The sequence below is a fragment of the Desulfocucumis palustris genome (assembly GCF_002933875.1).
Taxonomy (GTDB): domain Bacteria; phylum Bacillota; class Desulfotomaculia; order Desulfotomaculales; family Desulfocucumaceae; genus Desulfocucumis; species Desulfocucumis palustris.
In genome coordinates this window covers 1-57,671 of record NZ_BFAV01000073.1, presented here as the reverse complement: position 1 = coordinate 57,671, position 57,671 = coordinate 1, and the positions used below count along the sequence as shown (strand labels likewise).

Sequence of the window (57,671 nt, the reverse complement as noted above, 5' to 3'; positions counted from 1 at the left end):
GCCGCCTTCGATATGTTCATCCATTATTGCCTCCACATCCCCGGCGGTTACCGACCCATACCATACGTTATCCGGATAAACCACAACGATGGGCCCCTTTTCGCAAAGGCCGAAACAACCGGTATTGGAAACAAAAACCTCGCCGCCCAGGCCTCTCTCCTCAATCTCCTCCATAAAGCCGCTCACCAGTTCCACCGCGGCCTTGGTATGGCAAAAACCCTTCTGCTGACCGTTGGGCCTTGAGCTGGTGCATACAAATATATGGTATTTGGGTTTATTCATTAATTGCTCACATCCTTTAAACAGCTTCTTTTACAGCCTCTGCCGGGGAGATATCATTATCCTCGGCCGGCAGTCTGAACTCAAAGGACCTGTCATCTCCCAGGAGTCCGATGGCGTCGGCCCTGCACTGCCTGCAGTGATACATTTGCCTCAAATCGGCCTGGCAGATATTTCTCATGTGGTTTAATTCCTGCGTATCGGTCCCGGGAAAATCGGCAAAGGCGCTGCCCGGGGCGGGTATCAACGGCATAATGTTGGTTATGAAGGCCCCCAGTTCCTTGACCTTTTTGACAATATCAGGGATATGGGTGTCGTTGATATTTTTAATCATTACAATATTGACTTTTACCAGCATACCGCTGCGGACCAATAGTTCAATGCCGGCCAGCTGGTTTGCCATGAGCCTGGCGGCGGCTTCCTTTCCCTGGTACCTTTTCCCTTTATAATTTACATATTTATATATATTCCGCCCTATTTCCGGGTCGAGACTGTTTACGGTGACGGTTACGTGCTTTACCCCCAGCTCTGCGATTTCACCGGCGTATTCCGGGAGCAGCAGGCCGTTGGTTGATAAACAGAATATAATATCGGGAGCTGACTGTTTGACCAATTCAATAGTCCTTCTGGTTTCTGCCCAGTTGGCCAGCGCGTCGCCCGGTCCGGCTATTCCCACCACACTCAAAGCGGACAGTTTTTCCCTGACCAGATTAAATTTTTGCAGCGCCCTTTCCGGTGTCAGAATTTCGCTGGTTACCCCGGGCCTGCTTTCATTAACGCAGTCAAATTTACGGTTGCAGTAGTTGCAGCTGATATTGCATTTGGGCGCCACGGGCACATGCATTCTGGCATATTTGTGGTGGGCGTCAAAGGAGTAACAGGGATGCCTGTCCGTTTGCCGCAACAAATCAGCGGATACGGCGTCGTTATTCAAATCGTGGCCTTGTTTGCGGGCGCACTGGCAATCCATTATATTTCACCCCAACCTTCCATTCGAGTGGTTTTCAGCTTTCTCGATTCCCAAAGGCGCTTCTTTATCAGGCGGTGCCGGTATAATATTTTTCATACATGGCAGCCCGGTAATTGCTGTGCTTTCTCTCCAGCAGGGTATTGGTGACCCGGTCCAAAAACATGCCGGTGCCGGTATAGCCCACCGACAGCAGTCTCTGGCCCCCCACCCGGTCATGAATGGGGAAACCTATCCTGACCAGGGGTATTCCCTCCCTTTCGGTAAGAAATTTACCGTCCGAATGCCCTATGGCAATGTTGGCCCCCCGCTGCCTGCTTTTTTCCCTTATTCCGGTAAAATCGGCCTCATTTAATATATCCGTTTCATCAGGGCAGCCGGCCAGTATCTTTTTGATGGCTTCGGAAAATTTCGCCCCTTTGCTGCCGGTGGCCGCCACCACGGGATAAATGCCGTTTTCCATACAGGTGGAAGCCACGGCGTACACAATTTCCGGGTCTCCGAATATAACGCTCCTGCCCTGAAAATTGTATTTATGGGAGTCGATCATGCAATCCAGCAGCCTGCCCCTCTCCGCTTCCAGAATATCAGGCCTTTCCCTGCCGGTAAGATGTCTCAGGGTATCCAAAAAGGCATCGGTTGCCCTGACACCCATGGGTATGGGCACGTTGACCAGGGGCACCCCGAATTCCTCTTCCAGGTATTTCCCCGGAGACATGCCCTCATCCACCGTAACACCCATTTGTATGGTGACCGGAGCCCCGGGCATGGCCGCTATATCTTCAATCCTGGTGCCGCCTTCGGGAATTTTCACATAGGGTTTAACGAAGGGGCGGTCCAGGGTGTCCGAAAAATCCGGGCACAGGGTGTAATCCACCTTCATTAGCTGCAGTATTCTTTTTATTTCCCTTATATCCGCGGGGCTGATATTGGGAACTATCACGTTAACCCTGGAATGAAGCCGGGTCTTTTCAGCTACGGAGGCAATAATTCTTTTCACCGCCAGCCAGTAACCCTCGCTGTGGGCGCCGCCATAACCGGGAGTGGGCACGGTAATCAGGGGTAGACGGTCAAGTCCTCTTTCAGCCTTATATTCCGCGGCTATCCTGTCTATATCCTCACCTATGGTCTCCGCCAGGCAGGTGGTTAAAATACCTATCATTCCGGGATTATAAAGTTTAATAAGATTATCCAGGCCCTGCTTTAAATTTTTTTCTCCTCCGTAAATAGTGCCCTTTTCATTCAGAGAAGACGAGGCCACATCAATGGGCTCGTTAAAGTGCTCGGCAATATGCCTGCGCATGTAAGTGCTGCACCCCTGGGAACCGTGAATGATAACCATTGACCTTTCAATGCCCTTGAAGGGCAATATGCCGCCCATGGGCATGCACATGTTGCAGGGATTCTCGTTCACATTGCGGTATGACTGGTTTTTCATAATAACCCTCCCGTGCTAAAGGGGCCGCCCCCATCTGGGAAGTGAGAAGTGAGAGGTTGGAAGTGGGTTTCTTTGAAGAAAATTGGCAAAAGTCAATTCCTTTTTGTATTATCACTTCTCACTTCTGACTTTTCACATCTCAATCTACCGATAAGAGTGCCGTGCAGGTAACGGGCAGACATTGAATCAGATATAATTCCAGACCGGAGAACAGAGCGTTGAATAAACCTCCCCGGCGAAATTCACCGCTCCCACAAATCCGCTTAAAGGATGCTTGCGGTCGTGATTGTGGTCAATAAAGGCCATCCCCAGTTTGTAGGCCAGGGGTCTTTCCTTAACCCCTCCCACCAGCAGGTGGGCGCCCTTTTCCGTCATGAACTTTTCCAGTTCGGAAGGGTTGGCGTCATCCAGAATAACCGTGCCGTCGTCCACCAGGTCGGTAATGGTATCGTACTCTTCCTGCCTGCCGGTCTGGGTTCCTATCATCACCACGTCGATGCCTATTTCCCTGAACTGCTTGATTAGGGAAATGGCCTTAAACCCCCCGCCGACATATATGGCCGCCTTTTTACCTTCCATTTTGCGGCGGTACCACTGGATGGCATCCTTTACCCGGGCTGTTTCCCGGGCAATCAATTCCTCGGTTTTACTCATGATAGCCGCATCCCCAAAGGCCGCAGCTATTTTTCTAAGGGAGGCGGAGGTGTCCTCCAGGCCCAGAAAGGATATGTTCATATGGGGAATCCCGTATAGCTCCTCCATTTTTTCCGCCAGATAATACATTGACCCGGCGCACTGGACTATATTCAGCGAAGCCCTGGCGGCTTTTTTCAAAGACGTGTAATTGGAATCCCCGGTGAAGGCCACATTGACCTCCACGCCCATTTCTTTCAAATAGTTTTTTATTATCCAGACCTCTCCGGCCAGGTTGAAATCCCCCAGATAGTTAATGCTCCTGGTTTTGGCCAGGCCTTTTCCCTCCGGCGGCCTGAGCAGCCTTAACAGGGCGTCGCAGGCGGCCCTGTAACCGGCTGATTTATTGCCGATAAAGCCGCTGGACTGCACGGGGATGACTTCAATACCGTGCCTTTGGGCGGCAGCCTTGCACACCGCCTCCAAATCGTCCCCGATAACCCCTACAATGCAGGTGGAATAGACGAATACCAATTTTGAAGGATACTTTTGAACCAGCTCATCTATTGCCCTGGCCAATTTTTTCTCCCCGCCGAAAATAACGTCATGCTCCTTAAGGTCGGTGGAGAAGCTGAACCTGTACAAATCCGCGCTGCTGCTCAGGCTTCCCCTTATGTCCCAGGTGTAGCTGGAGCAGCCTATGGGACCGTGCACCAGGTGGATTGCGTCTGTGACCGGATTTAAAACAACCCTGGCGCCGCAGTACACACAGGCCCTCTGGCTAACGCACCCCGCTATGCTGTCGGCGTCGCATTTCAACTGCTGCTTCTGCCTGCCCTTGGTGCGTATAAAGTCACTTCTTTCCTCCACGATAATGCCTGCCGGTTCAGCCGCCTTCATAATTAATCACGTCTTTCAAATTTTTTTATTACATTACCAGTTCAAAGTCCTCGTCCGCGGCGTCCCTGTCCACCCTGTCCAGCAGGGCGTTGCTGATCATTTCCAAAAGCCTCATGGCTCCCCTGTAGCCTGTTATGGGAAGATATGTCTGGACGCTTCTGTCCAGTATGGGGAAACCGACCCTGACAAAGGGGATATCCTCCGCCCTGGCGATATACTTTCCGTAGGTGTTGCCCATCAGCAGGTCCACCGGTTCGTTTTTAATCCACTGGTGCAGCTGGAATAAGTCCCCCGAGGCCTTTGCCTTGCCCTGGACTCCGGCCTGCTCCAGAATGCTCTTTATTTCCTTTTCAAAAATATCCTGGGGTCCGCCGATTGTTCCCCCCGGGGTTCCGGTCAGTACGTATACCGGCTTCATGCCCAGGCCCGTCACAAACTCGGTAAGGGCTATGATGATATCCGGGTCCCCGAATATGGCCACCCTTTTACCATAAAAGTGGTAATGGGTATCCACCATAATGTCCACCAGTTGCCCCCTCTCCTCCTCCAGCTCGCCGGGGATCTCCCGGGCAAAGGCCTGCCGGAGAGTCATCAGGAACTCATCCGTGGCCTTTACGCCAATGGGGGTTTTTAATGTCAGGGACGGCACCCTGCACTTTCTTTCCAGCTGAATGGCCGCATCGGCGGAGGCGTAGGTGCCCAGGGCCAGGGTGAGTTTTGAGTTGCCGGCATCCCTGATGGCCTCCACCCTGGCGCCGCCCCTGGGATACATGTTGAACTGGCCGGTCATGGGCGAGTCCAGAACCCCGGAGGTATCGGGGAACATTATGAATTTTGCCCCCATCATTTGCGCCATTTTTTTAATTTCCCGCATATCTCCGGGGTTGACAAACCCGGGGATTATGTTGACCTGCTCCTTTTTCACATCGGTGGTGGCCTCGGAAAGGTAACTGACCATACCCTTGGTCATATTGGAAAAGCCGGTGATGTGCGACCCCTGGTAGCTGGGGGTGTTGGCATGAATTACCAGTTTACCCTCCGGTATCTCGGCGGATTTAATCAGACTGGGAATATCATCCCCGATGGTTTCGGAAAGACAGGTGGTATGCACCGCCATAATGTCGGGATTGTATATGGCAAAAACGTTTTTAATGGAAGTTTTTAAATTGGCGCCACCCCCGAAAACCGAAGCGCCCTCGGTAAAGGAACTGGTTGTGGCCATAACCGGGTCCCGGAAGTGCCGGGTGAGGTGCATCCTGTGATAGGAGCAGCAGCCCTGGGAGCCGTGGCTGTGGGGCATGCAGTTATGAATGCCCAGGGCGGCGTACATGGCCCCGATGGGCTGGCAGGTCTTGGCCGGGTTGATCATACCGCCGCTGCGTTCTTTTATTTCCTTCGGCGTGCAGTCTAACATGGTTGCTTACTCCTTCCCATGGGTGGTTTTGCATATATGGGCATCGAAATACTTCTATATTGCCGTGTTTTACTTTTTATCATCATCCACCGGGCAAACTCCTTCAGAACACTGCTCAATGCTTCCCTCCAGCAGCGGTTTGTCCTTCCAGGGGGGCACTATGAAATTCCAGGCCGGGGTGATAAAGCTCATACTTACATCCCTGGCGAAATTCACCGCGCCCCTGAAGCCGGCATAGGGACCGCTGTAATCATAATTGTGCAGCTGTTTAGAGGGAATTCCCATTTTATGTGGAATATATTTATCTTTAATACCCGATGAAAAAATATCGGGCTTTAATATCCTGATAAACTCCTCGGTTTCATAGTGGTTCAGGTCATCCACTATGATGCTGCCGTCCTGCATGGTGGTGTTCATGCCGGCGTAGTAACTGAGGGGTATTTTTTTCTTTAATTCTTCCATTCTTTCCGCCGGGATTTTCAGGCGGTAGCGGTTTTCATCCGGGAGAACATGCAGGTCGGGAATATTTTTGCTGTCCGCGTCCGGTTTAATATTGGGTATTACCTCCCGGCCCTCATAGTCGTCCCTGTGGGCGAATTCATACCCGGCCAGAACCGTTTTTATGCCCAGTTCCCCGTAAAGCCCCTGGTAATGATGGCCCCGGGAACCGCCCACGAAGCAGAAGGTGGTTTTGCCCTGGCAGATTTTTTTATACGGCTCCAGCTGTGGCTCTATTTCCATCAGTTCCTTTTCTATGACTTCCTCCGTTTTTTTGATCAGCGCCTCGTCTCCGAAATACTGGGCCATATTGCGCAGGGATTCTATGGTGGCCCTGATGCCTATAAAATTCACCTTCAGCCACGGGGTGCCGTATTTGGTTTCCAGCATGGAAGCTATATAATTGATGGAACGGTGGCACTGCACCAGATTCAACTGGGCTATGTGAGCGTTTTTAAGATCCTCGTAGGAGCCGTTGCCGGTCATCACAGCCTGGACGTGATAGCCTATTTCCTTTAATACCCTTTCCACTTCCCAGCTGTCTCCGCCTATGTTGTACTCTCCCAGTATGTTGATGGTGTATTTTGCGGGCGGTTCCTCCAGTTCACCCTGGCCGATGATATTTTCCATGAGGCCGTTGTTGGCAATGTGGTGCCCGGCGGACTGGCTGACACCTTTATAGCCCTCACAGGTGTACGCCGTGATGTTTATGCCGTGCTTCTCCCGGGCCAGCCTGGCCACCGTATTGATGTCGTCCCCGATTAAACCCACCGGGCAGGTGGCGGAAATGGTAATGGCATTGGGATTAAAAATCTCCACCACGTCGTCGATCATTCTGGCCAGCTTCTTCTCGCCGCCGAATACAATATCACTTTCCTGCATATCCGTGGAAACGCAATAGCTCAGAAAATTCTTTTTGGGGTCCTCGGACTTTGCCTTGTTGCGCCTGGTCATCCAGCTGTAATAGGCGCACCCTATGGGGCCGTGCACAATATGAACCATGTCCTTCAGGGGACCCAGCACCACCCCTTTGCAGCCGGCAAAGGCACAGCCCCGGTTGGTCATTATACCCGGTATTGTCCTGGTGTTGGCTTCTATTTCCTGGGGCCCGGCGTCGGAATTCTTTATTAAAATGTGTTTTTTGCGGCTCCTCTTAACCTTTGCGGGAAATTCATTCAATATAGCTTCCAAGGTTTTATCATCAATGGCCATAAAGTCCACCTCCCTTAAACACTAATTTATATTGCCTCCCTGCCCCGCTCGCCGGTCCTCACCCTGGCCGCGTCCAGCACCGGGGCTACAAATATTTTCCCGTCGCCCTTATTGCCTTCCCGGTTGACATTAATGATGGTATCCACAACTTTTTTTACATCCTCGTCGTCCTGTACCAGTATGGTCAGCATTCTTTTGGGTATCAGCCTGGATCCCGCGGCCAGCCCGTCCGCCAGCATCCCCCCTATTTCCTCGGTAACGCCCATTTGGTCCAGAACGGAAAAATCCACCTTCATTTTTCCGCGGCCCATCACCTTCATGGCGTGCAGCCCGCAGACTCCCACATCCGCCAGGGCTTTTTTGGTTGCGTTGACCTTGTTCATACGGATAATGGCTATAATCTCCTTCATAGCTACGCCCCCTTATAAACCCTTGGTGCCGCTGCTTATGGTGTAGGCCTCTTCCACCGGGCTGACGAATATCTTGCCGTCGCCAAAGGCGCCTTTTTCGCCTGTCTTGGCGTATTTTCCGATAATACTTATCACATCTTCCTTGTCCTCGTCCCTGACCACCATCAGCAGCATTTCCTTGGGAATTTCATCATAAATCACTTCTCCAACTTTTACGCCTCTCTGTTTGCCCCGGCCCACCACGTCCATCTTGGTCACCGCCGGAAAACCCGCGCTGTTTAGTTCGGCCAGAATGGTATTGGTTTTTTCCGGTCTAACGATGGCCCTAATCATAATCATCGCCGGAATTCCTCCTTATATGTTAATAAATTTAATAATGCCCCTTTTACCGGTTAACTTTTGTACCTCACGGGCACTCCTCTCAGTCAAGAATTCCATGCTCCATTAAAATTTCTTCCAGCCGGTCCTGCACCATGGGTTTGGGAATTACAAACATGTCGTTGCCGTCAATGTTTTTTGCCAGGGTTCTGTATTCGTCGGCCTGGTCGGCGGCCGGGTCGAAGTCGATAACCGTCTTCTTGTTGATTTCGGCCCTCTGCACAAGATTATCCCTGGGCACGAAGTGAATTAGCTGGGAGCCCAACTCCTCGGCGAAGGCCTTTAACAAATCGTATTCATTATCCACTTTGCGGCTGTTACAGATAATGCCGCCCAGTCTGACCTCACCGTTGGTGGCGAACTTTTGAATACCCTTGCAGATGTTGTTGGCCGCATACAAGGCCATCATCTCACCCGAGGCCACGATGTATATTTCCTTGGCCTTGCCTTCCCTGATGGGCATGGCGAAACCGCCGCAAACAACATCCCCCAGCACGTCGTAGAATACGTAGTCCAGGTCATCCGTATAGGCGCCCAGTGACTCCAGCAGGTTGATGGAGGTGATAATTCCCCTGCCGGCGCAGCCCACCCCCGGCTCCGGCCCCCCGGACTCCACGCATTTGGTGGTGCCGTAGCCAAACCTCAGGATGTCCTCCAGATCGATATCCTCGCCCTCATCCCTCAGGGTATCCAGCACGGTTTTCTGGTTTAGCCCGTGGAGCAGGAGCCTGGTGGAATCGGCCTTGGGGTCGCAGCCCACCACCATTACCTTTTTCCCGGATTCGGCCAGGGCGGCCACCGTGTTCTGGGTGGTGGTCGACTTGCCTATGCCGCCTTTGCCGTAAATAGCAACCTGTCTCATAATAAAACCTCCTAGCATTTGAATATCGGCCGGGAACATTTCTCCCCCCGGCCCCGTTGACTGAATTTTGCAATAAAAAGGACACCCTGGACTCTCGACCCAAGGCGTCCTCGCCTGCTAACAATTAGCCGCATCGCCAACATATTTAAAAAATGACGCCCCAGATTTCGGGGAGGAGGTTATCCTCCCGAAACCGGGGCGCCAATGCCCACATCATAACAACACTGTTATATATATAAAATTATTGACCGCTAAATGGCGCTTTCATCCATCTCCCCGGTGCGGATTCTGACAACATTTTCAACCGGGCTGATAAATATTTTACCGTCTCCAATTTGACCTGTATTGGCCGTCTTGGTAATGATTTTTACTATCTCATCGGCATCCTTGTCTGCAACAACAATTTCTATCTTAATTTTGGGGAGCAGGTTAATGGTCAGCTCCGTTCCGCGGTACACCTCTTTCCTGCCGCCCTGCAAGCCGCAACCCATAACCTGGTAAACAGTCATGCCCTTGACTCCAAATTGGCTAAGCGCGTCCTTGACTTCTTCGAGTTTTCCGGGGCGCAGTATGCATTCAACCTTCTTCATCAGGTTAACCTCCTTTAAGAAAGGGGACAAACCTCTCCGGCCGGCTGTTTATTAACTTGATTCACCGGGGAATGTCCCCTATTTATGAACTCCCGCGTCAAATCAATGGATATTCTGTTGATTACTCACTTTGGTAATTGAACTGCCCTGATACTTTTAATTCTATCAGCTCTGCCCAATAGTTTTAATTGGTTTTCAGGGTGGTGCTGTACATGGCCAGGTCCGGAGTGGTGCTGTACTTGCCTCCCAGTATACTGCCGCCCACTATGTCCGGATAGGCGTCCTCTCCGTGAATGGTAAGGTCCAGGCCCACTTCTTCCTCTTCCTCGGTGGCTCTCAGTTTGCACACCGCGCCCACAACCTTAAGAATCACAAAGGTAAGTGTCGCGGCAAAGGCAACGGTGGCGCCCACGCCTATAAGCTGGTTTACCACCTGGCCCGGGTTGCCGTATAACAGGCCGTCGGCACCCGCGCTATTGACGGTTTTGGTGCAGAATATGCCGGTGGCGATGGCGCCCCACATTCCGCCGATACCATGCACGCCGAAAGCGTCCAGGGAATCGTCGTAACCGAATCTTTTCTTAATGACACTGACTGCCAGATAGCAGACTATACCGGCCACCAGGCCTATTACTATTGCCGACAGTGGAGTTACAAAGCCCGCGGCGGGGGTAATGCCCACCAGGCCGGCGATGCACCCGCTGGCGGCTCCCAGCATGGTTGGTTTGCCATGGTGCAGCCACTCGGCGAATACCCAGGAAAGAGCGGCAGCGGCAGCGGCGGTGTTGGTCACCACGAACGCGCTGGCGGCAAGGCCGTTGGCAGCCACCGCGCTGCCCGCGTTAAAGCCGAACCAGCCGAACCAGAGCAAAGCCGCGCCTATAACCGTAAAGGGAAGCTGGTGGGGAGCCATGGGCTCGGTTCCGTAGCCCTTGCGCCTGCCCAGAACCAGAGCCGCCACCAGGCCCGAGACACCGGAACTGATATGCACCACGGTGCCGCCCGCGAAGTCAAGTGCTCCAAGTTTGCCCAGCCAGCCGGTGGCACCGTTGGCGTCCCATCCCCAGACCCAGTGTGCCAGGGGATCGTATACAAAAGTGGTCCACAGCACTATGAATAGTATAAAAGCGGGAAAACGCATTCTCTCGGCTATGGAACCGGAAATAATGGCTGCGGTAATAATTGCGAACATCAGCTGGAAGGCCATAAATACGTAGTGCGGAATCGTGGTGGCATAAGCGTCGCTGGGCCCCTGGCCCACTCCGCTCAAACCGAGCCAGCTCAGATTACCCACCAGGCTGTTGATGTCCGGGCCAAAGGCCAGGGAGTAACCAAACAAAACCCACTGTACCGATACGATGCAGATTGTGATAAAGCTCATCATTATAGTGCTCAGAACGTTTTTCTTGCGCACCATGCCGCCATAGAAAAGTGCCAGTCCGGGAGTCATGAGCATGACCATGGCCGCGCTGATGATGATAAAGGTGGTATCCCCGGTGTCGGTCACCGGGTCCTCCGCCAGGGCTATCCCCGGTATGGACAGAAGAACCAGCAGCATCCAGAGGATTAAGCCGACTTTCACTTTTGATATTTTCATAGTTTTCTACCTCCCCGGTAAATTTTTTATTTTAATCACCGCAACCTTAAGTCGGCGCCACTGTCGGCCGCGGTGTACAACAGAGTAACCTGTTTTATTAATAGTCCGTTAGGCAAGGGGCGGAGCGGCATTGCTCCCTTGTAAGCGCCCTTGCTTATAATTTACAGGTTTTAAAACCTTTCGCAGGGGCGCAAGGCAATTTCACAGGCTTCCGCAAATTTGCCACCTCTTTTTTTCCGGCTCATTGTCAGACAATAGAAAAAGGCGCTCCGAAGAGAGATTCCACTCCCTACAAAGCGCCTTTGCCCATTATTCAACGATGAATATAAAAATTGATAAGACGCTTTTTGACCCATTCAAAAAGCGTCCTTGCTATCATACAACATTGTATATATATTCAATTGATATACCGCATTATATACTTTAAGGCACAACGTGTCAATACCTTTATAAAAAATAAACCTGTTGCTCTATCGCAACAGGCATCTTTGCCGTTAACCGCTTCAGCGCTGAAACAGTTATTATTTAACTTAAAAAAGCATAGCACACATATTATCCCCTGTCAACATCCAACCGGATTGGCCGGTCTGATTTTACAGATTCACCATGCCTTATCCCGCCAACAGCCTGTAAGACCAACTTATATTTAGCCAATTATAAGATTAACTGCTATAATTAATATGGACAAGGTTCCATTAAATATTAAGGAGGCTGCATAAATAAAATGACCAAGGTTTTAATCGTCACTTGCTCCAAAATAAGGGATACCCACTGTATTGCCTGTCTGAAATGCTTTAAGGCATCGGAACAAAAGGACGGGGAATTTGCCAAGTACGACGATGAGGTAAGAATTACCGCCATGTGCGGCTGCGGGGACTGTCCCGGCCTGGTGATGCCCAAACTGACCCTGGTTATGGAACAGGCGGATTATCTGGACAGGGATATTGACGCCATCCACCTGGGCACCTGCATGGTTAAGGCGGCCACCACCGCCGCCTGTCCCATCAACCTGGAGAAAATAGCCGAAACCATTCAAAAGAAATTTGGCAAACCCGTGACAATAGGCACACATAACTACTAAAAATTTAATACGGAAAAGAAGTGAGACCGATCTTAGCCGCCGGTCTCACTTCTTTTCAGGAGGAAGCCATGGGACATACTCCGCTTTGCTGATTTTAAATAAAAAATATGGAACTTTGCACAGCCGGAGAAGGTGTGTCCCCGTACATACGTTGGGGACATTCCTTCGCCGGATTCTATCAAAAGAAAGGAGCTTTGTATAACCGAAGAAGGTGTGTCCCCTAACCTTAGATCGGCAGCCCCAATTTCTTGATTTCCTCCAGGCTTCCCAGATCGTTGGCCTTTAGCATCCCGTCTGACAGGGTATACAATACATTTTCAATATACATGGATCTTTTAACGGAGAAATCCGTCCCTTTTTCAGAAGCCGCGCCGTCCCCATGCTCTATTTTGCCCTTCAGCGCCACTCCCTTCTCCGGTGAAATGCTGAATACAAAAGCTCCCTGCCAATACCGCCGGTAATCAGGCATTATCGCGCTGCCACGGACTTCCGGCTGCTGCCAATAGGACACCGGAATAACCAGCAGGTTTTTGGCCTTTGAAAACAGGAACGCCCTGTGGTCCCTTAAGGCCGGGGAATCGGAACCGGATTCCTCAATCACAAATTTGGACAGTTCCCTGGGCTTCTGCGGATTGCTAACGTCAAAAAGCGCAATTTTAACCCCCTGCCTCTGCACCGGGGAAGCCATCACCGGCATTTCCGCCCCGGTACCGCCCATGGGCCTGAGCACCGGGAGCGGGGACGCCTCCGGAACCTCCATGCCGACACCGATAAGGTGGTTTTCATCATAGGGATGCAGATAGTCGGAATATCCGGGTATCTTCAACTCCCCCAGCACCGTCGGGTTGCGGGGATCTTTCAAGTCAATCACAAACAGCGGGTCTACCCTCCGGAAAGTCACCAGATAAACCCGGTCCCCCATAAACCTGGCTGCGTAAATTCTTTCGGACCTGGCCAGTCCCTGCAGCCTGCCGGTTATCTTCATGTCCCGGTCCAGGATAAATATGTTGTTTTTGGTGTTCATGTCGTCTCCAAGGATAAATCCCCGGGAGGTGGTGGCCACTCTGAAATAACCATCCTTTTCATCCATGGAAAACTGGTTCAACAGCAGCCCCGGAACCTCCCCGGCGGCCTTGTACTCCACCCCGGCACCCTTTACCGACAGTTTGTGAATAACCGTATTATCCCTTTCCCTGGCCAGATCCCGGTAGTATTTTTCACGGTACTGCCCTATATTCTCCTCCAGGGCGATTGCCCGGCTGTAATCCAAAGTGTCTAAATACTCCTCCAGCATTTCCTCCACCTGGCTCAGTATGCTGTCCAGGTTATCCCTTGACGCCCGCAGCGCCTTAACCCGGGCCGCCACCTCCGGAGGAAGCAGCGAGGCCAGCCCCGCAATATATTTATTGGACAGTTCCACCAGGTCCGGAGTCTTCTGATTGGTCAAATAAATATTATTTTGTGAAACGAACAAATTCTGCGACGTACCGGTCAGAAACGTCCTGGCGGACACTTTTTGCCCGTCGTCCCGCAGGTTTACGGCCAGAACCACCGTATAAACATAGGAATTGTCGGGATAATCAAAATAGGCTATTTCAGTGGGCGGCACCGTTATCAGCCCGGAGCCGGTTTTAATTTCAGGCAGCCGTATTTTCTCCCTGCCGTCCCCCTGTGCAATTCCGGTCCCCACGGGCATGTTCACCACAAGGTAGGCAAAGTCGCCGATCATCCGGGAATTCACCAGGTCTCCCCTGAAGCTTAAGAACCTTTTCTCCACCGGCTTGGCCCTGTCGGTGACGTCGTATACCCTAACCGCGGTTTCCCCGGTTTCATTGCTGTTCTCAATAACGGCAAGCCTGTTTTTATTGATAAAAAGCTCCACCGGACTGCCCTGGCAGTCAATCCTGGAAACCACCCGGGCTTTATCGGCGGGATAGGCGTCGATCACCACAATCCTGCCGGAAGCCACCGCGTATAAATACTTTCCGTCACTTTTCACAATATCGGCCTCGTCCACACCCTCCACCTGAACGTTGGTGCTGGAAAAATCCCTGGAAGCACCCGCGGACTGCCCTGCTTTCTCAGCTCCGGCCGGCTGTTCAGACTTCATTTTATTTTCATCCGCAAAATCAGGCACGGAAGCGGCTTCAAGGCGCTTGACCCCGGCGCCGTAATACCCGAAATAACCGTATTTTTCCGCCAGCTCACTGGTGGTGCTGATATATTCCTCCAGTTCTTTCAGAGAAGAAAAATTTTTCAACTGGGCCGCCCCCGATTCGGTGGGTTTTAAAGAAATAATGGAAAAAGCCGCGGACAGGGTGAACACAACAGCCACCGCCACAAAAAACACATGCCTCAGGCGCATAATACCCCCCCTTTAATCTCCGTAATATTTTATTTAAATGACGATATCGCCACCGGAAAGTTCCGGCTGTTTCCCCGTAAGGCCATGTGGCATATTACCTGTGGAACGCTAAAAGGCCGCTTTTCAAGCGGCCTTTTAGCGGGTATATCCTTAAAACATTTTATCCCGTCAACTATTTGCTCCCACCGGCAAAATATCCACGATCTCCACGCCGTGTTCATTAACCAGGTTTATAATTCCGTCCCTGTTTCTGATCATGGGCCGGGCGGGATAAGCAGGGTTGATAACAACCACCTGGCCGGTGCGCCCGTCGCTCAAACGCACCACTTCTCCCACGTAACAATCCGCCACCCGGTTGAGAAAGGTCATTAACAGTTTGGTATCCAGCAGGTTGAAAAAATCATGCTGGAACTGGTCAATAACCTGAAAGGGGCAGATTTTCTCCCGGTGCGGCCTTCTGGAGGTCATGGCGTCATAAACGTCTGCAATGGCTATTATTTTGGCGATTAAGGGAATCTGATCACCTTTCAGTCCCGTGGGATAGCCGCTGCCGTCTTCACGCTCGTGATGCATTAACGCCCCAATCTTTATGTTGTGCGGGGCTTTTGCCGTTTCCAGTAAACGGTACCCGTAAACCGGATGTTTTTTTACTTCCTCCCACTCTTCTGCAGTGAGTTTTTCGGGTTTGTTCAAAATTTCCGGGGGGATATGACATTTGCCCAGATCATGAAGCAAACCCGCGGTAATAATCTCTTTGCAGGTGGCTTCATCCAGCTTCAGCCATTTGCATAACACACCGCACAAGACTGAAACATTAACACTGTGGCTGTAGGTATAATCGTCCAGCTGCCTGACGTTATTCAGAAAAGCAAACAGGTTGTAGGGCGTCCCCACCTGCTGCAAAAGCATTTCCGGGATGCTGTAGACCTGTTCCAGATCAACCTGGCCACCGCTGCTGATGCTTTTCATTATATCGTTAAGTTCTTTTTTTGATTCGGAATAGGAATGTTCAAATTCGTTGAATTTATTTTCATCAATATGGTGCCAGTAAGAGAATTCCCCGGCGTCCGGTTCCTTTTGCCTGATGCTTACACTGGAATACCCCAGCCTTTTAATAATTCTTATTTGCTCTTCATATATAACGGAGCCTTTGGCCAGCAGCAACACCTTGTCCTTGGTATAAATGTCCTGGTCCAGGATCATGCCGGACTGCAGTTCATCAGCAATTCTCTGTAGGCCCATAATTACCTCCGTTTATGAAAAAATTGTAATAATTTAAATAAATAACAAGAAGATATTAACACAGTTTTGTTTTTTTTTCTATAAGAAGTATTTCTCACAAAACAAGGAAAAACTTCCCTGTCCGGCAGCTTTCAACACCGTATTCGCAAATGCTCCGCCGTATATAACGGGCACTCCGGCTTAAAACATGCAGCCCGGCTGCAGCCTTGGGCCAGTCTCATTATATCAGCCTGATTTTTTACTATTACTCCGCAAACAAGCCGGAAGGAAAAATATTCCGACGAATTTAATACATATTATATAAACAGTATCAGGAAGGCGGTATTACTTTGTTCCTCAAAGATATGATTAAGAGCGACCCGCCGCGCCTTTATCCCGGCGACACCCTGGAAAAGGCGGCCAGGCTTTTCAGACACGCCAAGGTGGACAGCCTTCCGGTGGTGGATCCGGGAAACAGGGTAATCGGCATACTCACCAGAACAAATTTTCTGGATGCCCTGCTGGAAAAAGCATCCCTGGATACCCCCATCGACAGCTTTTACAACAATAATGCCATGACGGTTTCCGGCAGCGTGGATTATGAAACCGTAAAGGAAATAGTAAAAACAAGCCCCGTGGGCTCCGCGCCGGTACTGGACGCCGGCGGTCATTTGGCCGGCATTTTCACAAAAGCCGACATGGTGCTCACACTGTTAAAAAAATCGGATTTACTAAACGCCCAGTTAAGCGCCATACTGAACGCCATGCAGAACGCGGTGGTGGCGGTGGACGCGGAGAAAAGAATAACACTGCTCAACAGCAGCGCGGAAAAGTTGCTGGGATTAAAGGGCCAGGACGCCGCAGGCAGGCATTACCGCAAAATTCTGGGCGAAATAGGACTGGAAGCTTCTTTTCTGGGAACTGCGCAACTGGGCTTGAAACATAAAATAAACGGTTCGGCCACCATAGTGAATATATTGCCCATCATCAGCAGGGGTACGGTAAACGGGACCATAGTGGTTTTTCAGGACCTCACCGAATTTGAGCAAGTGGCCCGGGAACTGGAAATAGTGAAAAATTTGAATCAAACCCTTGATACCGTGCTGAATATAATTTACGACGGCATAGTGGTGGTGGACGGCTCGGGGATTGTGACCCTGATCAACCAGGTGCTGGCGGATTATCTGGGTGTAAACCCGGGGGATGCCGTGGGCTGCTACATCACTGATATTCTGCCCAACAGCAGGCTGCACATTGTGGCCGGGACAGGGATACCGGAACTCAGTGAAATTCAGACCATACGGGGAAAAGAGCTTATTGTCTCCAGGCTGCCGGTTATCAAGGACGGACTGCCCACGGGAGCCGTGGGCAAGGTTATATTTCCGCAGCTGGCTGAAATAAAGGAACTGGCCGCCAAGCTAAACTCACTTCAGAATAAAATCGCATACTACCGCGAGGAGCTGCGCAAAACAGGCGGCGCGAAGTTTGCGGCTGAAAGCATGATCGCGGTGAGCAGGCCGATGAAAATGATTTTGGATGAATGCAGGCAGATAGCCGCCAGCGGTTCCACGGTGCTGGTCTCCGGGGAGTCCGGCACGGGCAAGGAACTGGTGGCCCGGGCCATTCACAATTTCAGTCCCAGGAGCAACGGCCCCTTTATAAGCGTAAATTGCGCCGCCATACCCGAGAACCTTTTGGAAAGCGAAATATTCGGCTACGCCCCCGGGGCCTTCACCGGTGCGGATAAAAACGGCAAGCCCGGCAGGTTCGAACTGGCCGACGGGGGAATACTGTTCCTGGATGAAATCGGAGACATGTCCCTGAATCTTCAGTCCAAACTGTTACGGGTGATACAGGAAAGGGAATTTGTGAGGGTGGGCGGAACCAGGACCGTTCACGTGGATGTAAGAATAATAGCCGCCACCAATAAGAACCTGCAAGCCTCCATGGAATCGGGAGACTTCAGGGAGGACCTTTATTACCGGCTTAACGTGATAAATATCCGGATTCCTCCCTTAAGGGAGCGTCCGGAGGATATAGAACCACTGGCCAGGTATTTTGTCGGCAAATTCAACCACATATTAAAAACGGCAATCACCGGTATATCCCAGGAAGCCATGGAAGTGCTGCTGAAATACAGATGGCCGGGCAACGTGCGGGAACTGGAGAATGTAATAGAAAGAGCCGCCAATTTTTTAAGGGAGGGAAATATACGGATACAGCACCTGCCGGCTTACATGCTGCGGGCCGAGTCCTCCCGGCGGCCCGGACAGCAGGAGAATCTTCAATACAGGGACAGGATTAAACAGACCGAGCGTGACGTAATCATTTCCGCCCTGGAGAAAGCCGGGGGCAATAAAACCAAGGCCGCGAGAACGCTTAATATGAGCCGTTCAAGGCTTTACGCAAAAATTAAAGAATTAAACATACCATTATAAGTCGGCACCGGGTTCGGGGGGGTATTCCCCTTCGAACCCTTTTTTGATCCTGCCCGGGCCGTAAATAAACGCAAGAAACATGTCCTGAAAACAAAACAACCAAACACAATATTGTTTTATTTTCAGGACAACATTGTCCTTATCCAAAACTCCACTGAAAATCTGTGTGACAGAAAAACTCTATTTACACAGGGACAACCGGTTTTATCGGTTCAATACCCGGACCGGGCACAATAATTGCGAATTAACAGAAAAGTCAGCTAACACAATACTCATTTATTGAACGCGGCAGCATCTAAAACAAGAACTCCTGGAGGGTTATACAGGAAGAAATGGAGGTATGCCTAAATGCTGGGCATTGTCGCCTACGGAGCCTACATACCTTTCAACAGGCTGGACAGGAAAAGGTACAAGGAATTTTTCGGCGAGCCGGCCCCCCCGGGGGAAAAGGCCGTGGCCAATTACGACGAGGACAGCGTGTCCATGGCGGTTGAAGCGGCCAGGGACTGCCTGTCAGCCCCGGAGAAACCGCCATTCAACGTACTTTACTTTGCCACCAGTTCACCCCCTTACGGGGAAAAACAATCCGCGGCCACCGTCGCCGCGGCCCTGGACTCACCCCGGCAGGTCCGCGCCGGGGACTATACCTGCTCCTTGAGGTCCGGTTCCGGAGCCCTGCTGGCCGGCTTTGACGCTGTCGCCTCCGGCGCCGGAAACGCTCTGGTCACCGTGGCCGACTGCCGCCTGGGAGCCCCCCAGAGCCAGTGGGAACAAATATCCGGAGACGGGGCGGCGGCATTTTTACTGGGGAGTGAAAAGGTTCTGGCGTCCCTGGAGGGCCATGTGTCCATTTCAGCGGAACTCCTTTCCCAGTGGAGGGAACCCGGAGAAAGGTTTGTACGGGGCTGGGAGGAGCGCTTCTACATCAGCCGGGGATACAACAGTATTGTACGGTCCGCGGTGGAAGAACTGCTGAAAAAGAAAGGGCTGAAACCCTCCGATATCAACAGGCTGGTGCTTTACGGCCCCAGTCCCAGGTACCAGATGGCCCTGGCCAAAAGCATGGGTTTTGACCTGGCCGTGGTCCAGGACAGCCTTTTTTCCACGGCGGGGCAGGCGGGCGCCGCCAACGCCCCCATGATGCTGGCCGCCGCCCTGGAGGAAGCGGCGCCCGGGGATTTGATATTGTTGGCCACCTTCGGTGAAGGCAGCGACGCCATATTGTTCAGGGCAACCGAAAAAATAAGGGATTTCCGTCCCGGAAGGGGCGTCAAAGGGCATCTGGCCTCCAAAAAAACCGGTCTGAACTACAACACCTATCTCAAATGGCGCCAGCTCCTGGAATACGAGCCGCCCAGGAGGCCGGATTTCATCAGGCCCTCGGCCCCGGCCATGTTCAGGGAATTAAAGAAAAAGTACGCTTTTTACGGCTCCCTTTGCACCCGCTGCGCCACGCCCCAGTTTCCCAGGCAAAGGGTCTGCGTCAACTGCCAGGCCAGGGATGAAATGCGGGAATACTGTTTCGCCGATAAAAAAGCCAGGGTCGCCACCTACGCCATTGACTATCTCACCTTCTCCCAGGATCCGCCCACGGTTTTGGGGGTGCTGGATTTCCAGGGAGGAGGCCGCATACTCTGCGAGATGACCGATTGCGACATTGACAAGATAGAAATAGGCATGGAAGTGGAAATGTCATTCAGGAAACTTTACACGGCCGGTGGAGTGCACAACTATTTCTGGAAAGCCAGGCCGAAAAGACAGGGGGTTTAATAAATGGCTGCCAAAGGAATAACCGATAAAGTGGCCATAGTTGGCATGGGCTGCATACGCTTCGGAGAACTGTGGGATAAGAGCCTGGACGATATGATTGTTGAAGCCGCGTACCAGGCCCTGGAAGACGCCGGCATCGGCCCGGAAAAAATAGACGCCTACTGGTTCGGCACCTGCAACTCGGGATTTTGCGGCATTACCCTGTCCGAGCCGCTTAAAATCCAGTACAAACCTGTTACCAGGGTGGAGAATTTCTGCGCCACCGGAACGGATGCCTTCCGCAACGCCTGCTATGCCGTGGCCTCAGGCGCCTATGACGTGGCGCTGGTGGTGGGGGCGGAAAAATTAAAGGATTCCGGTTATAGCGGGCTGGTCATACCCCCTCAGCCGGACGACGGCACCAAGCCCAATTATTCAGCCCCGGCGGCCTTCTCCCTGCTGGCCCCGGCCTATTTCAAAAAGTACGGCCTGGAGGCGGGTCAGGGCAAGGAAGTACTGGCCCGAATCGCCTGGAAAAACCACCGGAACGGGGCCAAAAACCCAAAGGCCCAGTTTCGCCAGGAAATCACCATGGAGCAAATTATCAACTCTCCCCTGGTGGCGGCCCCCCTGGGTATAATGGACTGCTCCGGGGTTGCGGACGGGGCCGCCGCAGCCGTGATTGTCCGCTCGGAAGACGCCCCAAGGTACAGAAAAGACCCCATCTTCGTCAAAGCCCTGTCCATAATCTGCGGGCCCAATCATGGAGGCCTGCATCAGGATTACGACTTTACCACCGTCCGGGAGACTTACATGGCCGGACTGGACGCCTACGGCCAGGCCGGTATTACGGACCCGGCCGGTCAAATAAGCATGGCGGAGGTACACGACTGCTTCACCCCCACCGAGCTTGTTATTTATGAGGATCTTGGCTTCAGCCGGAGAGGCGGGGGTTGGGCGGACGTGCTTAACGGGGATTTTGATTTAACCGGCCGGCTGCCGGTAAACCCCGACGGAGGCCTCAAATCCTTCGGCCACCCCATCGGTGCCAGCGGACTGCGCATGCTGTACGAAATGTACCTGCAATTACAGGGCAGGGCCGGAGAAAGGCAAATAGACAACCCAAAACTGGGACTGACCCACAATATGGGCGGTTTTCCCTGGTGGTGCGTGGCATCGGTATGCATAGTGGGTAAAGAGCCCGGCGCCCGGGAGGGCCGCTGACCGTCCAACCCCGGGCTGAAAAGAACTATACGGGGATGGTTTTTTGCAGACGGAAGTTAAACATTTAAAAAAATGCCCTATTAACGGGCGGGAAATAACGATAACCCTGCTATACCGGATGGAGGGAACCAGAACCTGCCAGGTGGCCTGCACCCCGCTTTCCTGGCGGTGCAGCGCCGAAAACCACTGCGGCGGCAAGGCCGTATGTTCTCTTTTTAAGGATTTTTTAACAGGCGGCTCACTCCTGTAATATCGGTTTAAACCTGCCTGGAAAGGAGGGCCTTATGGAAAAAAGCAAATTGGTGGGCTCATCCCTGCCTGAATTCACATTCCGGGTGGAAAAAGGCAAGATAAGGGAAATGGCGCTGGCCATCGGTGACGGCAAAAAAATATACACCGGCACGGAAGAGGCCAAAGAACTGGGCCACCGGGATGTAATAGCCCCCCCCACCTTCGGCCTGTGCATTGACCTGTGGGGCGGGCCGGACTTTATGGAAATATGCCGCTGGCTGGGTCTGAACCCGGTAAAAGTGCTGCACGGTGAGCAGGAATTCGAATATCTGGGAGATATCTGCGCCGGGGATGAAATAACGGTATCCACTTCCCTGGCCGGCTATACTGAAAAAAAGTCCATGCATATATTCAGCATCGACTCGGCTTACACCGCTGCGGGCAGGGGCCCCGTGCTTAAATCACGCAAAACAATAATTGAGCTGCAATAGTTCACCCGGAGGGAGGAATTATGAAAACGCCGCTTTTCAGTGAAATAAACATAGGTGACCAAATGCCGGCCCTGGTAAAAGACCCGGTCAGCGAGGTGCAGCTGGTTAAATACGCCGGGGCGTCCGGAGATTTCAACCCCATTCACTTTCAGAACGCCGTGGGCAAAATGGCCGGCTTCGGAGGAGTCATCGCCCACGGAATGCTGATTATGGGATTTGTGGGCCAGGCCATAACAGATTGGATACCCCAGAGGAATTTAAAGAAATTAAAAGCAAGGTTTGTCAACATCACAAAGCCCGGAGACGTCATAACCGTCACCGGGCGGGTAACGGCCAAAAGGATTGAGGACCGGGAGAATATCATCATCTGTGAAGTAAAAGCCGAGGATCAAAACAGCCAGGTTAAAGTGGAGGGCTCTTTCGAAGCCTGTTTGTAGGGAGGAATGTTTGATGGAAAAGATGTTAAAGGATAAAGTCTGCATTATTACCGGCTCCGGAAGGGGCATCGGCAAAGCCGCGGCCCTTCTTTTCGCCCGGGAGGGGGCAAAACTGGCCATCACCGACATTGACGAGGCCCCGGCCCTGGAAACAGTGGCCGAAATAAAAGCCCTGGGAGGCCAGGCCATTGCCGTGGTGGGCGACGTAACCGCCGAGGGTTATGCCCAAAGGCTGGTAAAAGAAACCGTGGAGGCCTTCGGGCCCAGCCTGGACATTTTGGTTAACAACGCCGGCTACACCTGGGACGGAACCGTTCATAAGATGACCGACAGCCAGTGGCAGGCCATGCTGGACATCCACATCAGCGCGCCCTTTAAAATCATCCGGGCCGCGGCGCCTTACATGCGGGATGTGGCTGCCAGGGAAAAACAGGAAACAGGGCGGGCCAGGATAAGAAAAATAATCAACATCTCCTCGGTGGCCGGCCTGGACGGTAATTTCGGCCAGGCCAACTATTCCAGCGCCAAGGCGGCGGTGGTGGGACTTACCAAAACCCTGGCCAGGGAGTGGGGCCCATTTAACATACTGGTGAACTGCGTGGCCTTCGGGTTCATAGAAACCAGGCTTACCCAGGCCAAGGAGAAGGGAGAAATTATAGATAGGGAGGGCAGCCAGGTGCCCATAGGCGTCCCTGAAAAAATAAGGCAGATGTTTACCCTGCTGTGCCCCCTGGGCAGGCCCGCCACCCCGGAGGAAGCCGCCGCCGGCCTGCTGATGGTGGCCTCTCCCCTGGCTGATTACATCACCGGGGAAGTAATCCGGGTGACCGGAGGGATGTAAAACCAAATTTTCTTTTTCAGGACATTGCCGTGATAAAACCCAAAACAAGGAGGTGCCGAAGTGGCCCTGGACCTAAATACGGGGGATTACAAAATATTCCGGGAAGCTTTTAAAAAATTTATTGATACGGAAATAAAGCCGCACTACCAGCTGTGGGAGGAAGAAGGGCTGGTGCCCAGGGAATTATGGCTTAAAAGCGGCGGGCAGGGGTTTTTATGCCCCTGGGCGGAGGAAAAATACGGAGGCTCCGGGGCCGATTTCGGTTATTCCGTAATTATCGCCCAGGAGCTGGCCCGGGCCGGCACCCATGTCATGTTCCCCCTGCACAGCGATATAGTGGTTCCCTATATTGCCTCCTTCGGGAACCCCGAACAGAAAAACAGGTGGCTGCCGGGGTGCGTCTCCGGGGAGCTATTGGCCGCGGTGGCCATGACCGAGCCTGATGCCGGGTCGGACCTGGCGGCCATAAAGACCACGGCGGTCAGGGATGGCGGCTGCTACGTTTTAAATGGAGCTAAAACTTTCATATCCGGGGGCGAACAGTGCGATATTGTGATAGTTGCCTGCAAGACCGACCCGAAAGCCGCTCCCCCCCACCGGGGCATCAGCCTGCTGGTGGTGGAAAACGGCACCCCCGGCTTTAATAAGGGCCGCAGGCTGCACAAAATGGGACTAAAAAGCCAGGACACGGTGGAATTGTTTTTTGAGGACTGCCGGGTCCCCGCCACCAACCTCCTGGGACTGGAGAACCAGGGATTTTCCTGCCTCATGCAAAAGCTTCAGCAGGAAAGGCTGGTGGCCGCCGTGGCGGCACAGGGTCTGGCCGAAAAAATGTTGAAGGAAGCCCTTGCTTATACATCCACCCGGAGTATTTTCGGCAAACCGGTTTCCAAATTCCAGCATAACGCCTTTAAACTGGTTGAAATGGCCACGGAGATAGAAATGGGCGGGGTCTTCCTGGAGCGCCTGGTGGAAGAGCACATGGAAGGCAAAAACGTGGTAAAACGGGTTTCCATGGCCAAATTCCGGATTACCGAAACGGCCAACCGGGTGGCCTATGACTGCCTTCAGCTTTACGGAGGTTACGGCTATATAGAAGAGTACCCCATCTGCCGGGATTACCGGGATATCAGGGTGCAGACCATTTACGCCGGCGCCAGCGAGGTAATGAAAAGCATAATAGCCAGGGATTTGGGTATTTGAACGGGTTTATTGACTGAATGCCTGCCGGGAAACCGGCGGGCATCACCCCGGAAGCAAATCTATTTTCTGAAATTTCACAATTGTTTATACATAATCATTATAAACCGGCCTTCCCCACTCTGTTAACCGCGCCCAAAAACACGGGGGCTATTTCTTAAACAGTATTATTATAAAGGAAGCGAGGCGTCCACTGAATGGATATAGGCGGTTTACTATCCCTTCACGCCAGGAAAACGCCGTTTAAAGAGGCCCTGGTATACGAAGACAAAAGATATTCCTATGGCGAGCTAAACGCCCAGGCCAACCGGATGGCTCATGCCCTTATACAAATGGGAATAAAAAAAGGGGACAAGGTCTCGTTAATGATGCAAAACAGTCATCTGTACGTAATGGCCTTCTTCGGGATATTAAAGGCAGGGGCGGTGGCGGTGCCCGTTAATTACAGGCTGGCCCTGCCCGAGGTTTTGTACATACTGGAGCAATCCGACAGCAAGGTGTTTATATTTGACCCGGAATACGAACCCCTGGCCCTGGAAATATCAAAGAGTATGTCCCCGCTGTTCATTAAAGCCTCCGGCCCGGCAGCGCCGGAAAACATGCGCTGCTGGGAAGAGTGTGTAAAAAGGTCTTCGGAAGAGGACCCGGATATTATTGTAGATGAATGGGACGACTGCGAAATATTATATACCTCGGGAACCACGGGCAGGCCCAAGGGAGCGCTGTTTGATCACCACCGCATACTCCATGTGGCCCTGAACATGGTGGTTCATCTGGGGATAAACCCCAAAGACCGGCTCCTTCACGTGGCTCCCCTTTTTCACTCAGCCCAGCTTAACCTCTTCCTGGTTTCAGGTATGTACGTGGGGGCATCCCATGTCGCGGTAAAAATATTTGCCCCCGAAAGGGTGCTGAAAACAATTTCCGATGAAAGAATAACATTGTTCTTCGGGGTTCCCACCATGTACAATTTCATGTTGCAAGTTCCGGACCCGGATAAATACGATCTTTCTTCAGTCCGGCGCCTTGGCTACGGGGCGGCGCCCATGGCGCCGGAACTGGTTAAGCGTTGCATGGAATTTTTCGGCAATAAAAATTTTTACAACCTCTGTGGTCTAACCGAGGGGGGACCGGGCGGAATACTGCTGGAACCGGAAGACCAGCTAAGAAAACCCGGCGCCGGGGGCAAGGCTATCAACAACCTGGAAGCCCGGGTGGTGGATGCCGGCAATAATGATGTTAAACCGGACCAGGTGGGCGAATTCATAATCCGGGGCGAAACCATCATGAAGTGCTACTACAAAAATCCGGAGGCAACAGGGGAAGCCTTAAAGAACGGCTGGCTTTACACCGGTGACCTGGCCACCGTGGATGAGGAAGGCTACATCACCCTGGTGGACCGTAAAAAGGACATGATTATCAGCGGGGGCGAAAATGTTTATTCCACCGAGGTGGAGCAGGTTCTTTACGAATACCCGGACATACTGGAAGCAGCCGTTATCGGTGTCCCCAACCCGGTGTGGGGCGAGACGGTGCTGGCGTTGGTTTGCCCGAAACTGGGGCGGCAAATGGCCGAAGCGGATTTGAAAGCTTTCTGCCAGACCAGGCTGGCTGCTTATAAGGTTCCCAGGGTCATTGAATTTATCGACGCTCTGCCCAGAAACGCCTCGGGCAAGGTATTGAAGAACGTATTAAGAAACAAATATAAATTAGTCAAATGATTAATTTTTGCCCCCCTCCCGGTTACCCGGGGGAAAGCCACGCCTATTCGGACGTGGCTTTCCTTTCTTCCTCCACAAGAACTCTGCGCAGTATTTTCCCCACCATGGTTTTGGGAAGCTCCTGCCGGAACTCAATCTTTTTGGGAACTTTGTATTTGGCAAGCCTCTCCTGGCAGAATTTTATTATCTCCTGGTCGCTGGCCGTCTCATTATCCTTTAATATGATATAGGCCTTCAGGGTTTCTCCCCTGTATTTGTCGGGAACCCCGGCCACCACCGCTTCTTTGACCTTTGGATGTTCGTAAAGAACTTCCTCCACTTCCCGGGGATAGATATTGTAGCCTCCGGCTATAACCAAATCCTTCTTGCGGTCAACTATGTAATACAGGCCCTTATCATCAACCTGGGCAATATCCCCGGTGTGAAGCCAGCCGTTTTGAAGGCATTTGGCCGTCTCCTCGGGCATATTCCAGTAACCCTTCATAACCTGGGGACCGTAAATACACAACTCTCCAGGCTGACCGGGGCCGACCTCGTCCTGGCCGGTTTCAATATCCACCAGCTTGCACCTGGTGTCCGGCAGGGGAAATCCTATGGAGCCAACATAGCGCTGGTCATTTACGGGGTTGCTGTGGGTAACCGGTGAGGTCTCGGTTAGGCCATAACCCTCCAGCAGCCTGCCTCCGGTAATCTCCTCGAATTTGTCCCTGACCTCCACCGGCAAGGGAGCCGCGCCGCTCAGGCAAAGCCTGATGGAAGAGAGATCATATTTTTTAATTTCCGGATGGGAGTTTACCGCCACGTACATGGTGGGAGCCCCCGGGAACAGCGTCGCCCTGTATTTCTGGATTAACTTCAGCACGTTGTTTATCTCGAAACGGGGGACCAGAATCATGGCGGCCGCGTTATATACACAAAAATTCATCGCCACGGTCATGCCGTACACATGGAAAAAGGGAAGCGCCGCCAACAAAATTTCCTTGCCCTGGCGGACTTCCGGCCACCATGCGCTTACCTGCATCACATTGGCCACCAGATTCCCATGGGTAAGCATCGCCCCCTTGGAAAGGCCGGTGGTGCCTCCGGTATACTGCAGCAAAGCCAGGTCTTCCTTTGGATTGATGTCAACTGCCGGAGGATTGGGAGGATATTTGTCAATCAGGGATTTAAAACCGGTAATTCCCTGGCCGGCTGGTATATCCACCCACTGCCCGTCCTTTTTGGCTTTAAACGGATATATAAGGTTAAGCGGGAAGGGCAGAAAATCTTTTATACCCGTAACAATGAAATTTTTAAGCGGTGTGTCGTCCTTAACCTTGTTAATTTTAGGATAAAGCAAATCAAGAAAAATGATGGTTTCGGAATCCGCATCCCTCAACTGGTGGGAAAGCTCCCTTTCCATGTATAGGGGATTGGTCATAACCGCCACGGCGCCAAGCCTCAAAACGGCGTAATAGCTTATCACCGCCTGGGGACAGTTGGGCAGCATTATCACCACCCGGTCGCCCTTTTTTATACCAATATGGTGCAGGGCTGCGGCAAAGCGGTCCACTTTGTTCTTTAGCTGCCGGAAGGTCATCTTGCCGCCCATAAAAATTGTGGCCGTATTATCCGGATATTTGCCCTCGGACCGCTCCAGCAGCTGATAGACGGATATGTCGGGATAATCAAGGCTTCTGGGTACCCCTTGGGGATAATATTCAAAATTATCTACACCGGTGCCGGTCATAATATCCCTCCTTCAGTTGACTGATTATTCATTCACTTTATATTATAATTTAACACTATAATCACACAATTTCAATAAATATTAAAATTGTAATTTATTTTTCTATCGCAAAAAGTCTAAAAATAGTGAAGAAATACTCTGAGCGGAGTGAAACATTTTTTCAGGCTTGAGCAATCCCACTATAATATTTATGCTGTGAAAGCCGGCTAAAATGCCCCGCTGCTAAAACCGCCCGGGGCATTTTTTATGTATTGCCTGCTTATGTTATTGGTTCTGATCCACTTTAAGTCTTTCCCTGAATAACCATGGAATGAGATACAGGCCGCTGATTCCCACCAGTGTGTAGATTATTCTGCTGAGCAGGGAAGAGTTTCTGACGGTGTCCCCTCCCAGCAAGGTGGTAACCAGATCCCACTGGAATAAGCCAACCAGCAGCCAGTTAATGGCACCGATGATTACCAGGACAAGGGCCGTCTTGTTAAGCCATTGCATTCCTTTTCACCCCTTCATTAATATGATTCATTTAAAAATAAATACCTGTAATATTATTAACAATATAAATTTTACCTATACATCCCCGTTTTTGGGAGGCCCTTCCTCAGTTATTTCTTTCATAAAAGAAAGTTGACAGGATAAGGTTTTAACTTTCCGGATTAAGCCAACAAAAAAGGACGGCCCGTCAGGTCGTCCTTAAAGCTTGCCTGTATTTCAGTTAATTACGTTGCCGTCCAGTAAATCCAGAATTTTTAAAAACTGGGCGGTCATTAGTTCTCCCACCGGCTTGTTCAATTCGGCGGCCTTTTTTTCAATAATCCTGTACTGTTTTTCCAGAAACTCATAGAGTATATATTCCACCACCTGGTCCTCCGACTGGCCTGTCTTTTTTGCATATTCCTCCAGTTTGCGGACGGCTTCCTCAGGCAGTTCCAATTGATACTCCTTTTCCTCCGGCATGCTTCCCAACCTTTCCAAATAAATTTTTCAAAATTCTTCCGGCCCGGATTTTTCAGGCCTGGGATATCTCCCTGTAAAAATGCAGGCATTTCAAGGTGTCTATTTTCCAGCAAGTGAGATTGGCGATGGTGGCTTTAACCGGCCCGGCCGGGTTTACCTCTTCCGGCTGGGCAAGTTCCATTACCAGGGGTATAAATTCCTGCGAAGTATCTTCGGCTTCAATTCCTCCGCCGTCTTCCCGCTCCAACACAACCCTGGCGTGAAGCGGGTCATCGTATATTATTTCCCCCGCAACCGGTTTCTGAAAAAGCTCCCACAGGCACTTTTTCAGCTCCCTGACCACCGATCCCATGGTGTCGCTGATAAATCCGGGTTCCCGGGACAGACTGATAATGGTGTTAAGGCTGATATTGGGTAATACATAAGACCACAGGCCAAGAAAGTAGCCCTTTCCCCGGCTGTCCAAAAGATCCCAGAAAGAAGCCGCATCCTCATCATGTACTGCTTCCAGAAACCTGGCGGCAATCTCTTTTACAGAAGCGCCGCCGCCTATTAAAGATTCATCCGTCAATCTTTTTCACCCCAATTGGGGACAATCCTTCGCGAAATTGTTTAAAATTATGGAATTAATATAACCTGAGAAGGTGTGTCCCCTAACCTTATTATATCACCTTTCGCCACGGGGCCTGCCGTATCCTCCAGATGATCGGATAAAAGATTCCCGGAGGAATCTTTTATCTGTATAGCCTTATTATCTTACCTTCCACAATATTGCATACCTTGATCCAGGTTCTGATTATCCCATAGGCGGGACCGGGCAAGGAAGCCATCATTAAGCGGGCTAAAACTATAATTGCCCCCATCATAATTTTTTTTGCCGAGTCCCAGGTAAGGCACAGTAATAAATGATGCACAGGCAGAGCTTCGGTTTTCACCCATGTGGACATGATGTCTCCCTCCTTTACCGTTTCCTATATCCTATACCGTTTCCTATATCCTAACCTGAATCCCTGTGCGGCAAAACAGTTTTCATGTCAATTGCTAAAATTATCGCTTTTTTAATATGTATTCCGGTGCTAAAGGAAATCTTGTCGCTCCCCTGCGGCAATAGGCCGGTCTACATTCATTAAAGCAGAAAAAACAGCCGTTCAAGGCTGTTTTTTTTTGCTTTAATTATTTTATTCAAAGACTAACCAACCGGCTGGGATGAGGGCTGCGATACCTTTTTCCCCAGACCGAAATCTATGTCGATTTCTCCCCTCAGCCAGGCATCGGCCTTTTCCAGCGCCTTTGCCGATGAAGCCAGCACTTCTTCCTCGGTGACAAATACATTCCCCTCACCCACCATGGATAGTATGTGGCTTTTCTCCATCATTCTTTTTATTGAAGGACGGACGTCACACAAAAGCACTTTTTTGCCCTCCTTCAATACCCTGCTTATAAAACCTTCAATAACCTCAAGGGATGTTATGTCCATCATGGTTACCCCGGTGAATTTGACCACCAATACCCGGGCATCCGAGTAAACGTCATTTAATTTTTGTTCCAGATCCGCAGAAGAACCGAAATAAAGATTGCCGTCCAGTTGCACCACGGAAATGGTAGAATTGACCGGTTGACCGTTACCACAGGCGGTATGGTACTCCACCAACTGCCCGGGGCTGCCGTTTACCGGGGCCAGCCTTACCACACTGGCCGCTCCGGTTTCCTTCAGGTAAAGCAGAATGGATATGGCAATCCCTGAATAGATTGCATATTCCAGTTCAGGCGCGAGAATTGTGGTCAAAAAGGTAATGGTCATGACAATGGCGTCGTTTCTGTTGGATTTGAAAACTTTGCTGACCGCGTTTTTATCAACCATGGTGTAGGCTACCACCATGATAACCCCGGCCAGGCTGGCATTGGGGATATATTTGGCAAAGGGGGCGAAGAACAAAAGCAAAACCAGTATAACAATACCGGTAATAACCCCGGTTAAACGTGTCCGCCCACCGTTCTGAAAGGCAATGGCGGAGCGGGTAAAGGAACCGGAACCGGCTATGGAACCGAAGAAAGCGCCACCCATATTGGCTATGCCCTGTCCTATGAATTCCTGGTTGGGATCAATTTTCTGCATGGTCTGGGCTGAAATGGCCTTTGATATGGACACCGCCTCCACCAGGCCGATAACCGCTATTACAATAGCCCCTCCCAGCAGGGAGTTGATACTTTCAAGGTTCAAGCTGATCATGCTGAAGGGAGGTATCGCCGAGGGAATCTCGCCGGCCATTTTAATACCGTATTTATCCAGGCCCATAAGCATTACCAGCACCACCGAAAATATAATTCCCAGCAGCGCTCCGGGGATGTTTTTGCTTATTTTTTTAGATACTATTATCACCAGTATGGTAAAAATGCCCAGCAGTAGAGCGTAATTATTCATTTTATCCATATTTTCAAAGGTCAGCATGACCTTCTCCAGGGTGGAATGCTTACCCTGGCTAAGAGATATCCCCAGCAGGGCATTCAACTGGCCCAGGGCTATTATAACCCCCGCCCCGGCGGTAAACCCCACAATTACGGAGTGTGAGACATAGTTGACAAGTTTGCCCAATTTTAACGCGCCCATGGCAAATTGTATGGCTCCCACCATAAAGGTCAGCAGGAAAAGAGTGGCCAAAAAATTTCCCTGTCCCAGATAAACCGCCATATAGCTGGAAATAAGCAGCGAAACGGCATTGGTGGGGCCGGTGGCCAAATGGTTGGAACTTCCGAATACGGAACCCAGAATGGCCAGCACAATGGCCGAGTAAAGACCGTAAGCCGGATCCACCCCGGCAATCATGGCATAGGCCATGGATTGCGGCAGCGCCACCACCGCCACCGTAAGGGCCGCTATAAAATCGAATCTGAAATATTCTTTTTTATATGTAGCAATTGTATTGATTATGGGAATGTTATTTTTTAAAAATTCCATAAAACCAGCCTCCCCTTTGCTTACACATTATCCCGACATATTTTTTATAAACTTTACCGCCTCCCTAAAAGCAACAAAGCCACCCGCTGCCCGCATTCAGACAGTTTAAATGGCTTTTCAATAAAATATTTTGAAACGGATATCACAAACCTGCCGTCAATGGTATCATGTGCACTATATCATACAATCTCCTTCTATTCCTGAAATCCGGCTTTATATTAATTTTACATCATTGTTCGTTAACATACAATTAATATTTTATAAAATTCAAAGAAAATATAAAGAGCGAACCGGGTCCGGGCTTTAGCCCGCTTCTCCCCGACCTCCGAGGGCGGGGTCTTACAGGCTGTTAGCGGGATAAAAAAGGATACAGGCGCTAATTATAAACAAAATAAAAAGCCCCTGTCTCCTTTTGTGAACAAATAAACATCAGGCCCAATCCGTGCTTTTTCGAACAATAAAAAATACCCCCTATGATAGTGTCCATATTCTACCATAGGGGGTATTTTAATTTACTGTTTCCCGGGGTTCAGTTCATTAAAGCGGGGGATTTCTTCTTTGCGCGGTCAAATTAATCTAAAGACCTACCCTCTCCTCACCGGAACCGCAGCCCCGCTTCTTCCAGTGACTGCCTCCGGACACGCCTCCCGCCGGCCGGTTGAACCACACCACCAGGGCCAGGAATAGAAGAAAAGCCGCCAGCATGATGGTGCCGGTACTTCCGGAAGGAGTCATGAATATCCTGACCAAACCCATGGCCAGTGAATATTGCAGCGTCCAGAGGGCAAAGACCCCGTAATTCTCCAGGGCCAGCTCAAGCATAATGCCCACGGCGGCAGGAAGCAGGCTATACCACGGAGACAGGGGGGAATGCCCTCCCAGAAGGGGATACAACTCCAGCAGCATCCCTGCTATTATTAAATATCTACCCAGGGGAGCAATTCTGCGAACCAGCGGGAATTTATCCATATACATGCTGTAAAAACCAAGGGCCAGCATCAGAACCTCTTTAAGACCCACAAATTTTTCCCAGTCTGAAAGCGGAGAACTGGTAACAGGCCTTGATTCCGGCACATGCCTTCTCTCGGGATGCAATAAAGGGAATAATTCCGGAACAAGGGAAAGCAGAATCGCCGCCAGCCAGTAACCGGGCCGGTAGATTTCAAAAAGCGGCTGGTGCAGTCCCGGCATTAATATGGCTGTGCACAGCCAGAAGAAAAATAAATAGACAACCGTAAAAAGCGGGGCATGCAGCAAACGCAGGTCGAAACACCACAGGGGTATAAGACTTGCCCACAACAGCGGCACCGCCGCAACCACCACCGGGGACGGATCCACCAGGTAAATAACCACGGATGATATCACGGCCCAAAAACAGGTTAGCCAGAAGGATTTGGAGGATACCTGCTGGGTTGCGAAGAAATTAGCCCAGTAAGACAAATGGTAAGCGGCCAGAACCGCCAGGGAAACCACCACCATATCAACGGCAAAAAGCAATACCTCGTGAAAAGCCTCCCCGGCGAAAAGACCCACCGACAAACTGCCTATAAAAATAAAGGGTTTAAATATCCAGGAGTTAATTTTTCCCAGCCTCAGGGCGGTATAGTACCCTGTTAACAAATACGAATAGGGCACCCACAGGTAAAGGGCGAGAAATGCCGCGAACCCGCCTATAAATATTCCTTCCAGCGCTGACTGGGGCAAATTTATTAATTTAACCGTTTTACTGTTAACGTTCTTTTGCACAGGCCGCTACCTGCCTTTTCCTTTATCCTTAAAATTATATTATTCTTCATATTAAAAATAAATCCCGAATAAAAATGCGATCAGTCCATTTCCAATATCTCGCCGTAACATTCCCTGCCAAAGGATCGGTCAAATTCGATTCCGGCAAAATAGCCGGGGCGAATTTCCCGAAAATACAGCAATAAGGGCACCATTATCTCTTTCAGGGATTGAGCCGTCTCAGGGAGCACGCAGGCCTCCAGCAATTCACGCCACTGGGGCAGGGTATAGCTGTATACCACCCTGGTTTTAACAAGCCCTTCCGTTACCTCGCTGGGAAACCTGAAGCTCTCCTCCCCGGCAAAAACCCTCTGAATGCCCACGGTGCCCGGAGCCTTGCCCTGGTAAATTGCTATGACATTGATCAAATCCTGCTCTCCAAATTCCTTATCCCGCAAATTTTGCACCAAAAGCTGCGGTCTGGACATTACTTCACCCCGTTCGATTCATAATTATGCCGTTCAAATTCCCGTCTGCAATCCAAACCAAGCACCCTTCTCCTAAAAAGGCGGATAACTAATTATATCACGGGTATATATTTGTGAAAACTTTACCTTGAATTATGTATAATATAATTTAATAAAAACGAAAGGAACTTTTAGCAATGGAGCTTGTTGCACTGACGGAAAATGTATTTTATCTTTCAGCGGCCACCAATGTGGGGGTCGTCGCCAATGACAGCGGACAGGCCGTACTGGTGGACACCGGCATCGACCAGCAGGCGGCCAAAAAAACACTCAAAATGCTTGAAGAGCATAAACTTAAACCCGTGGCCGTTATCAATACGCACTCCCATGCCGACCACATCGGTGGAAACCAGTTTTTGCAGGACAGGCTGGGCATCCCTGTTTACGCCCCGGAGGGAGAAGCCCCCTTTATCGCCAACCCCTCCCTGGAACCGCTTTATCTCCTGGGGGGAACCGTGCCGTGGAAGGACATGAAAAATAAATTCCTCTGCGCCCGGCCAAGCGAAGTCACCCCTATAGCCGGCGGCGAAACTTCAATCAATATAGCCGGCATACAACTGGATATACACCGGCTGCCCGGCCACAGCCACGATCAGATCGGTGTTTTTGCCCGGGGGGTGATGTTCTGCGGCGATGCCTTTCTAGCCCCGGAATACCTGCAAAAGCACGGTATTCCGTACAATGTGGACATAGCCGGCTACTTTGCCTCACTGGAACGGATACTATCCCTAAAGGCGTCAGTCACCGTACCGGCCCACGGCGGGGAGTTGACCGATCCCGGGGAGGTTATCGGCCGGAATTGGCAGACGGTTCAGCAACAGGTGGAAAGGGTCGAACAAATTATCTCCCGGAACCCCTGCGCCGTGGAGGATGTGGTGGCCGGACTGTGCGGCATGCTCAACTTTAATATCAGCCTGCCAACCCTTTACTTTCTTTACAGGACCACCGTCACAGCCTATCTTGGCTATCTCCTGGAAGCCGGGCGGGCCCAATATATTGTCAGGGACAACAGGCTGGTCTGGTCGGGGAAATAGCGGCAAGACTGAAAACACCGCCCTGGAACAACAAATCCGGGCGTTTTAATGCCCGGATTAAAGTTTTACTTGGGCGTAATTGTCATAAGCCTTTTGTCCGCCGACCAGTCCAGCCACTCTCTGGCCTGGCACACGGGACAGGGGGCGTGGTGGCATTTAATCCTGTCCCACTCCTGGGTGTAGGCTTTAATCCATCCCTGGCCCGTACAGCGGTCGCACTTTGTCCCGGGAGATTCCTCCCCCCCGCTGTCGGTAACCAGTTCTAAAATTTTCTCACCACTGCTAATTGAAACCCTGGGGGCGTGATTTGCCTGCTTCTGTCCAATTCTGACAAAAGTTCCGCCACAAATCAAGCATTCCGCTTTCAACTGGGCAGGGCCAAAAATCGTGGTGCAGCCGCAGCTCCACTTGTCCCCCTTTTGTTTCTGCTTGGCCCCATTTCGACTGATACCGGTGCCTACCGCCATGTACTTACACATCCCTGTTTTTTATAACAATAATACCATAAAAAGGTCCCATTATCATGTTTTTTTGATAAATGGCGGGTAAAGAGCTCATCTAAAATTCAGGTTGCCGGCATCGAAAATAACCGTGCTGCGGGCAGGAAATACAGGGCTCCATTTTTATCACAAGCATACCGTGTTATATAATTAGCCGGGGATACCATTCCACGTACCGGCAAAAGAATTTTCCCGGAGGTATTGTTCAATGAAGAAATTCGGCATTGATATTATTCTGACTATTATAAACGACAAGGTGCTTACAAAAAACCTTGAAGAAGCTCAAAGTGTAGCCAGATACATGACAGGAAAAAAAGAGATTTTAAAACATGAATTGCACCTGGTGCTGCGGGAGTGCGCCCCTTATTTGCTGCAGCAGCACCCGCAGCTAAGAGAAATTAATGTGGATGAAGTCAATGAAGAAAACTGGGATCAATGGCACGCCTCCGTGGCCAGGGACTATGGCACCGAACTTCCGGTCAGGCCTATTCACCATTGACAGTCTTAATGATATAATTCTGATATGAGTAAACCGGGTGGTCGCGGGCGCAGGAGCCGAAAGGCCGCGCCTAAGGAAAGTCCGGGCTCCGCAGGGCAGGGTGCTGGGTAACGCCCAGTGGGGGCGACCCCAAGGAAAGTGCCACAGAAATGCAGACCGCCTGCTTGAGAGGTGAGAAGTAAGAGGCAAGCGGCGAGCAACGGGAAAACAAGACAGTTATTTTTCACTTCCGGCCTCTCACCTCTCACTTCTCAAACAGGCAAGGGTGGAACGGTGCGGTAAGAGCGCACCAGCGGCCGGGTGACCGTCCGGCTAGGTAAACCCCGCCCGGAGCAAGACCGAATAGGGGGGGCAACGGAGTGGCCCGCTCCGCTCCCGGGTAAGGTCGCAAGAGGCGGCGGGCAACAGCCGCCCTCAGATAGATGATCACCCCAGACAGAACCCGGCTTACAGGTTTACTCATAAGCTAAAAGATAAATTCCGCCCCGGGGCGGAATTTATTATTTTCCATGGGATCTGTTTGTCGTAAGCAGGTTTCCGCCGTCGCAGGTATAGGTGGTTACGTTAAAGGTTTTAACGCAAGATACCTGACTTTTTTAAAATAAAGACAGGGCAAGGGAACCGCCCCCTGTCCCAATCCCCCCTTGACAGGGGGATTATTTGGGGGCTAATCGGGTTATCGTGTTGATCTGCCTCAGTAACTTCCAGCTACTTGTTGTATTAAATCTTTGTTACACGTACTAAATAGTTGCTTTTATCAACTAAGGAGTTGTTGCTGCATTTTCTCTTTTCCCCCATGGTTTAATATAAGAAATTACTACTAAGAAGAATAGTATAGCGAGACATATTGCAATGCCAAAGAATAACAACTGACGATTCTCAAGATAAGCCGGATTTTGCAAAGGATGCATACCACTGGCAATCTTGCTGGCAGAGAGTGAATCGCTTATCCAAATCCGCACATAGGTGCTGCCCAAAATAATCGCCACTATATTACCGATCCATTTTGCAAAAACCCAATAATGTTTCGTTAGCCCTCCCCAATGCGTTCTTATAGCGAGCCAAATTCCGGTAATGAGCGAACCGAAAGCACCAGGAATGACTAAGAAATGATCAAAACGCTTTATGAATACATGTGAAGCATACACCAGATTATTATCGGTCGTAAATTTCGTCAAAACGGCAAGTAAAAGCATTCCAAAAACCCCGCCTAAATAAATAATGACAAAAATCATATGGGTGATGAGCCACCAATTCTTTTGCTTTATTTTTAATTTATTTTTCCTAAATTTACCGATAAGCAGAGTAAGACCGGTTATCATTAGAAGCACAGCTAATATAGTTAATCCTCCAATAAAAAGATCCATTTTGTTTCTCCTTCACCTTTATAATTTTTGAGCTGGACTATTTATTAACGCTAGATTATTGAGGATCTTTCTGCGGTTATAACTTCATTCAACCTCCCGAAGCATTTTTTCTATAGAAGCTACGCGAAAGCGTAAATCGGATAGATCTTCCGAGATTTTCGTTTGAGCCGAGATAGCTTCTTCCGCGAGCTTGCGATATGCCTCATCCCTGGCGATTTCTGCCCTACTCGTCATTCTTATTTGCCAAGTTCTGAGACCTTGCCATACCAATACCACAGCCAGCGGTACGAGCAGTACGAGCGCAAAGACCATTCCGCTAATTTGTGAAATAACTTCTTCGTTCATTTATTATCCCCCTTTTCGTTGATAGTGTCGTCTGGAGTGGTGCTACCAGTTTTTTTAATAGTAAGCGTTTTTACCGCTTCTGCGATGCTCTCCGGATTTAAGTGGAGTGCAAACGGTGTCACTTCATAATAATTCATAGCTTTTCCGTCCTCTGCCAATTCCAATTTACTAGTTACTAATCCAGCGGTCTCTAATCGTTTTAGATGCATGTATAACAGCGGTCTGCTAATCTTGGCCTCACGGGCAAGCTGACTGACATGGATACGCCTGCCTTTTAACAAAGCAATGATTTGTATCCGGTGGGGATTTGCCAGTGCCTCCAACATTTTGATTAAATCATCACCTGAAGGTGACGCTGGTTTTAAATTATTGTTATCATTTATTTCCTATACCCCCTTTTAAACGTTGTGTCGTGGTGCTTTCCGCGAGATTTTTAGCAAACCAGCACTCCAACAGTATTAGACTTGTCAGGCAGGGATTAAATATTAATATCTTTCACCTGTAATAAATATATTACAGGTGAAAGATTTATGTCAAGACGAAATTATCCTTAAACTAATTGCTTCCTGTTAGTTTAAGTGCTGCACAGTATTAACAGAATACCCATTACAAGCACAGCATCTGACACGCATGGCAATACCACACCCACAGCTATACTTAACCCGCAATGCCATCCGGATGAAGCACCCACGACTCGGGGCCGAACAGCTTTGGCCCTGGCGGCTGACGGAACCACTTCGCAAACTCATCAAATCTTTTCATTTCCCAAAGGGGAAAAGCGCTTTCACAGGAATCCGCACCCACCTCCTTGGCAAGTTGAATTTTTTTCGGTGTCCCAGCCCTGGCATAATGAAACCTCTTTCCCTGCCTGTGGGCCAACCGCCGCCAGTAAAGGGCGGTGGCTTTAAACCGGTTGCTGCCGCCCAGGAATATACCGACAAACCCGTCCAGCGCCTGCGCTACCTGCTCCAACCTCATGCCGTCCTGCACCGCCAGATACCAGGGCCACGCCCGGGGCAGCCAGTCAAGCCACCGGATTGAAAACTCCAGGAACTCCTCCCCGTCGGCAACGATATCCGGAACAATCGCAAGATACGGGGTGCCAATTCTGAACGCCATCTCCAGGCGGCGAAGGAAATCACCAGTTTCGAATGGCTTACCGCTGACCCAGTCCCGTTATGCCCCGTTGTTAAAACCCCATTTCTCGCCTGTGTAAATGTTAATGTGCCTGTCTATCACCATCCGACCCCAACCGAGGCGCTGAAGTTTGGCAACCAGCCTTCTGTCTCGGTATTGTCTGTAATCATGTGCATGGCCTTGCCGCCCCCTTAGAAACAAAAAACCAGGCCGCACCAAACACATTTGGTTGACCCGGTATTTCACCTGGAAGAGAAAACAGACTTAATAAACTCAAACAGCGTATTCTTAAGAAAAAAAAGACCTGCGAAACATAAAGTTTAGCCCAAAATTTTTAACTATTTATAACATTGGAACCGTCCCCACGTTAGGAACCCACGTTATGGTTGTCCCCACGTTATGGTTCAAGCGGTTTATCTAATTAAATGAAAAACCCTTGTCCTTAAACAGGCTGAGACAGGCATCAACAGCCAGGGGATCATAAAGCCGCGCCCTGTTTCTATGTATTTCCTCCAACGCCTTGTCAATACCCAGAGCGGGACGGTATGGCCGATGCGAAGCAATTGCCTCAACCACATCCGCCACGGATAAAATTCTAGCCTCCAGAAGTATTTCCTCACCTGCAAGGCCCGACGGGTAACCGGAACCGTCAAACCTCTCCTGGTGCTGCAACACTATTTCAGCCACCGGATAAGTAAAAGGTATTCTCTTTATTATGTCATTGCCCATTTGAGGGTGCGTTTTAATCAATTCCATCTCTATATCCGTAAGCCGTCCCGGCTTGCTTAATATTTCCGCCGGAACATAAATCTTACCAATATCATGAAGAGTCGCAGCCACATGAATACCCTCTACCATATCCTCCCCCAGATTCATTTCCATGGCTATGGCACAGGCCAGGCTGGCAACCCGCTGCTGATGCCCGGCGGTGTAGGGATCTCTTTTTTCCGCCGTGGCCGAAAGAGCATTAACCGTTTCCTTTAGAGTACTTTTCAAATTTGCAAAACTTTTATTAATTACTTCTTCTGCCCTTCGTCGCTCGGTTATATCCCTGACATTGACCATCACCACATGGTCACTTCCATAACTTATGAGCGAAGCAACAATTTCAACATCCACCGGCAGCCCATCCCTGCGCATGTACTTTCTTGTACCAATATTGACCTGGCGTTCTGTTAGCACCTTAGTAATATTTTTGTATATACTATCGCTATCAGCCAATATAAAATCATCCAGAAGAAGCCCACCGAATTCAATCTCGCTATAACCCATCATTGTCAAGAACTGGGCATTAGCCTCCTGAACCTTTCTGGTCACCGGATCGAATATATAAATTCCGTCCGATGACTGCTCAACCAGAGAACGATAACGCTCCTCGCTTTCCCTCAAGGCAGCTTCGGCCATCCTGCGGCTAGTAATATCCCTGAAAACCACGACCGCGCCCGCAACCTTCCCATTCTCACTTACCGGTGTGCATGTATACTCCACAGGAAAGCTGCTGCCATCCTTCCTCCAAAATATTTCATTATTTAGCTGGCGTGGGATACCGTCCCTCATGGTGGCATGTATCGGACAATCATTGTGGTGGTACGGCAGCCCGGGCTCCTTGGTATGATGGAGGATTTGGTGCTGGTTTCGTCCTATCATATCTTCAGGTCCAAAGCCCGTAATCCTTACCGCAGCCGGATTGACAAAAGTGGTATTACCATTTAAATCTACACCATATATACCGTCTACAACAGCCTCCAGAATAAGTTTATTCTGACGGTTGGACCGTTCCAGGGCTTCCTCTGTTTTTTTGTATTCCTCCAGTTGCTGCTTCATTATTTCGTTAACCACGGTAATTTGGGAGAGCCTTTTAGTCACCTTTTTATTCCGGACTCTCTTCAACCCTCTGTAGTGCTTCCTCAGCTCGTTTTCTCTCTTCACTCAGTTTTTAACACCCCCGCTAAAGTTCCAATTATTCCGCACAATAAATTTATTAGACATCTTTATCTATTAATAAAACACTTTATCATTAAGAAAGCATAAAAATTTTATTAACAAATTAATAAATTGTGTATTATTATTCAAATTATTAGTAATTATTTGCACCCGACCCACAAAACTGACTCCAATTTACTGCACAGTAATAAATTGGAGGAACGCCCCCTTCTTTATCGTCAGATGCTGCAGCACATCTTTGAAGTGTGCAATAATAATTTTTGAGCAATATTAAAAAGTTTCACGTTGTATCGACAATGTGTATACAATAGGATATAATAATAAATGCGGAGGAGGCGAGCTAATGGCAAAAACAGCAAACATCAACATTCGTATTGATCCGGAAATAAAGGCAGGAGCGGAACAGCTTTTTGCCAGCTTTGGTATTACTATTACCGATGCAGTAAATATCTTTTTGCATCAGTCCTTAATGATAGGTGGACTACCTTTTGAAATGAAGCAGCCCCGTTTTAATACCGTAACAGAAACAGCCATGCAGGAAGCAAGGGATATTGCCAACGGAAAAGTCCCGGCGAAAAGCTATTCTTCTGCTCGTGAACTGCTCGAAGATCTTGACAGTGAATGTTGACGTTAAAAACAACTGCACAATTTCGTAAGGATTTTAAAATTGCGAAAAAGCGTGGATACAAGATGGATTTGCTGGAAGAAGTCTTGCAAACGCTTTTGGAAGAAAAGCCACTTGATAAGAAACATCTCGACCATGCACTAACAGGAAACTATATTGGTTTTCGTGAATGCCATATTCTACCGGACTGGCTGTTGATTTATGCAACAAATAAAGATTTACTTATTCTAACAGCAACACGCGCAGGGACACATTCCGATTTATTCAAAAAATGAGAAATGTATATGTGAACCACAAATCGTATAAAAAGGCGAGGATTTACCCCGCTAACTGTGTTTAAGTTTTATGACTATACCTGAAATCGGTTGGTGAATATTTTAAACAAACTGTGCCCTTTTTCTTCCTCCAGACTTAAGCCAAAATCAGATTCTACATTTCGGGAATTAATTAAATCACCCCCGGGGATAATGTTCCCGGAGGTGATTTTATGTTCCCTGACAAAACAAGTGCCTGGGGAGAAGTCAAGGTAATGGACCTGACGGCCGGGGAAATAGATTGGAAAGATAAAGAAGCAAACGAGGAAGCGGCCCAGGACTATTTACGCCTATATATTTAAACTGCCCGCCTTATTCACCCGGCATCATTCCCGGCCCGGGTACAGGAAGTTTTCACTGTCTTGTACCCGGTTGTTTTTTTGCATACAAAAACCTTGTGAAATACATATAAAATTCGTGTTGCCAAAAGCACAATATCCTTGTATAATATTTCTCAAGCATAATGACGACTTATGGTGACAAACCAGGTGGAATACAATATCGGATACCCCGGTGACAGTGGCCGGCACGGCTTTAGCACAGCAGGAGCCTTGTTGTGAAGAAAAATATTTATCAGTAATGACAACATGGGCAATTTTTTTTAAAAAGCCAAGTGAATATTATTACATTTTTATGTCACCATTTCCCTTATGACCGGGAAAATATTAACCAACCAAATAATTGACTATTGCAATTATTTGTCATTATGTTTAATTTATATGTGAAGGAGGTCGGGCTATGTACAGATCAAGCCCCGTCACCAGCTGGCATAATACAGAACTGTTCCCCACCGTCAGTCCCAGCGCCTTCATTCATGAAACAGCAATTCTGATTGGCAATGTCATAGTGGAAGATGACGTAATCATCCACCCTGGAGCAATAATCAGGGCTGATGAGGGCTCCCCCATAATAATAGGCAGCGGCACCAACGTCCAGGACGGAGTCATCATGCACTGCCTGAAGAACACTTCCATCGTTATCGGAAGCAACTGCAGCATTGCCCACGGGGCGGTCATCCATGGTCCCTGCCGGGTTGGCGACAATTGTTTTATAGGCTTCAACGCTGTTTTGCTAAAGGCCGAACTGGGAAGCGGAAGTTTTGTCTCCCATTGCGCGCTGGTTACCGAAGTTAATGTCGGTGAGAATAAATATATACCCCCTTCTTCGGTGATAGATTCACCGGACAAGACCGCAATACTGGATTCCACCAATGGCGCTCATTTTCATTTTTCCCAGGAAGTGCTGAACGTTAACGAGGAACTGCGCAGGGGCTATAAAAACCTGGAGGAATCGGAGCAAACTTCCGGCATCAATTTACTTCAGAACTCCGGGCTGCTGGCTACATACGGTAAGAAAATCAGTACGGAGTAAATTTGTTTTCTATAAAAAAGAGTCTTAGACATTGTTAATTAAATAACGTCTATTCGGTTGGCCCTTTTAAAGGGGGTTTCAAGATTCGATTACTTGGGTGGGTAGTCATTGCGACTGCCCACCCTTTTTCTTTTTTTTTACGTGGTTATATAGGTCTTCCAAACCTTCAGGGGGGATCAGAAATGTTTTTCAGAATCGTCACCTCAAAATATAAGAAGAAAAAATACCACTATTTGAGGGTTATGGAAAGCTATAGAAAAGGTACAAAAGTTAAACAAAAGGAACTGATTACCCTGGCCAACCTCAGCCGCCTGCCGGCGGAGAAAATCCAGCTGGTAATGAGTGAACTCAAATTTCTGCAAAACCATTGCAGTTCCCTGAATGAGCACACTGACGGCATTACCCCGGTATCCCTGCTGGTGGCCCTGGAAATGGTTTTCCAGCCCAAAAGGCTCTGCCCTCTGGCGGTGGTGCAGCAGATAATGAAAAAGGAATTGGAAAAGAAAGCCGCAAGTCTGGGGAACCCCGGGGGTTTCTTTGAACTCTTGAGGAAGCATTATCCACCCGGGGATGAATCCCCGGAGCTCATACTGTACACCGGAGAATTATTATTTAAAGAAAACACCGGCACTGTTCATCTGGGATATTTAATTGATAGCGACGGCTTCCCCCTGAACTATTTCATATTCGGGGAAGAGCCCCGGCCGGATAATTTGCATCCCCTTGCCGAAGAAATATGCAAAGCCCACAACGCCCAAAAAATATTGTTATTCACAGACAATAATCCGGATAACGGCTCAAAAGCAAACATTATTCCGTTCACAGGACACCGTTCCTCATCCCGTCCGGCCCTGGTTCCCGAGCCCGTACTGACACTTGATGCCGTTTTACTTCCTCAAAAATGCCCGGCAGCAATGGATTTTATCCGCTTTACCCCGCCTCCGGCGGAGCTGCTTACCCAAATATCCCGCTCAGTGGGGCTTTTATACTGGTCCACAGGCCGGATAAAAAATATAGGTAAAAATTACATCAATAGTGTGAACGAGCTGCTGGACATGTGCATTATATCAGTCTCCCTGTCCAAACTGATTGAAACCCGCATCACGGAAAAATATGCCCTGCTGGCCAAAAGAAAAATGTCCCAGCAAAACCTTGCGGGAATACAAGAGCCGGAAGACCAGCAAAAACTAAATCCTTGAAAAAAGGCCGGCTTTCACAAATACAAAAAATTATATAAATATGCGGGGAGGAGGGAAAACCGTCCGATTCGGACCACATTGGCAACCAGTATTTATTGAGGGGTGAGGAAATGAGTTTGAACGCCAAAAGATTATTTTTTATAGCTCTGGGATTCGCACTATTACTACTGTTTTACTTTATGCCGGAATTTAAGCCCGCCGTTGACCCCATGGGAAAGGAATTTCCCCTGTCCCAGGCGGGTAAGGCCGCCATCGGACTATTCCTGCTGGCAGGCGTATGGTGGGTGTTTGAGGTTATCCCCATCGGCGTCACCAGTATTGCCATTGGGGTTTTCCAGCCCCTGTTCGGTATCCGCGCGGCCAAGGACGCCATGAAAGATTTCATGGACCCCACGGTTATGTTTATACTGGGTTCCCTGCTGGTGGGCCTGGCCTTCACCAAGGCCGGTATCACAAAACGTATCGCCTATAAAATGCTGTCCCTGGTGGGTGAAGACACCCGTAAAATTCTGCTGGGGGTATTCGTGATTACCTCACTGCTGACCCACGTGATGGCGCATACCGCCGTGGCGGCCACCATGTTTCCCATTATGATGGCCATACTGGCGTTATACGGGGAAGGAAACAAACCCACCAACTTCGGTAAGGCAATGTTTATCGGGATGGCCTATACCGCCGGGGCCGGCAGCATAGCCACCCTGATGGGAGGCGCCCGCAACCCGGCGGCGGTGGGATTTTTTAAGGAATTCACCGGCCAGGACGTATCCTTCATCGCCTTTTCCCAGCACCTGCTGCCTGTTGCCTGGGTTAGCGTGGTGCTTATCTGGCTAATGCTGATCACCATATTAAAACCGGAAAAAACAAGGATAAACGGCATCCGGGAAAAGGCAAGAAGTCTGTATGCGGAGCTGGGACCCATGTCCAGACAGGAGCTATTGGTTCTTTTGCTGGTGGCGGGCGCCCTGTCGGTGCTTATATTACAGTCCTTTATCCCGGCCCTGAAATCCATTGACCGTTCCATCCCGCTGCTGGTGGCAGGGCTGTTGTTCTTTATACTGGAAATACTTACTGTTCAGGATCTGGAAAAAAGCATTCCCTGGAACATAGTGCTGCTTTTCAGCGGCGCCATGAGCATTGGTTTCGCCCTGTGGCAAACAGGCGCGGCGGAATGGATCGCGGTAAACTTTATTTCTCTGCTGCAGGGTTCGCACTGGCTCATATTTGTGATTGGCATAGCCATACTGGTGGGATTGCTTACCAACTTTATTATGAACGTTGCCGCCATTTCCATTGTGCTGCCGGTTGCCCTGGTAATCGCCAAATATTTGGGTGTAAACCCCGAGCTGGTACTGTACTCCTCCGTGGCCATGGCTGGAATGCCCTTCCTTCTGTTGATCGGGGCGGCGCCCAACGCCATAGCGTATGAATCAAAACAGTTTTCCACCGGTGAATTTTTCAAATTCGGTATTCCCGGAACCCTCCTGATACTTGCGGTGCTGCTGGTGTTTATGTTTACCTACTGGCCTCTGGTGGGATTAAGCCCCCTGGCTAAATAAATTATATTAATCGACGAATAAGTAGTTAAGCTTCTAAATGTCAAAGGAGGTTTCGAACCTTGTCGGAAAGCACGCAGGTTGTTTTCGCAACGGCGGTGTTTATAGCCGCCTACGCCATAATTGTGTCGGAAAAAATTCACCGTACCGTAGTGGCGCTGGTGGGGGCCGGGTTAATGGCCCTGACCAAAATTTTGAACCCGGAACAGGCCGTGGAGGCCATAGACTTCAACACCATTGGCCTTTTGGTGGGCATGATGATTATTGTGGGCATAACCAGGCAAACCGGTGTATTTGAATACCTGGCCATCAAAGCAGCCAAACGCTCCCAGGGACAGCCGCTGAAAATCATGGCTGCCCTGGCCCTGGTGACCGCCGTGCTGTCCGCGTTTCTGGACAATGTTACCACGGTGCTGCTTATAGTGCCGGTTACCTTTGCCATCGCCAACAAACTTCAGGTAAACCCCATACCCTTTTTAATCGTGGAAATTATCTCCTCCAACGTGGGTGGCACCGCCACACTGATAGGCGACCCGCCCAACATAATGATCGGCAGCGCCACAAAACTCGGATTCCTGGATTTCATGATCAATCTTACCCCGGTTATCGCGGTAATCTATGTACTGACAATATTTTTTCTTAAAATTATCTACAGAAAGCAGCTGGTTACCAGCCCGGAGTTGCAAAAGAGCATAATGGAGCTGGATGAAAAGGACGAAATAAAAGATTCCGCCCTTTTACGCAAATGTTTGATTGTACTCACTCTAACCATAGCCGGTTTCATGCTGCACCAGTTTGTTCATCTGGAATCTTCGGTGATAGCGTTAAGCGGCGCCAGTTTGCTGCTGCTTCTTTCCAGGGATGACCCGGAACACGCCCTGCATGCCGTGGAGTGGCCCGTCATATTTTTCTTTGTGGGACTGTTCGTGCTGGTGGGAGCCCTGGAGCACGTGGGAGTAATCGAGCAAATTGCGCAGGTATCGCTGGAAATAACCGGAGGCCAGCTGGTGCCGGCCGCAATGCTGATATTGTGGATATCGGCCATAGCCTCGGCCTTTATCGACAACATACCCTTTGTGGCCACCATGATACCGTTAATTCAAGACATGGGCAGACTTGGCGGCATTGAAAACCTCAATCTACTCTGGTGGTCCCTTTCCCTGGGAGCCTGCCTGGGCGGAAACGGCACCATCATAGGGGCTTCCGCCAACGTGGTCGTGATAGGCATGGCTGAAAAACGGGGAGTGCCCATAAGCTTCCTGGGATTCATGAAAGTGGCCTTTCCGCTAATGATAATGTCAATAATACTATCAACCGGCTACATGCTGCTCTGGCATTTCATGTACGGGCCGGTCATGATGCTGGGAGTGCTGGCGTCGGCGGTGGTACTTGCATTTATTCTTAACCCCATCTCCAACGCCATTGCCGGAAGGGATACCCGGTCAGCCGGCATAAATTAACAAGCCAGAAAAATTTAAAACATATTCCGGAAAACCGTTAGCCTGTTGGAATGGGCAGTCATTGACTGCCCATTTGTTTTTTTGCCCCTATCCCATAATTTCAGGAACCGGGTTTTGAAACAGCCGCTCCCTACAGGTTGTACCTTATCACACATTATGGGTTTTAACCCTACATCAGCTTTCTCAGCCCTCAAACCACAAGTCTTGCGGGGTCTCTGTTGTCAGTTATCCCTGCTGGGTTGGCAGAATTTTTTAATACATGCCCCTGTAGTGGCAAAGAAGTGTTGCCAAAACCTTTTTATCTTTGTATAATATTTCTCAAGTAGATATTTTACATAAACCCAAAGGAATTGTATCAGGAGCAGTTGACTGGTTAGCTAAAAGGGCACGGGTAATTTACAGCCTTTACAATACCAAGGAAGGGTGGTGACAAAGGAATTAAATGTTTTAACCGGGGCGCGGGAAATGCGTCGCCCGCCCTGGAAACAATATTTAATCCCATTAAAACACTGCCTGAGAACATAATATAATGACCGGACAGCAAACAGCCCCCAAACACGGACTTTTTTTAAAAAATTTTATGTGAAAAATACTACAACTCACATCCGCCAGGGAAAGTCAGCCGGGAGGAAACCGCCAAAACGCCTCTCTCCCAAAGACAAAAAAACCGGGAAGGCGCAATGTCAGCCGGAAAGCACAAAGGCGTTCTTTGCCAGTGGTGACGCGCACCTGCTTTTTGGCGCTTTAGATTATTTTGAAAGATTGGGTGAGGAAAATGAGTTTAAATGCCAAGAGATACTTTTTCATTGCTTTGGGATTTGCACTTTTACTGCTGTTTTACTTTTTGCCGGATTTAAAACCGGCCGTTGACCCCATGGGAAAGGAATTTCCCCTGACCCAGGCGGGTAAAGCCGCCATAGGTCTTTTTCTGCTGGCCGGTGTCTGGTGGGTGTTTGAAGTTATCCCCATCGGCGTAACAAGTATTGCCATAGGGGTTTTCCAGCCCCTATTCGGTATTCGCACCGCTAAGGAAGCCATGAAGGATTTTATGGACCCCACGGTTATGTTCATACTGGGTTCCCTGCTGGTGGGCCTGGCCTTTACCAAGGCCGGCATTACCAAGCGCATAGCGTATAAAATGCTGTCGGTGGTCGGGGAAGATACCCGCAAGATACTTCTGGGTGTATTTGTAATAACGGCGGCCCTCACCCACCTGATGGCCCACACCGCGGTGGCCGCCACCATGTTTCCCATCATGATGGCCATACTGGCCCTGTATGGAGAAGGAGACAAACCCACCAAATTCGGCAAGGCCATGTTTATAGGCATGGCCTATACAGCCGGGGCCGGCAGCATAGCCACCATGATGGGCGGCGCGCGCAACCCCGCGGCAGTGGGATTTTTCAAAGAGTTCACCGGCCAGGACGTGTCCTTTATCGCTTTCTCCGAGCACCTGCTGCCCTTTGCCTGGGTAAGCGTGATTTTAATCTGGTTGTTGCTGATTACAGTGCTAAAACCGGAAAAAAGCAGGATTCACGGGATAAAAGAAAAAGCTGTGACCCTTTACTCCGAACTGGGCCCCATCACAAAGCAGGAAATAACCGTGCTGATACTGGTGGCCGGAGCGCTGTCCGTGCTGGTGCTGCAGTCCTTTATCCCCGCGCTTAAAGCCATCGACCGCTCCATACCCCTGCTGGTAGCCGGCCTGCTGTTCTTCATGCTGGAGATACTGACGGTTCAGGATCTGGAAAAAAGCATACCCTGGAACATTGTCCTGCTTTTCAGCGGCGCCATGAGCATTGGCTTCGCCCTGTGGCAAAGCGGCGCCGCGGAGTGGATTGCCGTTAACTTTATTTCATTGCTGCAAGGCGCTCCCTGGGTGGTATTCGTGATGGGCATTTCCCTCCTGGTAATGGCGCTGACCAACTTCATTATGAACGTGGCTGCCATATCAATCGTACTGCCGGTGGCCCTGGTTATCGCCAAATACCTGGGTGTAAACCCCGAACTGGTCCTTTACGCCTCGGTGTCCATGGCGGGCATGCCTTTCATACTGCTGATAGGCGCCGCGCCAAACGCCATAGCCTATGAGTCGAAACAGTTCAGTACCGGGGAATTTTTCAAGTACGGCATACTGGGCAGCATACTGATACTTGTTTTACTGCTTATATTCATGTTTACCTACTGGCCGCTGATAGGTATGGGCCCCCTGGTGAAATAAATCCGACAAATTATTTTAAAAAATCGAAATTGCCGGTCCGGGATACTTTCCATGTTATCCCGGGCCGGTTATAATTAAATACAATCCGCCTTTACCTATTTAGATGCCTTTAAGGAGGTTGTCGCTTTGTCTGAAAGCACCCAGGCATTATTTGCCACGGCGATATTTCTGCTTACCTATGGAATCATAGTATCCGAAAAAATCCACCGCACGGTGGTGGCCCTGGTGGGAGCGGGTCTGATAGCCCTGACCAAAATATTAAGCCCGGAGCAGGCCGTGGAAGCCATAGATTTCAACACCATAGGCCTTCTGGTGGGTATGATGATTATAGTGGGAATAACCAGACAGACCGGGGTATTTGAATATCTGGCCATTAAGGCTGCCAAACACTCCCAGGGCCAGCCCCTGAAAATTATGGCGGCCCTGGCCCTGGTCACCGCGGTGCTTTCCGCCTTTCTGGACAATGTGACCACCGTTCTGCTAATCGTGCCCGTCACCTTTGCCATCGCCAAAAAACTTGAGATCGACCCCCTGCCGGTATTGATCGCCGAAATACTGGCATCCAACATCGGCGGCACGGCGACCCTCATCGGAGACCCCCCCAACATTATGATCGGCAGCGCCACCGGACTGGGTTTCGTGGATTTCATGCTCAACCTCACCCCGGTCATCGCCGTGACATACGTTTTTACCATATTTTTTTTACGGATTATATACAGAAAACAGCTTATTACCAAACCGGAGCTGCAAAAGGATATAATGTCCCTTAATGAAAAGGATGAAATAAAGGATCCGGCCCTGCTTAGAAAATGTCTGCTCGTACTGGCCCTGACCATTTCTGGTTTCATTCTGCACCAGTTCGTGCACCTGGAATCATCGGTAATCGCTTTAAGTGGAGCCAGCCTTTTGCTGCTGCTCTCCAGGGAAGACCCGGAACATGTGCTGCACGCCGTGGAATGGCCGGTAATATTCTTCTTTGTGGGGCTGTTCATACTGGTTGGCGCCCTGGAACATGTGGGAGTCATTGAAGCCGTGGCCAAGCTGTCCCTGGATATTACCGGCGGCCAGATGGTTCCAACAGCCATGCTGATACTGTGGATATCCGCCATAGCCTCGGCCTTTGTGGACAATATCCCCTTTGTGGCCACCATGATACCCCTTATTCAGGATATGGGACGCCTGGGAGGAATAGATAACCTTAACCTGCTGTGGTGGTCCCTTTCCCTGGGCGCCTGCCTGGGGGGCAACGGCACCATAATTGGGGCCTCCGCCAACGTGGTGGTTATCGGAATGGCGGAAAAAAGGGGCTTCCACATCAGCTTCGTGGGCTTTATGAAAGTAGCCTTTCCCCTTATGATCTTGTCCATTATTCTGTCCACCGGATACCTGCTGTTATGGTACTACGTCCACGGGGCGGTAATGATGGTCGGGGTGCTGGCGCTGGCCTTTGTGCTGGCCCTTGTTCTAAATCCCATCACCAACGCGCTCTCCAGGAAAGACACGCCAAAAGAAACTCCTGGACCCCACAAGGCATAAGCGAAATCACTAATAAGCCGGCGGCACAAAGCCGCCGGCTTATTAGTCCGGCGCACGGCCTTCTTCAGCCCTTCATTGGGAAAGCCACCGGCTATTATACCTATACCAACTTTTTTCTAAATTTTTTATGGATTCAGGCAGGACATTTTGTGAATTTTTCGAATAAATAGCATGAGGAGGTGCTGCCATGAGCACGGCAATGGACCTGAACGTTTTGGAAAAGGAGATCCGCGAACTGGAACTGTCCCTTAAAGTCAGAGAGTCCTGGCTAAACAGCAATGATTCCAAATATAATTATTTCAGGCAAAAGCACCTGTACGACAGCAAAAGATTATCCACCCTTAAAAAGCTGGCGGACATAATCAAACTAAACAAACGGTAAGGGGTCCGGCCGATTAGTATAGGACATAAGGATCCCCGTTGATGCCGGTTATATGGACCCGGACCTCAAGCTCCCGGAGCCGGCAATTTTCTTCCAGAAATTCCTTCAGCGCGGGCAGGACAACCCTCTCGGTGCCGTAATGTCCCGCATCTATAAAGCTAAAGCCGGACTGCACCATATCCCTGGCCGGGTGGTAGCCCACGTCCCCGGTAATGAGCACATCCGCCCCGGCAGCCCTGGCCAGCGGCCATAAGTCGGCGCCGGAACCCCCGCACAGGGCCACTCTGGCAATAGTCCCGCCGGCATCGCCGCCGGCCCGGACATGGGTCAGGCCCAGTATCTTTTTAACCTCCGCGGCCATTTGTCCCAAAGTGACAGGATGTTTCAATTCACCGATCCGGCCCAGGCCGGCACTGGTGTTTTTTATTTTTAAGGGGTATAAATCATAGGCAACCTCCTCGTAGGGGTGCGCCTCCAATGCAGCTTCCACCACCACAGGGGCCAGCCTTTCCGGAACAATGGTTTCCAGCCTTATTTCCTCAACCTTTTCAAGGTCTCCCTGTTTTCCGATAAATGGGTTTGTTCCTTCCCGGGGCCGGAAAGTGCCGGTTCCAAGGGTCTGGAAGGTGCAATCGCTGTAATTGCCTATCCAGCCGGCTCCGGCCCGGCAGACCGCTTCCCTTACCCTGTCCTCATGTCCTGACGGCACAAATACCACAAATTTGAGCAAGCCCTCCGGCCCGGCTGCTTTCAGCGGGCTGGTGCGCTCCAGTCCCAGCAAGCCGGCCAGGCAGTCATTAACCCCGCCCCCGGCGCTGTCAAGATTGGTATGGGCGGAATAGAGGGCTATGCCGTTTTTAATTAATGCGGCCACCAGTTCACCCTGGGGGCTTTGCAGGTTAATCTGTTTTAATTGCTTAAAGAAAAGAGGATGGTGGGTAATAATAAGCTGGCAGTTCTTTTCCGCCGCCTCCCTGCATACATCCAAATCAGCATCCAAAGCCAGCAGAACCCCGGTTACCTCAGCCTCGGGGTCTCCCACCTGAAGTCCGCAGTTGTCCCACTCCATGGCCAGACCGGCGGGGGCAAGCTTCTCCACAATACCGAATATCATTTTACATTTTGCCTGCATCTGCACAACAACTCCCTAACCCTGGTTAATTTTGAGGTGAGCATAATGGCCTTTTCCCGGGAATCCCTGCTGCGGCTGCGGGCCAAGCCACTTAATATTTTCTGGTAATCGGCTTTAATTTTTTCCAGATAAGCCTCCAGCAGGGGCTCGCCGTTTTCCAAAAGTTTTGGACCGATTTCCAAATTAAACATATCGGTTTCCGTTTCCACCCCGGGCTCGGCCACGATAACAGGGTATATCCGGCCATCCTCCACCACCAGTTTTTCGGCCACCAGTTTCCAGCCGTTGCCGGCCAGCCAAAGCCTCAAATCCCCGGCATCGGCCATGGGCTGCAGCACCATGCGCCTGGCCTGGGCCAGCACACCCCTGGAATCCTCCAGTATTTTAACAATGGTATTACCGCCCATCCCGGCAATTACTATCACCTGGGCCTCACCCGGGGATAGCGCCCGCAGACCGTCCCCCAGGCGCACATCCACGGCCCCGGTCAAGTTTTTGCCTGCAACGGCGGAATACGCGCCCCGGTATGGTTTCTCGTTTAAATCGGTGGCAATTACCCTGGGATTTCTGCCGCTTAAAACCAGATTCATGGGTAAACGGGCGTGGTCTGTCCCAATATCGGCCACCACCAAACCGGGCGGTATGAATTCGGCTATGGCGGCCAGTCTCCGAGTAAGCTCCAAAATCAAAACCCTCCAGTATTTAATAAAACCTCCCGGTGGACAGTTCCTCGAAGCTCATCAAATCATCAACGGGCACCCTGCAGCCAACCCTGCACATCAGCACGTTGGCCGGATGCTCCAGTATATCCGGGTCCGTAGTATATTTTACTATAAATCCGGCCCTGCCGAAAAATTTGTCCAGCAGGTTGCGATACTGCCAAACGGTAAGGCTGTTTCCTTTCAAGTCCCAGTGGCGAAAATATTCCGTGGTGATAACCAGGTATTCCTCCCAGTAATCATCCTTAAAAATATAATCCAGCAAGGAGCTGCCCACACCGAGACACCTCCAGTCCCTGGCCACTTCTATTCCGCCCAGTTCCTGTATTCTGGGGTTGCGGCACCAGCGGCTGCATTCATCCGGCAGGTGAAAGGCCACGTAACCGATGACCGTGTTTTCCCGGCAGGCGGTATATATCCTTCCCCGGGGCATTTCGGTTATTTTTATTAATGCTTCCTGCTGCAGCCCGGCAGGGCGGAAATTGCTTAATTGATTGTCCAGCACCTTGGCGGCCAATTCTTTTCCGGTTACAGGCCCATTAATGGTCACCGTTCCCAGGGGGGTGGACATATTATTTACTTCAGCAGACAAAATGTTACCTCCTTGCCCAATATCCGTATTCCAACAGAAACATAACTGGAGTAAACTAGTACCAGTACGGCGCCGGAGGGATTGATGTTGAACAACGTTAATTGCAAATACATAACCAGCCTCATTCCGGCGGCCTTTTTTTCCGCCATATTCCTCATGGCCGCGGTATTTATATTGGTGTTGACTCCATCCGCCGGACTTGCGGCAGCCCGGGAAAGGGTACAGGCCCAGGACAGCTTGCGGGAATTGGGCGCTGCTGAAAAGGCGCTGGCCGAGGAAATATTTATTTTGAATTTTAAAATACGCCGGGAAGACAACCGGATAAAAAAACTGCAAAACGATATCGCCGGCACAAGAATCCGGAAGGATTTGGCGTACCGTGATTATCTGGCGGCGCAAGCCCGGAAAAAAGCCGGGCTGGACCGTTTGTCCCACTGGCTCAAATTTCAGTATATCCAGGGTTATGGGACTTATCTGGATGTTTTATTCAACTCTTCAAACTTTGCCGAATTCATCAACAGGATATTCCTGGTGGCGGAAATCATTGCCCGGGAAACCGCCGCTTTCAGGGATGCCTCCCGCTGCGCGGCCCTGGCCGGGGAAAAGGAAAAAGCGCTTCACAAAACCGAATTCCAGCTTATCAACCAGCTGGAGACCCTGGACAAGCAGCTGCGTGCCTTGCAAGACCTGAAAAAAAGCCGCGAATCAATGTACAGTGAGATTAAAAGCCGTTCAGCCGGACTGGCGGAAGCCATTTACCAAATGGAAAAAGGATGGTACTATTCCACTGATGTGTTAAGCCTCCTGGCGGACAGCTTCATATCCCTTTCAAAACAGTCCATTACCCCGGACAGGATAAATTTCAGCCTGGGGGGTATTACGGTGGAGTACGCCGAATCCACCCTTAACAGAGCCATTGCCTCCTCCGGCGGGTCCCGGCTGAAAGATATAACAGTTAATCTGCAGCCTGACAGAATAACCTTTACCGGAAAAGACAGCACCGGCCGGTGGGGATTCCAAATAAGCGGCAGAGTGCTGGTTTCAGAAAAACAGGAAGGTATCAGCTTCCTGCCGGACTCCCTGCTATTGGACGGCGTTCCCGTATCCCGGAGGGTGATGGCCGAAATGTCGCCGGAAAAGGTTATCTTCCTTGAAGAAATGCCCCGAAAATTATCCCGGGTACAAATTTCCCAGGATGTTTTAAAAATAGTTTTTAAATAGGGTCGGAGCGGGCCGGGGAGGCGCCGTCGCCCCCCACAATATCCTAAAATAAAAAAGGTTAGCGGGTAATTAAATAGAATATATAATTAAAATAGATAAAATTGCAGCCGGCCGCCCTTGCTTAAAGACCGGCGGAAAAGAAAATATCTGATTATTTAGTCCAATTTCCGTTAGCTGCGGAGGGTATATATAAGATGCATTTCGACTCCAATGAATTAATTTTTATGGTGGATTACGCCCGTCAAATACTGACCGTATATGCGGCCATAATCTCTACTTACGTTCTGTATCTGCTTGTTAAACAAACCCGCCCGAATATCAAGGTATCGGCGGAAAGAAGCGAGGAACGGGGCTTTACCCAGAACTTAATTATTATAACAGCTCTAAACACCGGAAAAAAACCGGCCACCGTTACCGTTTTCGGGATAATAACCCCGGATGGAAAAAAAATTATCGTACCGCCCTCCAGCGGGGAAATATCCCGTCCGGCACTGCCTGCAAGATTGGTGGAGGGTGAGGTTTGCACAGGTTTCTTTGACCTGGACGCGAACCTTCCCTATCTCATCCAGTTCGGCAATAAAATAATTGTCCAGGGATTTTTCCGTGATTTGGACAAAAGGGACCACGTAAGCCTGCCCATGGAAATACAGCTTCCCACCCTGCCGGAAAACGTCAAAGTGCTTCAGCGGCCCCATTGACCAAACAGGGGCGGCCGCTTTAATAAGGAGGAACCATGTTGGAACTATTGGGCTGGCTGGGACTCTTGCTGATAGCCTCAGCCCTGGCCCCGCTGTTGCTGAAATATTGCCGCGCCCGGCGGGAGCCGTGGATTTTTTTGCGCCGCCACCATCATTATATCGCCCTGGCCAGCCTGGCTATTCTTACATTGCACGGTCTGCTGGCACTTACCTGGCGGCCCGGCCGGGGCTGGGGAGCCAGGGGCCGTCACGCGGAAATGATTAGCACCGGAGTCCTCGCCTGGGCCGTTCTGCTGGCAATTTGCCTGCTGGCGCTATACTACCGCCATAAAAACCAAAAATCCAGAATCCACTGCTGGCTGGCCGCACTGTTGCTGGCATTGCTCCTTCTTCACATTTAGGGAATGCGACAGGGGACGGTTCTCAAATGTCGCAAAAATCAAATTTTCAGGGTGGTATCACTGCCGTTATCTTTTAAGGAGCCGTGCAAACCAGATCTTACATAATCTCTTTCTTCTATTTAGATAATAATTCCTTCATATATTTGTGAAATAGTTCTTTGTTTAATAGACAGCAAAAGACCTCCGTCTCACGGAAGTCTTTTATAGTGGTGGGCGATGACGGGCTTGAACCCTACTAACTGCGCAGGTTATCACTACACTTAAACCACACCGACATTTAGTCCAAAGGACTCCAGTATTTTGACGGCTTCTTGAATTTCCTCCTTACTTAAAGACTTCAGCTCTTCGAGCGGGTATCCCTGGCCAAGGGCATAATACTTGCTTACGCCCAGCCGGTGATAGGGAAGTATATCCACCCTTTCCAGCCCCCATAACTTCATAAACCGCCCAGCGGCCGTAATATTTTTTTCATCAAAATTATAGCCCGGTATCAGGGGAATCCTGATTATAATTTCTTTACCCATTTTTTTAATTTTAGCCGCGTTATCCAAAATGAGCTGGTTGTCCACACCTGTATATTCTTTGTGTTTGCGGGAATCCAGGTGTTTTATGTCAAACAGCACCAAATCCACCTTTTTTAATATCTCCTCCAACACACTCCAGGGCGTATACCCGCAGGTATCAATGCAGGTATGGATACCCCGATCGTAGCACCTGCTCAAAAGTTCCAATGCAAATTTCGGCTGGGAGGTGCACTCTCCGCCACCCAGCGTTATACCGCCACCGGAATTCGCATAGTACAAGGAATCCTTGCTCACAATGTCAAAGACTTCGCTTACTGTCATCCAATTTCCGGAAACAGACCTGGCATTGGCCAGGCAGGCCTGGACACAGGCGCCGCAGCCGGTACAAAGCTCACGGTCCACCCATAGGGAGCCGTCTTCCTTTTTTTGATTGGCCCCGGTGGGGCACACTTCCACACAACTGTAGCATTTTACACAGGTATTCTTGAAATAAAGCATCTGCGGTTTATGCAGCTGCGACTCCGGGTTACTGCACCACAGGCAGCTTAGTGGGCAACCCTTTAAAAAAACGGTGGTTCTTATCCCCGGGCCGTCTTCTGTTGAATATCTCTGTATATTAAAAATAAGTCCTTTGGGATCGGAGGATTGCTCGTTTATTGTCACTTTTACATCATATCCTTTTTTTTTTCATTAAAGCCTCCCGCCCGTTCAAAGACAGGAGGCTTTAACACCGTCTAGGAGGCCGTTGAAAAAGTCCATCTGCTGCGTTGCGGCTGCGGCCTCAATGCTCGACGTACTATGAGTACGCCTCCGCTTGAGGCCTTGCCAC

The 57,671-nt window shown here is 50.1% G+C and carries 56 protein-coding genes, 1 other RNA gene and 1 other annotated feature (1 of these 58 running past the window's edge); of the genes, 26 read left to right on the top strand and 31 right to left on the bottom strand.

Features of this window, described 5'->3' with window-relative positions:
- The 11 genes from DCCM_RS05950 to DCCM_RS05900 all read right to left on the bottom strand — a co-directional run.
- A protein-coding gene (locus tag DCCM_RS05950) for a 2Fe-2S ferredoxin (protein WP_104371523.1) crosses the window boundary here: on the bottom strand, positions 1–282 show its 5' portion. 27 nt of this gene lie to the left of the window's left edge; the window shows 282 of its 309 coding nt (coding positions 1–282); it begins with the start codon at positions 280–282; the stop codon falls past the left edge of the window.
- Positions 283–298: 16 nt separating this feature from the next.
- On the bottom strand, positions 299–1,249 hold the full coding sequence (nifB, locus tag DCCM_RS05945) for a nitrogenase cofactor biosynthesis protein NifB (RefSeq protein ID WP_104371522.1): 951 nt from the start codon (positions 1,247–1,249) through the stop codon (positions 299–301).
- A 67-nt stretch (positions 1,250–1,316) separates the two neighbouring features.
- Entirely contained in the window at positions 1,317–2,684 is a 1,368-nt protein-coding gene (locus tag DCCM_RS05940; protein ID WP_104371521.1) for a nitrogenase component 1, read from the bottom strand.
- A 186-nt stretch (positions 2,685–2,870) separates the two neighbouring features.
- Positions 2,871–4,217: a nitrogenase iron-molybdenum cofactor biosynthesis protein NifE gene (nifE, locus tag DCCM_RS05935; RefSeq protein ID WP_104371520.1), complete on the bottom strand. Its 1,347-nt coding sequence runs from the start codon at positions 4,215–4,217 to the stop codon at positions 2,871–2,873.
- 28 nt (positions 4,218–4,245) lie between these two features.
- Complete coding sequence (gene nifK, locus DCCM_RS05930) at positions 4,246–5,631, bottom strand: nitrogenase molybdenum-iron protein subunit beta (RefSeq protein WP_104371519.1); 1,386 nt, start codon at positions 5,629–5,631, stop codon at positions 4,246–4,248.
- 69 nt (positions 5,632–5,700) lie between these two features.
- Positions 5,701–7,341, bottom strand: a complete 1,641-nt coding sequence (gene nifD, locus DCCM_RS05925; RefSeq protein ID WP_104371518.1) for a nitrogenase molybdenum-iron protein alpha chain — start codon at positions 7,339–7,341, stop codon at positions 5,701–5,703.
- Between the two features lie 26 nt (positions 7,342–7,367).
- Positions 7,368–7,751, bottom strand: a complete 384-nt coding sequence (locus tag DCCM_RS05920; protein WP_104371517.1) for a P-II family nitrogen regulator — start codon at positions 7,749–7,751, stop codon at positions 7,368–7,370.
- Between the two features lie 12 nt (positions 7,752–7,763).
- A complete protein-coding gene (locus DCCM_RS05915) occupies positions 7,764–8,090 on the bottom strand; it encodes a P-II family nitrogen regulator (RefSeq protein ID WP_104371516.1) in 327 nt (108 codons plus the stop codon).
- Positions 8,091–8,172: 82 nt separating this feature from the next.
- Positions 8,173–8,991: a nitrogenase iron protein gene (gene nifH / locus DCCM_RS05910; protein WP_104371515.1), complete on the bottom strand. Its 819-nt coding sequence runs from the start codon at positions 8,989–8,991 to the stop codon at positions 8,173–8,175.
- Positions 8,992–9,242: 251 nt separating this feature from the next.
- Positions 9,243–9,581 carry a P-II family nitrogen regulator gene (locus DCCM_RS05905; protein ID WP_104371514.1) on the bottom strand — a complete coding sequence of 113 codons (339 nt, stop codon included), beginning with the start codon at positions 9,579–9,581 and terminating at the stop codon, positions 9,243–9,245.
- A 184-nt stretch (positions 9,582–9,765) separates the two neighbouring features.
- Positions 9,766–11,178 carry an ammonium transporter gene (locus tag DCCM_RS05900; RefSeq protein WP_104371513.1) on the bottom strand — a complete coding sequence of 471 codons (1,413 nt, stop codon included), beginning with the start codon at positions 11,176–11,178 and terminating at the stop codon, positions 9,766–9,768.
- A 724-nt stretch (positions 11,179–11,902) separates the two neighbouring features.
- Here DCCM_RS05900 and DCCM_RS05895 point away from each other — a divergent pair.
- The gene (locus DCCM_RS05895; protein WP_104371512.1) at positions 11,903–12,259 is read left to right on the top strand and encodes a CGGC domain-containing protein; all 357 of its coding nucleotides are present in this window, start codon (positions 11,903–11,905) and stop codon (positions 12,257–12,259) included.
- Between the two features lie 226 nt (positions 12,260–12,485).
- Here the strand turns inward: DCCM_RS05895 and DCCM_RS05890 are convergent, their stop codons facing one another.
- Entirely contained in the window at positions 12,486–14,624 is a 2,139-nt protein-coding gene (locus DCCM_RS05890; protein ID WP_104371511.1) for a beta-propeller domain-containing protein, read from the bottom strand.
- A 168-nt stretch (positions 14,625–14,792) separates the two neighbouring features.
- The gene (locus DCCM_RS05885) at positions 14,793–15,866 is read right to left on the bottom strand and encodes an HD-GYP domain-containing protein (RefSeq protein WP_104371510.1); all 1,074 of its coding nucleotides are present in this window, start codon (positions 15,864–15,866) and stop codon (positions 14,793–14,795) included.
- 329 nt (positions 15,867–16,195) lie between these two features.
- Between DCCM_RS05885 and DCCM_RS05880 the strand changes: the two genes are divergently transcribed.
- From DCCM_RS05880 to DCCM_RS05840, 9 genes are all read left to right on the top strand, one after another.
- Positions 16,196–18,283: a sigma-54-dependent Fis family transcriptional regulator gene (locus DCCM_RS05880; protein ID WP_231702674.1), complete on the top strand. Its 2,088-nt coding sequence runs from the start codon at positions 16,196–16,198 to the stop codon at positions 18,281–18,283.
- 348 nt (positions 18,284–18,631) lie between these two features.
- Positions 18,632–20,053: an OB-fold domain-containing protein gene (locus DCCM_RS05875; protein ID WP_104371509.1), complete on the top strand. Its 1,422-nt coding sequence runs from the start codon at positions 18,632–18,634 to the stop codon at positions 20,051–20,053.
- Positions 20,054–20,056: 3 nt separating this feature from the next.
- Positions 20,057–21,256 (top strand): acetyl-CoA acetyltransferase, encoded by a 1,200-nt coding sequence (locus DCCM_RS05870; protein ID WP_104371508.1) that lies wholly within the window; start codon positions 20,057–20,059, stop codon positions 21,254–21,256.
- Positions 21,257–21,299: 43 nt separating this feature from the next.
- Positions 21,300–21,506 carry a hypothetical protein gene (locus tag DCCM_RS05865; protein ID WP_104371507.1) on the top strand — a complete coding sequence of 69 codons (207 nt, stop codon included), beginning with the start codon at positions 21,300–21,302 and terminating at the stop codon, positions 21,504–21,506.
- Positions 21,507–21,540: 34 nt separating this feature from the next.
- Positions 21,541–21,978: an FAS1-like dehydratase domain-containing protein gene (locus tag DCCM_RS05860; protein ID WP_104371506.1), complete on the top strand. Its 438-nt coding sequence runs from the start codon at positions 21,541–21,543 to the stop codon at positions 21,976–21,978.
- Between the two features lie 20 nt (positions 21,979–21,998).
- Positions 21,999–22,415, top strand: coding sequence for a MaoC/PaaZ C-terminal domain-containing protein (locus DCCM_RS05855; protein WP_174705140.1), 417 nt, complete (start codon positions 21,999–22,001; stop codon positions 22,413–22,415).
- A gap of 13 nt (positions 22,416–22,428) precedes the next feature.
- Positions 22,429–23,256, top strand: coding sequence for an SDR family NAD(P)-dependent oxidoreductase (locus tag DCCM_RS05850; RefSeq protein WP_104371505.1), 828 nt, complete (start codon positions 22,429–22,431; stop codon positions 23,254–23,256).
- A gap of 60 nt (positions 23,257–23,316) precedes the next feature.
- Positions 23,317–24,459: an acyl-CoA dehydrogenase family protein gene (locus tag DCCM_RS05845; RefSeq protein ID WP_104371504.1), complete on the top strand. Its 1,143-nt coding sequence runs from the start codon at positions 23,317–23,319 to the stop codon at positions 24,457–24,459.
- A gap of 194 nt (positions 24,460–24,653) precedes the next feature.
- Entirely contained in the window at positions 24,654–26,177 is a 1,524-nt protein-coding gene (locus DCCM_RS05840; RefSeq protein WP_104371503.1) for a class I adenylate-forming enzyme family protein, read from the top strand.
- 43 nt (positions 26,178–26,220) lie between these two features.
- Here DCCM_RS05840 and DCCM_RS05835 read toward each other — a convergent pair whose 3' ends face one another.
- The 8 genes from DCCM_RS05835 to DCCM_RS05800 all read right to left on the bottom strand — a co-directional run bounded on the left by DCCM_RS05835 (position 26,221) and on the right by DCCM_RS05800 (position 34,029).
- A complete protein-coding gene (locus DCCM_RS05835; RefSeq protein ID WP_104371502.1) occupies positions 26,221–27,906 on the bottom strand; it encodes a long-chain-fatty-acid--CoA ligase in 1,686 nt (561 codons plus the stop codon).
- A 264-nt stretch (positions 27,907–28,170) separates the two neighbouring features.
- Positions 28,171–28,398 carry a DUF378 domain-containing protein gene (locus DCCM_RS05830; RefSeq protein ID WP_104371501.1) on the bottom strand — a complete coding sequence of 76 codons (228 nt, stop codon included), beginning with the start codon at positions 28,396–28,398 and terminating at the stop codon, positions 28,171–28,173.
- A 216-nt stretch (positions 28,399–28,614) separates the two neighbouring features.
- Complete coding sequence (locus DCCM_RS05825) at positions 28,615–28,860, bottom strand: hypothetical protein (protein ID WP_104371500.1); 246 nt, start codon at positions 28,858–28,860, stop codon at positions 28,615–28,617.
- 52 nt (positions 28,861–28,912) lie between these two features.
- Positions 28,913–29,431 (bottom strand): hypothetical protein, encoded by a 519-nt coding sequence (locus DCCM_RS05820; protein WP_104371499.1) that lies wholly within the window; start codon positions 29,429–29,431, stop codon positions 28,913–28,915.
- Between the two features lie 163 nt (positions 29,432–29,594).
- On the bottom strand, positions 29,595–29,807 hold the full coding sequence (locus tag DCCM_RS05815) for a hypothetical protein (RefSeq protein WP_104371498.1): 213 nt from the start codon (positions 29,805–29,807) through the stop codon (positions 29,595–29,597).
- A 242-nt stretch (positions 29,808–30,049) separates the two neighbouring features.
- On the bottom strand, positions 30,050–31,816 hold the full coding sequence (locus tag DCCM_RS05810) for a SulP family inorganic anion transporter (RefSeq protein ID WP_104371497.1): 1,767 nt from the start codon (positions 31,814–31,816) through the stop codon (positions 30,050–30,052).
- Positions 31,817–32,392: 576 nt separating this feature from the next.
- Positions 32,393–33,562: a hypothetical protein gene (locus DCCM_RS05805; protein ID WP_104371496.1), complete on the bottom strand. Its 1,170-nt coding sequence runs from the start codon at positions 33,560–33,562 to the stop codon at positions 32,393–32,395.
- Positions 33,563–33,642: 80 nt separating this feature from the next.
- Positions 33,643–34,029, bottom strand: a complete 387-nt coding sequence (locus tag DCCM_RS05800; protein WP_104371495.1) for a hypothetical protein — start codon at positions 34,027–34,029, stop codon at positions 33,643–33,645.
- 176 nt (positions 34,030–34,205) lie between these two features.
- Between DCCM_RS05800 and DCCM_RS05795 the strand changes: the two genes are divergently transcribed.
- Positions 34,206–35,102, top strand: a complete 897-nt coding sequence (locus tag DCCM_RS05795; protein ID WP_104371494.1) for an MBL fold metallo-hydrolase — start codon at positions 34,206–34,208, stop codon at positions 35,100–35,102.
- A gap of 65 nt (positions 35,103–35,167) precedes the next feature.
- On the opposite strand, the gene DCCM_RS05790 is transcribed toward DCCM_RS05795, so the two are convergent.
- Positions 35,168–35,569, bottom strand: coding sequence for a hypothetical protein (locus tag DCCM_RS05790; RefSeq protein ID WP_104371493.1), 402 nt, complete (start codon positions 35,567–35,569; stop codon positions 35,168–35,170).
- A 241-nt stretch (positions 35,570–35,810) separates the two neighbouring features.
- Here DCCM_RS05790 and DCCM_RS05785 point away from each other — a divergent pair, with 241 nt between their 5' ends.
- Together DCCM_RS05785 and rnpB are read left to right on the top strand one after the other, a co-directional pair.
- Positions 35,811–36,101: a DUF7736 domain-containing protein gene (locus DCCM_RS05785; RefSeq protein ID WP_104371492.1), complete on the top strand. Its 291-nt coding sequence runs from the start codon at positions 35,811–35,813 to the stop codon at positions 36,099–36,101.
- 25 nt (positions 36,102–36,126) lie between these two features.
- An RNA gene (rnpB, locus tag DCCM_RS05780) (RNase P RNA component class A) lies at positions 36,127–36,567 on the top strand.
- A 295-nt stretch (positions 36,568–36,862) separates the two neighbouring features.
- Here the strand turns inward: rnpB and DCCM_RS05775 are convergent.
- From DCCM_RS05775 to DCCM_RS05755, 5 genes are all read right to left on the bottom strand, one after another.
- Positions 36,863–37,468 (bottom strand): DUF2269 family protein, encoded by a 606-nt coding sequence (locus DCCM_RS05775; RefSeq protein WP_104371491.1) that lies wholly within the window; start codon positions 37,466–37,468, stop codon positions 36,863–36,865.
- An 84-nt stretch (positions 37,469–37,552) separates the two neighbouring features.
- Complete coding sequence (locus DCCM_RS05770; protein ID WP_104371490.1) at positions 37,553–37,813, bottom strand: hypothetical protein; 261 nt, start codon at positions 37,811–37,813, stop codon at positions 37,553–37,555.
- Complete coding sequence (locus DCCM_RS05765; RefSeq protein WP_104371489.1) at positions 37,810–38,139, bottom strand: ArsR/SmtB family transcription factor; 330 nt, start codon at positions 38,137–38,139, stop codon at positions 37,810–37,812. Before DCCM_RS05765 ends, DCCM_RS05770 begins: the two co-directional genes overlap by 4 nt.
- A 331-nt stretch (positions 38,140–38,470) precedes the next feature.
- Positions 38,471–38,932: a hypothetical protein gene (locus tag DCCM_RS05760; RefSeq protein WP_104371488.1), complete on the bottom strand. Its 462-nt coding sequence runs from the start codon at positions 38,930–38,932 to the stop codon at positions 38,471–38,473.
- Between the two features lie 435 nt (positions 38,933–39,367).
- Positions 39,368–40,879 carry a PAS domain S-box protein gene (locus DCCM_RS05755; RefSeq protein ID WP_128739103.1) on the bottom strand — a complete coding sequence of 504 codons (1,512 nt, stop codon included), beginning with the start codon at positions 40,877–40,879 and terminating at the stop codon, positions 39,368–39,370.
- Between the two features lie 358 nt (positions 40,880–41,237).
- On the opposite strand from DCCM_RS05755, the gene DCCM_RS05750 reads away from it, so the two are divergent.
- From DCCM_RS05750 to DCCM_RS05710, 10 genes are all read left to right on the top strand, one after another.
- Complete coding sequence (locus DCCM_RS05750; protein ID WP_104371486.1) at positions 41,238–41,522, top strand: type II toxin-antitoxin system RelB/DinJ family antitoxin; 285 nt, start codon at positions 41,238–41,240, stop codon at positions 41,520–41,522.
- Complete coding sequence (locus DCCM_RS05745) at positions 41,516–41,794, top strand: type II toxin-antitoxin system YafQ family toxin (protein WP_104371485.1); 279 nt, start codon at positions 41,516–41,518, stop codon at positions 41,792–41,794. The genes DCCM_RS05750 and DCCM_RS05745 overlap by 7 nt, the downstream gene beginning before the upstream one ends.
- A gap of 212 nt (positions 41,795–42,006) precedes the next feature.
- The gene (locus DCCM_RS19410) at positions 42,007–42,135 is read left to right on the top strand and encodes a hypothetical protein (RefSeq protein ID WP_269433733.1); all 129 of its coding nucleotides are present in this window, start codon (positions 42,007–42,009) and stop codon (positions 42,133–42,135) included.
- A 436-nt stretch (positions 42,136–42,571) separates the two neighbouring features.
- Complete coding sequence (locus DCCM_RS05740) at positions 42,572–43,204, top strand: LbetaH domain-containing protein (protein ID WP_104371484.1); 633 nt, start codon at positions 42,572–42,574, stop codon at positions 43,202–43,204.
- Between the two features lie 55 nt (positions 43,205–43,259).
- Positions 43,260–43,311, top strand: a sequence feature (sodium ion sensor (DUF1646 type); this cis-regulatory element may regulate processes involved in with the transportation of sodium ions).
- 75 nt (positions 43,312–43,386) lie between these two features.
- Positions 43,387–44,403, top strand: coding sequence for an IS1634 family transposase N-terminal domain-related protein (locus DCCM_RS05735; RefSeq protein WP_104371483.1), 1,017 nt, complete (start codon positions 43,387–43,389; stop codon positions 44,401–44,403).
- A gap of 110 nt (positions 44,404–44,513) precedes the next feature.
- A complete protein-coding gene (locus DCCM_RS05730; RefSeq protein WP_104371482.1) occupies positions 44,514–45,959 on the top strand; it encodes an SLC13 family permease in 1,446 nt (481 codons plus the stop codon).
- A 59-nt stretch (positions 45,960–46,018) separates the two neighbouring features.
- The gene (locus DCCM_RS05725) at positions 46,019–47,416 is read left to right on the top strand and encodes an ArsB/NhaD family transporter (RefSeq protein WP_104371481.1); all 1,398 of its coding nucleotides are present in this window, start codon (positions 46,019–46,021) and stop codon (positions 47,414–47,416) included.
- 775 nt (positions 47,417–48,191) lie between these two features.
- A complete protein-coding gene (locus tag DCCM_RS05720) occupies positions 48,192–49,637 on the top strand; it encodes an SLC13 family permease (RefSeq protein ID WP_104371480.1) in 1,446 nt (481 codons plus the stop codon).
- Positions 49,638–49,763: 126 nt separating this feature from the next.
- Complete coding sequence (locus DCCM_RS05715; RefSeq protein WP_104371479.1) at positions 49,764–51,173, top strand: ArsB/NhaD family transporter; 1,410 nt, start codon at positions 49,764–49,766, stop codon at positions 51,171–51,173.
- 187 nt (positions 51,174–51,360) lie between these two features.
- Positions 51,361–51,555, top strand: coding sequence for a hypothetical protein (locus tag DCCM_RS05710; protein ID WP_104371478.1), 195 nt, complete (start codon positions 51,361–51,363; stop codon positions 51,553–51,555).
- 13 nt (positions 51,556–51,568) lie between these two features.
- On the opposite strand, the gene DCCM_RS05705 is transcribed toward DCCM_RS05710, so the two are convergent.
- The 3 genes from DCCM_RS05705 to DCCM_RS05695 are packed head-to-tail and all read right to left on the bottom strand — an operon-like array spanning position 51,569 to position 53,998.
- Positions 51,569–52,687 (bottom strand): Nif3-like dinuclear metal center hexameric protein, encoded by a 1,119-nt coding sequence (locus tag DCCM_RS05705; RefSeq protein ID WP_104371477.1) that lies wholly within the window; start codon positions 52,685–52,687, stop codon positions 51,569–51,571.
- Entirely contained in the window at positions 52,666–53,370 is a 705-nt protein-coding gene (locus DCCM_RS05700) for a tRNA (adenine(22)-N(1))-methyltransferase (RefSeq protein WP_104371476.1), read from the bottom strand. Before DCCM_RS05700 ends, DCCM_RS05705 begins: the two co-directional genes overlap by 22 nt.
- 19 nt (positions 53,371–53,389) lie before the next feature.
- The gene (locus DCCM_RS05695; protein ID WP_231702673.1) at positions 53,390–53,998 is read right to left on the bottom strand and encodes a GNAT family N-acetyltransferase; all 609 of its coding nucleotides are present in this window, start codon (positions 53,996–53,998) and stop codon (positions 53,390–53,392) included.
- An 84-nt stretch (positions 53,999–54,082) separates the two neighbouring features.
- Between DCCM_RS05695 and DCCM_RS05690 the strand changes: the two genes are divergently transcribed.
- The 3 genes from DCCM_RS05690 (at position 54,083) to DCCM_RS05680 (ending at position 56,318) form a co-directional block, all read left to right on the top strand.
- Entirely contained in the window at positions 54,083–55,219 is a 1,137-nt protein-coding gene (locus DCCM_RS05690) for a coiled-coil domain-containing protein (RefSeq protein WP_128739101.1), read from the top strand.
- Positions 55,220–55,413: 194 nt separating this feature from the next.
- Positions 55,414–55,917: a hypothetical protein gene (locus tag DCCM_RS05685; protein WP_104371474.1), complete on the top strand. Its 504-nt coding sequence runs from the start codon at positions 55,414–55,416 to the stop codon at positions 55,915–55,917.
- 35 nt (positions 55,918–55,952) lie between these two features.
- A complete protein-coding gene (locus tag DCCM_RS05680; RefSeq protein ID WP_128739099.1) occupies positions 55,953–56,318 on the top strand; it encodes a hypothetical protein in 366 nt (121 codons plus the stop codon).
- 260 nt (positions 56,319–56,578) lie between these two features.
- Here the strand turns inward: DCCM_RS05680 and DCCM_RS05675 are convergent, their stop codons facing one another.
- On the bottom strand, positions 56,579–57,505 hold the full coding sequence (locus tag DCCM_RS05675) for a glycyl-radical enzyme activating protein (protein ID WP_207655548.1): 927 nt from the start codon (positions 57,503–57,505) through the stop codon (positions 56,579–56,581).
- Positions 57,506–57,671: the final 166 nt, after the last annotated feature.

Bases quoted from the DNA above. Each gene is read 5' to 3' on its own strand.
- DCCM_RS05825 (WP_104371500.1), bottom strand. From the start codon at position 28,860: ATGCCGGAGGAAAAGGAGTATCAATTGGAACTGCCTGAGGAAGCCGTC.
- DCCM_RS05870 (WP_104371508.1), top strand. From the start codon at position 20,057: ATGGCTGCCAAAGGAATAACCGATAAAGTGGCCATAGTTGGCATGGGC.
- DCCM_RS05760 (WP_104371488.1), bottom strand. From the start codon at position 38,932: ATGGCGTTCAGAATTGGCACCCCGTATCTTGCGATTGTTCCGGATATC.
- DCCM_RS05745 (WP_104371485.1), top strand. From the start codon at position 41,516: ATGTTGACGTTAAAAACAACTGCACAATTTCGTAAGGATTTTAAAATT.
- DCCM_RS05900 (WP_104371513.1), bottom strand. From the start codon at position 11,178: ATGAAAATATCAAAAGTGAAAGTCGGCTTAATCCTCTGGATGCTGCTG.
- nifD (WP_104371518.1), bottom strand. From the start codon at position 7,341: ATGGCCATTGATGATAAAACCTTGGAAGCTATATTGAATGAATTTCCC.
- nifK (WP_104371519.1), bottom strand. From the start codon at position 5,631: ATGTTAGACTGCACGCCGAAGGAAATAAAAGAACGCAGCGGCGGTATG.
- DCCM_RS05765 (WP_104371489.1), bottom strand. From the start codon at position 38,139: ATGTTGGAGGCACTGGCAAATCCCCACCGGATACAAATCATTGCTTTG.
- DCCM_RS05810 (WP_104371497.1), bottom strand. From the start codon at position 31,816: ATGGAATTTTTAAAAAATAACATTCCCATAATCAATACAATTGCTACA.
- DCCM_RS05680 (WP_128739099.1), top strand. From the start codon at position 55,953: ATGTTGGAACTATTGGGCTGGCTGGGACTCTTGCTGATAGCCTCAGCC.
- nifE (WP_104371520.1), bottom strand. From the start codon at position 4,217: ATGAAGGCGGCTGAACCGGCAGGCATTATCGTGGAGGAAAGAAGTGAC.
- DCCM_RS05775 (WP_104371491.1), bottom strand. From the start codon at position 37,468: ATGGATCTTTTTATTGGAGGATTAACTATATTAGCTGTGCTTCTAATG.
- DCCM_RS05770 (WP_104371490.1), bottom strand. From the start codon at position 37,813: ATGAACGAAGAAGTTATTTCACAAATTAGCGGAATGGTCTTTGCGCTC.
- DCCM_RS05940 (WP_104371521.1), bottom strand. From the start codon at position 2,684: ATGAAAAACCAGTCATACCGCAATGTGAACGAGAATCCCTGCAACATG.
- DCCM_RS05785 (WP_104371492.1), top strand. From the start codon at position 35,811: ATGAAGAAATTCGGCATTGATATTATTCTGACTATTATAAACGACAAG.
- DCCM_RS05800 (WP_104371495.1), bottom strand. From the start codon at position 34,029: ATGTCCAGACCGCAGCTTTTGGTGCAAAATTTGCGGGATAAGGAATTT.
- DCCM_RS05830 (WP_104371501.1), bottom strand. From the start codon at position 28,398: ATGCAATGGCTTAACAAGACGGCCCTTGTCCTGGTAATCATCGGTGCC.
- DCCM_RS05705 (WP_104371477.1), bottom strand. From the start codon at position 52,687: ATGCAGGCAAAATGTAAAATGATATTCGGTATTGTGGAGAAGCTTGCC.
- DCCM_RS05730 (WP_104371482.1), top strand. From the start codon at position 44,514: ATGAGTTTGAACGCCAAAAGATTATTTTTTATAGCTCTGGGATTCGCA.
- DCCM_RS05790 (WP_104371493.1), bottom strand. From the start codon at position 35,569: ATGGCGGTAGGCACCGGTATCAGTCGAAATGGGGCCAAGCAGAAACAA.
- DCCM_RS05750 (WP_104371486.1), top strand. From the start codon at position 41,238: ATGGCAAAAACAGCAAACATCAACATTCGTATTGATCCGGAAATAAAG.
- DCCM_RS05885 (WP_104371510.1), bottom strand. From the start codon at position 15,866: ATGGGCCTACAGAGAATTGCTGATGAACTGCAGTCCGGCATGATCCTG.
- DCCM_RS05895 (WP_104371512.1), top strand. From the start codon at position 11,903: ATGACCAAGGTTTTAATCGTCACTTGCTCCAAAATAAGGGATACCCAC.
- DCCM_RS05815 (WP_104371498.1), bottom strand. From the start codon at position 29,807: ATGTCCACATGGGTGAAAACCGAAGCTCTGCCTGTGCATCATTTATTA.
- DCCM_RS05850 (WP_104371505.1), top strand. From the start codon at position 22,429: ATGGAAAAGATGTTAAAGGATAAAGTCTGCATTATTACCGGCTCCGGA.
- DCCM_RS05915 (WP_104371516.1), bottom strand. From the start codon at position 8,090: ATGATTATGATTAGGGCCATCGTTAGACCGGAAAAAACCAATACCATT.
- DCCM_RS05740 (WP_104371484.1), top strand. From the start codon at position 42,572: ATGTACAGATCAAGCCCCGTCACCAGCTGGCATAATACAGAACTGTTC.
- DCCM_RS05875 (WP_104371509.1), top strand. From the start codon at position 18,632: ATGCTGGGCATTGTCGCCTACGGAGCCTACATACCTTTCAACAGGCTG.
- DCCM_RS05690 (WP_128739101.1), top strand. From the start codon at position 54,083: ATGTTGAACAACGTTAATTGCAAATACATAACCAGCCTCATTCCGGCG.
- nifB (WP_104371522.1), bottom strand. From the start codon at position 1,249: ATGGATTGCCAGTGCGCCCGCAAACAAGGCCACGATTTGAATAACGAC.
- DCCM_RS05840 (WP_104371503.1), top strand. From the start codon at position 24,654: ATGGATATAGGCGGTTTACTATCCCTTCACGCCAGGAAAACGCCGTTT.
- DCCM_RS05795 (WP_104371494.1), top strand. From the start codon at position 34,206: ATGGAGCTTGTTGCACTGACGGAAAATGTATTTTATCTTTCAGCGGCC.
- DCCM_RS05855 (WP_174705140.1), top strand. From the start codon at position 21,999: ATGAAAACGCCGCTTTTCAGTGAAATAAACATAGGTGACCAAATGCCG.
- DCCM_RS05710 (WP_104371478.1), top strand. From the start codon at position 51,361: ATGAGCACGGCAATGGACCTGAACGTTTTGGAAAAGGAGATCCGCGAA.
- DCCM_RS05860 (WP_104371506.1), top strand. From the start codon at position 21,541: ATGGAAAAAAGCAAATTGGTGGGCTCATCCCTGCCTGAATTCACATTC.
- DCCM_RS05720 (WP_104371480.1), top strand. From the start codon at position 48,192: ATGAGTTTAAATGCCAAGAGATACTTTTTCATTGCTTTGGGATTTGCA.
- DCCM_RS19410 (WP_269433733.1), top strand. From the start codon at position 42,007: ATGTTCCCTGACAAAACAAGTGCCTGGGGAGAAGTCAAGGTAATGGAC.
- DCCM_RS05905 (WP_104371514.1), bottom strand. From the start codon at position 9,581: ATGAAGAAGGTTGAATGCATACTGCGCCCCGGAAAACTCGAAGAAGTC.
- nifH (WP_104371515.1), bottom strand. From the start codon at position 8,991: ATGAGACAGGTTGCTATTTACGGCAAAGGCGGCATAGGCAAGTCGACC.
- DCCM_RS05835 (WP_104371502.1), bottom strand. From the start codon at position 27,906: ATGACCGGCACCGGTGTAGATAATTTTGAATATTATCCCCAAGGGGTA.
- DCCM_RS05735 (WP_104371483.1), top strand. From the start codon at position 43,387: ATGTTTTTCAGAATCGTCACCTCAAAATATAAGAAGAAAAAATACCAC.
- DCCM_RS05920 (WP_104371517.1), bottom strand. From the start codon at position 7,751: ATGAAGGAGATTATAGCCATTATCCGTATGAACAAGGTCAACGCAACC.
- DCCM_RS05685 (WP_104371474.1), top strand. From the start codon at position 55,414: ATGCATTTCGACTCCAATGAATTAATTTTTATGGTGGATTACGCCCGT.
- DCCM_RS05890 (WP_104371511.1), bottom strand. From the start codon at position 14,624: ATGCGCCTGAGGCATGTGTTTTTTGTGGCGGTGGCTGTTGTGTTCACC.